This window comes from Carboxylicivirga sp. (genome assembly GCF_982718395.1).
This window is the reverse complement of record NZ_CEXQWX010000010.1, coordinates 1-57,671: the sequence shown is the minus strand read 5'-3', so window position 1 is coordinate 57,671 and position 57,671 is coordinate 1. Positions and strand designations below refer to the sequence as shown.

Below are 57,671 nucleotides of genomic sequence, written 5' to 3'. Positions count from 1 at the left end.
GTTCCCAATATATTATTTCATCGGGAGCAGGTATGAGGCAAGCTATTTTGTGTTCTTTCTTAAGCGCCAGATTACGGGCCATAATATCAGGTTCATACCCCAACTCTTTTATCGCCACTTGAATCTTTTCGGCAGCTTTTTGAGAAACTTTACCACGTTTGTGAATATAACGATCAACAGTACCAACCGAAACTTCAGCCTTTTTAGCTATATCTACAATTCTGATTTTCATCCTGAATAAAATAAGAACGCCAGTAAGATACTGGCGTCCCGCATACCAATTATTAACCCAAAGAAACTATAATTTATGCATTTTTAAAAATTGAAATAGTTTTTCGCATTGTAATAACAAATGCCTTCAACATATTCCTTTAATAAACTCATATCATTAGGAATTAAGCCATTCTCCACATCTTGACCTAACAGGTTGCAAAGGATGCGACGGAAATATTCATGCCGGCTGTAGCTCAGAAAACTGCGCGAATCGGTCAACATGCCCACAAAGCGGCTTAGTAACCCCAGGTTGGATAAAGCATTCATCTGTTTTTCCATACCATCTTTCTGATCCAGGAACCACCATCCCGATCCCCATTGTATTTTACCAGCAATGCTTCCGTCCTGGAAGTTTCCGATCATCGTTGCATACACTTCATTATGTGATGGGTTCAGGTTGTAAAGAATGGTTTTAGTTAGCTTGCCTTCAGAGGCTAAGCGGTTGAAGAATTTAGACATGTCTTTGGCAACCAGGTCATCTGCAATAGAGTCAAAACCGGTATCAGCACCAATCTGATTAAACATTTTAGTGTTGTTATTTCGAATTGCACCAACATGGAACTGCTGTGTCCAGCCTTTGTTATAGTCCATCACAGCCAACTCATACAATACGGCCGATCGGTATTTTGAAACTTCAGTTTTGCTCAGAGTTTTTTTATTAATCCCTTTTTTAAAAATGGATTCAATTTCATCGTTCGTAAAATCATCGCAGTAGAAACGATCCAGTCCATGATCAGACAATTTACAACCCATCTGCTCAAAAAAGTTCTGACGAACCTGAAGTGCTTCCATTAGCGTGGCATAGCTTGAAATCTCAATGCCCGAAACTTTACTGAGTTTTGCCAGGTAAGTAATAAAGTCATCTGCCTGATTAATGGCCAATGCCTTATCAGCCCGCCAGGTAGGAAGTACCTTGGTTTTAAAACCAGAATCTTTAATCATCTGGTGCCATTCAAGTGAATCAGCCGGATCATCAGTAGTGCAGATCACTTCAACATTAGCTTGTTGAATTAATCCTTTACATGAGAATTCCGGTGTTTGCAGTTTAGCATTACATTCATCCCAAATTTCTTTAGCAGTATCCTGGTTTAACAATTTTTTGATACCAAAAGGCTTATTGAGTTCCAGGTGTGTCCAGTGATAAAGAGGATTCCGCAAAGTATATGGAACCGTTTTTGCCCAATTGTTATATTTATCCCAATCGCTGGTTTCGCCCGTTATATATTTCTCATCAATACCATTGGTTCTCAAAGCACGCCATTTATAATGATCGCCATGTAACCATATCTGCGTCAGGTTTTCGAAGTTAATATCTTCAGCAATCTGTTGCGGAGATAAATGGCAATGATAATCAATAATAGGTAGGTGGGCTGCATATTCATGGTACAGCGTTTTGGCTGTGTTATTAGATAATAGAAAGTCGTCGTGTATCAGCATGTTAATAGATTTTCTGTGCAAATATAATCAAAAAGTGTGTGCGCACACACTTTTTGATTATATTTGCACAGAAAAATAATTTAAAGATGGTATTTACAGTTTTGTAATTAATTGGAAAAATAAGGGGAGAGAAGCAAACAAAGCAGGTGCATCCTGCATAATGAAACAAATTATATTTAAAATGTCTAAAAAAGTAATCACGTTTGGAGAAATCATGTTGCGCCTGTCAACGCCGGGTTACCAGCGCTTTTCACAGGCAAAAAACTTAGAAATGTGTTATGGAGGAGGTGAGGCTAACGTTGCATACTCTCTGGCTAATTATGGAATCGAAGTTGCATTGGTGACACGCTTACCTAAGAATGATATGGGTGAGGCATGTATGAAAGAATTGAGAAAGTATGGCGTTAACACGGAGCATATATTATATGGAGGTGATCGTTTAGGAATATATTTTCTGGAGACAGGAGCTGTTGCACGCGCAAGCAAGGTCGTGTATGATCGGGCTTTCTCTTCATTTTCAACCATTGAGCCCGGTATGGTGAATTGGGATGAAGTGTTGAATGATGCCGCCTTCTTTCATTGGACCGGTATCACACCGGCTGTTTCGCAAGGTGCTGCTGATGCCTGTCTGGAGGCCATTAAAGCAGCTAACCGTTTGGGTGTAACTGTTTCGTGTGATCTGAATTATCGCAAGAACCTGTGGAAATATGGTAAAAAAGCATCTGAAGTAATGCCGGAACTGGTGACAGGATGTGATATTGTATTGGGTAACGAAGAAGACGCTGCGATGGTATTAGGTATTCACCCCGAAGGAATGGATGTTACAAGTGGTCATGTTGAAGCAGAAGCTTACAGGAGCGTATCTCAGCAAATAATGAAAGAATATCCGCGAGTTAAGAAGGTGATTACAACATTGCGAGGTTCCATCAATGCCAACCACAATAAATGGTCGGGCGTGTTATATGACGGTGAAAAACTGTTTAAAGCGGCCGATTACGACATCACGCATATTGTTGATCGTGTTGGTGGTGGCGATTCATTTATGGGTGGTTTAATCTATGGTTTATTGACTTATGAAGACGATGACCAGAAAGCCCTTGAATTTGCAACAGCAGCATCATGCCTGAAGCATACCATTCATGGCGATTACAACCTGGTGACGGTTGAAGAAGTTGAGAAACTTATGGGAGGCGATGCTTCGGGGCGTGTTTCCAGATAATTTGCTGGTTATTGATGACAAAGTCTTGTTAGTTTGACTTTTGCAGATTAGAGTAAATAATTTTTGTTTGAAATAATAGTTTTTTTGAAGGAGCCTGGTAACGACCGGGAAAATGGTAAGAGGATGGAGGTGGATTGGTTTCTTCGTCCTTTTACCTTTTGAAAATAATAGAATAACCAGTGATTATATACAGGCCGGCTTTGCTGTCTTTTTAAAACAATATCATGTCCAAATACACAAGAATAGAAGTTTATCTGGCAATGAAGGAAACAGGCGTTGTGCCCGTATTCTACCATGCCGATATAGAAGTTTGTAAAAACGTGCTTAAAGCATGTTACAATGGTGGCATTCGTGTTTTTGAGTTTGTCAATAGGGGAGACTTTGCACATGAACTTTTTACTGAATTAAATAAATATGCCTTGACCGAATTACCAGGTATGATTTTGGGTGCCGGCTCCATCGTTGAAGAGGGAACAACAGCTCTCTACATTCAAAATGGAGCTAATTTTATCGTTTCTCCATTGCTCAATGAAAACATGGCTAAAATTTGTAACCGACGGAAAGTTATGTGGTCACCAGGCTGCGGAACCATTAGTGAAATTGGAAAGGCGCAAGAGTTAGGAGCAGAAGTGGTTAAAGTATTTCCGGCATCTGAGGTGGGAGGTCCGTCATTTGTGAAAGCAGTGAAAGCACCGATGCCCTGGACGGATATTATGCCTACTGGTGGCGTAAGCTGTGATAAAGAAAATCTGGAAATGTGGTTCGCTGCTGGTGTTACATGCGTTGGTATGGGCTCTAATTTATTTCCTAAAGAAATAATGGATAGCAAAGATTACAAAGCACTGGAAGAGAAGGCGAGAGAATTAATTAATACAATTAAATCCTTAAAATAGAATCTGATGACAGAGTTAAATTTAAAAGATAAGGTAGCAGTTGTAACAGGTGGAGGTGGCGTATTATGTTCTACCATTGCTAAGGGCTTAGCAATTCATGGCGTTAAAATGGCTATTCTTGACCTAAATCAAGAAGCAGCGAAGAAAGTAGCGGAAGAGATTACGGAAGATTATGGCGTTTCTTCAATCGGTATTAGTGCGAATGTATTAGAAAAGGAATCGCTTGAAGCGGCATTAGAAGTCATTCATAAAGAATTAGGTACTGTTGATTACTTGCTAAACGGAGCCGGTGGAAATGCAGCCAGTGCTACAACACAGGCAGAGTTTCTCACTGATGATAAACTTGATAAATTGGAAGAAACATTCTTTGGTCTTCAAATGGAAGGATTTGACAAGGTATTTGCATTGAACTTCCAGGGAACTTTATTGCCTTCAATGGTATTTGCCAAAGATATGCTGAATAAAAAAGAAGGAGCGATTGTTAATGTATCTTCAATGAACTCTTATACACCTTTAACTAAGATACCGGCCTACTCGGCTGCTAAGGCGGCCATAAACAACTTTACTCAGTGGCTGGCAGTGCATTTTGCCAAAACCGGTATTCGGGTAAATGCAATTGCTCCAGGTTTTTTATTGACCAATCAGAATCGTTTTTTACTGATTGATGAGCAAACAGGTGAAGCTACTCCTCGTGGAAATAAAATAATCACCAATACACCTATGGAACGTTACGGTGAGCCTGAGGAATTATGTGGCACCGTTAATTACTTATTATCCGACTGGTCAAAATTTATCACAGGTGTAGTTGTACCTGTCGATGGCGGATTTAGTGCATATAGTGGTGTTTAACAATTAGGTCTTGAAGAAGCCATGGTGTTTGTGTATTGCTTTTTTTCATGGCTTCTTCACCTTTAAAAGAAATAACAATGATAGAACAAACTTGGAGATGGTACGGACCTAATGACCGTATAACATTATCAGATATAAAACAAACCGGTGCAACTGGTATTGTGACAGCTTTGCATCATATTCCAAACGGTGAAGTGTGGACTGTTGAAGAAATTAAAAAGAGAAAAGCTGAGGTTGAAGCGGCAGGGCTTGTATGGTCTGTTGTAGAGAGTGTGCCTGTTCATGAAGATATTAAGAAACAAAGCGGCAACTGGGAACAATATGTGACTAACTACCAGGAATCAATCCGTAACCTGGGACAGTGCGGTATTGAAACTATTTGCTACAATTTTATGCCTGTTTTAGATTGGTCGCGTACCAACCTTGAATCGGTTTTTGATGATGGCTCATTGGCATTAATATATGAACAGAAGGTGTTTGCGGCTTTTGATATTCATATTTTAAAGCGTCCAGGCGCAGCTAATGATTACACCGAAAAAATAGTAAAAGAAGCAGAAGCTTATTATAACAGTCTGGATGATGCCGGCAAGGAAATCCTGACCAATACTGTAATAAAAGGTCTACCGGGTGCAGAGGAAAGTTATACATTGGAACAATTTCAAACGGTATTGGATGCTTATGCTGATATTGACGATGAGAAATTAAGAAAACATCTCCAGGAATTTTTAGCTGCGATCATTCCCGTTGCCGAAAAGGCTGGTGTTCGTATGGCCATCCATCCGGATGATCCGCCTTGGGGCTTACTTGGGTTACCGCGGGTGGTAAGTACTTTGGAAGATGCCAAAACGATTATCAATACCGTTGATTCTGTTTCGAATGGAGTAACCCTTTGTACCGGATCATGGGGTGCTGGTTACTTTAATGATCTATCAGTGATGGCTAAAGAGTTGGCACCTCGCATCAACTTTGCCCACTTACGTAATGTCAAGCGTGATACCGATTATAACTTCAACGAAGACTATCTGTTTGATGGTGATGTGGACATTTACGCGGTGTTAAAAGCTATTATTGAAGAAGAAGAAAATCGTAAGAAAGCAGGGCGAAAAGATTTCTCGATTCCTGTTCGTCCCGATCATGGAAATCAAATGTTAGGTGATGTGGGACAAGATAATAATCCGGGCTATTCACTTTATGGTCGTATGAAAGGCCTTGCCGAGATACGCGGATTGGAATTAGGTATTCGTCGAAGTTTATTAGTTTAATTATTATCTAACTCCATGAAAGGAAAATTTACAATTAAATCAGGTTTAGCTGTTATGGTTTTATTGTCATTACTGGCATGTAACAGACAATCTAACTATTCTAGTATAAAGCTGGCTCACGGACTTGATCCATCTCACCCTGTTCACAAAGCAATGGTATTTATGGCAGATACCTTAAATAAGATATCTGAAGGTAAGATGAGTATGGAAATATACCCCAGTGCTCAGCTGGGAGGCGAACAGCAGTGTGTAGAACTTTTACAGATTGGTAGTTTAGCTATTACAAAAGTTTCAGCAGCTGCTTTGGAAAGTTTTACGAATAATTATCAGGTTTTGGGCTTACCATACGTATTGCGCTCGAGGGAGCACTGCTATAAAGTGTTGGATGGTCCTATTGGCAAAGAGTTTTTAAATTCAACCGAAAAGTATAACCTCAAAGGTTTGTGCTTTTATGATGCCGGCGCACGGAGTTATTACAGTTTAAATAAGGACATAACCCACCCAGATGATTTAGTTGGTATGAAAATCAGAGTGATGAAGAGCCAGACTGCCATGAGCATGGTAAAGGCAATGGGTGGTTCTCCAACACCTATCTCATGGGGTGAACTGTATACTGCTTTACAAAGTGGTGTTGTGGATGGAGCTGAGAATAACCCTCCAAGCTTATTGACTTCGCGGCATTACGAAGTTTGCAAACACTATAGCTTAAATGAGCACACACGTGTACCAGACGTATTAATTATAAGTACAGTTGTTTGGAATAAATTATCCGATCAGCAAAAGGATTGGTTGCAAAAAGCTGCTGATGCCTCTGTTATTGAAGAGCGGAGCTTGTGGATCGCTGCTGAAGAAGAAGCATTAAGAAAGGTGCAGGAGGAAGGGGTTAAAGTCACTTACCCGGATAAAGCTCCTTTTGAAGCCAAGGTTGAAGAACTCCTTGATTCATATAAGGAACAACCTGAATTGTATGACCTTATTCTTCGCATTAGAAACACTCATTAATTGAGCATTTTATGAAAGTTGAACAAATAATAAACAGAGCTCTTGAAAAAGTACTTATAGGCCTGATGGGCGTTTTAGTGTTGGACGTACTTTGGCAGGTTGTTAGTCGTTATCTCTTGAGTTCACCCAGTTCGTTTACCGATGAGCTGGCCGGCTTTTTACTAATTTGGGTTGGTGTTTTGGGAGCAGCTTATGTTACTGGCAAAAATCAACACCTGGCTATTGATTTATTAAAGCAAAAAGTGTCACCAAATAATCGTAGGCGCATTGATATTGCAATTAACACCTTAGTAGCCTTATTTGCCTTAATGGTGATGGTGGTTGGCGGTATATGGCTGGTGATTACTCGTTTTCAGTTAGATGTAAATTCAGCAGCATTGCGTATGCCTTTAGGTTTTGTTTATCTCGTTATGCCAATTAGTGGTCTTCTGATCATCTTTTATTCAATTGTATTGATTATTAATCCCAAAAAAGGAGAAGCCTGATGGAGTTCTTAGGAGTAATAGTTTTAGTAGTATCGTTTTTGTTTTTATTAGTAATTGGTGTGCCAATTGCCTTTAGTATTGGGATTGCAGGTATTCTTACAATGCTGGTAAGCATTGATTCACTGCCGGCTTTTACAACATTTGCTCAGCGAATGGCAACAGGACTCGACAGTTTCACTTTGTTGGCAATACCGTTTTTTATATTGGCCGGGAATATTATGAATAGTGGAGGAATTGCTTTACGCTTAATAAATCTGGCTAAAATTCTGGTAGGTCGTTGGCCGGCGGGATTAGCTTTTGTAAATGTTTTTGCCAATATGCTGTTTGGTGCTATATCTGGTTCTGCTGCTGCATCAGCATCAGCCATTGGTTCAATTATGGGACCTGAAATGAAAAAGGACAAGTACGATGAAAACTTTAGTGCATCCGTCAATATTGCATCAGCTACAACTGGTCTTTCCATTCCGCCAAGTAATATTCTTATCGTATACTCACTGGCAAGCGGGGGTGTTTCTATTACTGCACTGTTCCTGGCTGGTTATATGCCTGGTATTATGACAGGTTTGGCCATTATGTTGGTGTCAATGGCAATGGTTATTTATAAAAGAAATGGTTTGGCTCCTGCAGTTGTAACCCTTGCAAAGGTAGTGGCATCTATCTCAGCATTAATTGTATTAATAATTGGATTAAACGCATTAAAAGGCGTATCAGCAGTTGGATTTAATGCATCAATCGGTGTTATTCTTATTGGCCTCTTTGGAGCAATTATTCAATTGGTTCGGAAAAAAACACAAGGTGTCAAACGTGGCCTAAAGGTATTGTGGGACGCTATACCCAGCTTATTTCTTTTAATCGTTGTAGTTGGCGGAATTGTTGGTGGGTTGTTTACTGCCACAGAAGCTTCTGCGGTTGCAGTTTTATATGCATTGGTGTTATCTTTTATCTATCAAGAAATAAAGATAAGTGACTTACCGGATATTCTATTACGATCTGTAAAAACCACTTCAATCGTATTACTATTGGTGGCCACTTGTATTGGTCTATCCTGGATAATGGCTTACGAAAACATTCCTCAAAATGTAAGTGCAGGTTTATTAGGTGTTAGTGATAATCCCTTTGTCATCTTGTTAATCATCAACATGATATTGTTATTTGTTGGTGTTTTTATGGATATGACTCCGGCAGTGCTGATTTTTACACCAATATTTTTGCCAATAGTAACCAATATGGGTGTTGATCCAACCCATTTTGGGATTATCATGGTATTAAATCTGAGTGTGGGACTTTGTACTCCACCTGTTGGTTCGGTTTTATTTATAGGGTGTAGTGTGGCTAATGTGAAAATTGATAAGGTAATTAAACCGTTATTACCAATGTTTATAGCAATGATAATCGTTTTGTTATTAGTTACATATATTCCAAAATTAAGTCTGTGGATGCCACAGGTATTTGGATTTTAAGGGTGTAGCAGGTGTATAGTTTTTCCTTTATCAATTGTGTAAAACCTATGCCTGGACTCAGAATTTGGTTATGGTTCTTAATTGCCCATAATTTGGTCAAAGTCATAAGTTAATACAATAAGATACTTGTTAATTAATGACCAGTATCACAATTCTGCATTTGTTGGCTAACAACCTGTCTTGTTCTTGGTTTGAAAAAGAAAATAAAATCCAACCTGAATTTATTGATAAGCGAAGACGAAAAAGGCTATCCCAAAAATTCTTTTGAGATAGCCTCTTTTTTGTTTGACTCCGTTGAGATTCGAAGCAAAGTAAGAGTTCTTACAATATTTCTAATTTGCGATAGTCATATAAGATGTCTACCTATTCTTTTACAAATTTACACATCGCGACTCTTTTATCAGAAAAGAGCTTTAGCAGGTAAATTCCATCACTAATAGTTTGTACATCAATTGTTGATGCGTTGGAGAGTGTGCCTTCAGAAACAACTTTACCATTAAGATCAAGTATCTGGTACTTTGAATAGCTTATATCATTATTAGATTTAACCGTCAGATGAGTTTTTACAGGATTGGGATATACAGTCACCTTGAGATTATTGTATTTTGGTTTGTCGTTAACATTAGTACTTATTCCTTCACCCTCAAGCGGTAAACTGATGATGTCATTCGCAATGTCAGATGTTAACATCCATTTAAAAGCATTTGTGTGTTTTAATGGTTGATATACGATTTGATTTGATATTTCATCAAAAGTAATGTATGAGCCGCTGGCTATATTTTTGATGTAAAATTGCGATGAGTTATTATCTCCGGTTTCATGCAATTCCCAGCTATAATCATCCATATAAATCTTTATTGCACTGGAAACCACTTTGCCATTTTCATTCATCAGGTAACCGCTGGTCACTGTGTTCTTTATCGCGTATATACCATCTTTTATCTTTTCAAATGCCCAGTTTGCTGTTAAACCTGAACTCGCATTAATCTCAATAATCTCGTTTTCGCTCTGATACTCTAAAGAAGAGTCATCTTTAGGGATGATGTATTGCTGATTCAGGTTGTTCTGAACCATCGATTCAAAATACTCTACGGTGTTAACCTGCTCTTCAATGGTTGAAAGATACCATTTCCATGTACTACCGGTTTTGGTATCTGATACACCATCTGCCAGAATAAGAGTACCATCCCCCTTAACACGAAATGTATGCTTTGAATTAATGCGTCGGATATAATATAAATCTGGTTCTCCGGCTGGTTCAAGGTGGAATTTAAAGTCGTCAGTATCTTCTAAATTTGTTGTGAAACTCACCACTTTTTCGGCAGTTCCCTTTAAATATTCATCCGTTGTCGCGTTTTTAATATAGTAAACCTTAACCGTTGAGTTGGAGTTACCTGTGATTGTTAGTTCAATATCTTGTGTACCCACTTCACTGAAATCCCACAGAATGGCTTCTGTTGTCAGATCAAGATTGTCCATAGCCTGCGGAGTAAGTGAATTGTTAATATAGACATCCGTTCCCATGTGACGGATGTACATATTGTCACCAACAGGTATGGATTGAGCCGGATCAGATATTTTGTCAATGTGTACCTTTTCACCAATCATAGAAGCATCGTTAACGCCTTCGACTTCATTCAGGTAAGCATCAAAGAGTGCTTTCATTTCATTCATTACTTCAGTTTCTGTTCCGGACAGGTCGTTTAATTCAGATGCATCTTCAGCAGGTTTGAATAACTGGATGGTTCCTTCTTTATAATCCACATAGAGTTTATACTCGCCTCTGATCATTGCTGATCTTTTTTCACCGTGGAGCACAAAAAAATCATTAGGTCTAGATACGTTGCCGGTTCCGTTGTTTTCCAATACATCTTTAAGTGAGCCACCATCAATATTATTCAATTGTCCTGTGTAGCCTGTTATTTCGGCAAAAGTTGGTAATAAATCTAATGATGAAACAGGTACATCGCTGTAAATACCTTTCCCGATACCCGGTCCGCTAATTGAAAATGGTACCCGGATGCCACCTTCAGTATGTGCATGTTTGGCTCCGGTTAAAGGATAGTTAGTTGTTTGGGTGGCAACGTAAGACTCGTATCCTGTAGCCACAATATCAGCCCTGAAACCATTGTCGCTGGTAAAAATGATATAGGTGTTATCGCTGATACCCAATTCTTCCACTTTAGCCAATAGCTGACCAATGCTTGCGTCCATGTCTTCCATCATAGCTTTAAATGGTGGAATAACATGCTTTTCCCCGATGGGTGTTGCCAAAGCTTTATCTAACGACTCTTGCGTACTGGCAATATCCAGGTGTACTGCATAATGCGAAAGTTGTACAAAAAATGGTTTGCCGGCATTTACCTGCTCTTCCATAAAATGGTTGGTACGATCAGTAAGGCTAAAAACCTTTTTGGGATCTTTTTGAATAAAAGGATACAGGCTTGGCTGGTCTTGTGGTGTGCCGGGCTCATCAGGATCACCTTCAGCATTGGTTGTGTCACCGTCATGAAGATCATATCCCATAGCGCCTGGATCAGCATAGTCATTTTCGAGGTGCCACTTTCCAAAATGTGCAGTAACATAATTCGGATCAGCCGCTTTCAAAACTCTGGGCAGCGACATGGCCGTGGTATATTCTTCACCTCTGACTTGTTTGTCTCTCGTGTTAAAGGTTATACGGGCAGCCGACTGTCCGGTTTGAATCGAGCGCCGTGATGGAATACAATAGGCACCCGGTGCATAGCCTTGACTGAACACTGTACTGTTGTCAAAAAGAGTATCCATATTAGGCGTTACATAGTAATCACTTTTACTATCCGGATTATCGGGGTCCATTAATGTTGAGGTGGAAGCCCAGCCCTGATCATCGGTTAAAATGATAATAAAATTGGGGCTGTTTTGCGATTGTCCTGTACTTATAAGGTAAGTAAACAGGCAAAGAGATAAGATGAATTTTTTCATTTATAGCTGATTTAATATTATAATGTGATTTTTTGCGAGTGATTATGGTCGGTGTTCTGAATGTTGATAATGTACAATCCTTTGGTGGAAGTTTTTATTGCTACGCTTTCTTCCGATTGAATATTCTGATGCCTTTCAAGTAATTTACCGCTGATGTCATACACAGATAGCATAAAGGGACTTTCGATATTTGTTACCTTGCAGGATTGATTTAAAGGGTTGTAAATAAGTTGAGCAGCGTTGGATTCATTAGCGTTATCAATACTTGTCGGAGATGCTTCTTTATGAATAAACAGCGCATTGGTTGCTGCTACCTCGACTGTATTTTCTATTGATGAACCATCGTTGTAGACAGGGTGACTAAATCCCTTCAGCTTACGAAAGGTATTTCCGGGGAATAATTCATTTAGGTTAAATGTTTGCGTATTCAGTGAGGGATTCACCAGAACGATGCCATTTTCAAATTCACGGGCCAGTAACTGGGGGCTTTGGTGAATGGTTATTTGCCGTATATTGACATCATCCTGCCCTTCGAATGTTAAAGTAATATTCTGCAAACCACCTGCCTGACGATAATATAAGGATATCAGTGCATAATCAGAATTGGTGTAATAACCCCAGAGTTCATTATACATGTCATTTTCCTTAGATGTATTTTCCAGCTCGGGCAGATTACCTGCTTCAGCATAAACAATGCGGGGAATGGAGGAAGAGCCGTTGCTTTTAATTTCAAAATACATAACAGCATCTTTACCTGCTTCCCCAAAATCAAGGTTGTTAAATGTGATGCTCATATTTTTAGTGGCATCATTTGAGTTACCAACTACCTTGATAAGGCCATTTTGCTTACTGATATTACAATTGTTCGATGTGATGTTGTTGATAAAATCAGAAGGGAATTCAATACCCTTGTTATTAATCAGGTCAGGTTGCTGTTTGGCCAGACGAAGCATATCACCGACCGGAGCTCCCAGCCAGTTAACTGTTTGCTCACTACCGGCCATTTGCTCATCAAAAGGTTCCAGGTTGACCGGACGTGTCATTGAGACTCCCAGACAGGTAGCTGTTCCCAGGCACAGACGCCGGTAATTATCCGTGTTGGAAATATCAATTTGGTTATTTATTTTACTGACGATGTAGTTAAAGCGATTGCCGGCGGTGCAAAACTCCTCCCAGAAACTGTAAATATTTATAGTTTTGGCAATACCCCTGAATGCATCGTTATGCGCAACAAGTCCCTCTGATTCCATACCGTTGAATAAGTGTGTAGCTCGTTGATTGATGGTTTCATAGCTGTCACTTGTCAGAATACATTCATCACCTAAAGCTGCGCGAATTTCTTCCTGCATGGTCAGTGCACCTTCTCTAAAGTGGTTAACACCATTAATAATGCCACCATCAGCAATACCGTCATTATTCGTGTCGACAGTTGATTCACGCGGATGCCACTGCAACACATCAAAACAAATACCATTCAGATGTTGCAAATCACCACCGTTCAGCATCAGATCTTTTAGTTCATCCAGCACAATGTCGCTGGCTTGCTTACCATTGGCATCTTTTGGGCAAAGGTTCGACCAATTGTAATCGAACAGTCCGGGATTAGATAAGCGGGTGCACATAGGTGCCACATACACGCCCTTGGCAAATGAACGTGCTGTTGATAAAGCCTGGGCCCGCTTAACCAGAATCGTATTGTCCGATTCATTAATCTCGGTCATTTCAATAAATTCGTAATTATCCCATAGTCGGTTGCCTTGTGCATCAAGCTCTACCAACAATAATACAGGATTTTTAAAAGTGCCTGTGTTTTTGGATATTCTGTTGAAAGGAGTCAGGTCATCCACCACAATGGATGTGGATGTATTACTGATGGAAACAGAAAGGTGTGAACCCGGAAACGAAAGCCAGTGTCCTGGAAAATAGCGGTCGCTGCTACCAGGTTGATCATTTCGGTGTGAGCGCATATTCCAGTGTAACTGCATCAATGCTTCAGGATAATTCTCTTGAAACGTTTCAGCCCATTCCTGCGTTAACAGGTTCACCTTATGCATTTCATCCCAGTTACCGTATTTTTTGATGACACCATCAGAAGGCAGATTACCATCTTCCCATTGGGCATATGAGTCATTATAAGGCTTGGCGTATTCGCCTCTGAAACTGACTATTTTTGGAAAATTGTCAGTAAAAACAGTTTTTTGGCTCATTTGTGCCAATGCTCCGCTGCTAAGCAATAAACCACTTAGAATTGAGAGGTAGTTTTTATTCATAAATCTTGAGTAATTAGTGTAGTATTCAAAAATAAAACGATGGCTTATAGATGTTTTGCCCACATGTAACAGAACTTTTATTGTAGCTGTATATCAGCGTTTTTAGTTGTATGATACGTGAGGGCAAAAACTTGTTAACTACAAACAAACACATGAGTAGTAAAGCCTATTTCTTTGAAGCCAGATTGTTAACTAAAATTATTTGGATTATGAGAAATTTTACTCTTTTATTTTTATTAACTGTATTTTCTTTCACAACATTTGCAGCCAGTGTAGTTGTAACGAGTAATGGTAACAGTGGTGCCGGAACATTACGCGATGCAATTGAAAATGCTTCGACTACAGAAGTAACAACCATAACTTTTAACGGGGATATGACGATTACTTTATCGACTCTTATTTTTATTCAGGAAAGAATAGATAACGGTGATGGAACTTTTAGTGACGGTGAGAGTCGGGAAATTATAATAGATGGCGGGTCAAATGATATTATAATAGATGGTAATGAAGCTTCAAACATTTTCAGTGCCAATAGTGAATCACCTTTAACTTTAAAAAACCTGACGATTCAGAATGCAAAAAGCACCGGATCTAACGGAGGAGCTATTTCCGCCAAAGGAGGTTTAACCGTTATCAAATGCGATTTTATAAATAACGATGCAGACACAAAATGGGGTGGAGCAATCTTCGCAGAGAAAAACGAACTTATTGTAGAAAATTGCGAGTTTATAGATAATACAGCTAAAGACAGGGGAGGTGCGATATATGCCAATACAGTTTCATTATATGTAGTTAATACCTTATTTGAGAACAATCAGGTTAACCAGGGAAACCAGGGATTGGGAAGTGCCATTTGTAATTTGCATGGTTTTGACGATGTAGCCTTGTCGACAAAAACCGAGATTGTTAATTGCACATTTATAAAAAACAAAATTGTTGGTAGTGCCACGAAAGCGAGAACTGGTGGAACTGTGGCAACGGGAATATGGAATGCCGGCTGGGCATTTAGTTCAGCTCCTCAGCTTGATATTTACAATTCTGTATTTTGGGGTAACAGCACCGATAATGGCTCAGGAGCTCCAAATGGTTATGCGACTGAACTTTTCACTTTAAATAATGGAAGTATAAACTTGAATAATTCTGCTTTTGAAAATGTTAATCCTGTTGCAGCGGATAATATTGTAGAAGAAGCAGGAAGAGAGCTGGCATTTAGCGATGTAGGTGTTGATACACAGTTTGGTTCAGTAAGTAATTGTTTTGATGCATTGAGTTCAACTTCAGTATTTAATGGAATTACACCATTTGTTGATTACAACAGCGGGGATTTTAACTTAGCCGGAACAGTAGGTGGATCAAATAATCCTCTTATCAATTCAGGAGTTAATAATGGTTTTACTTTAAGCTTACCAAATGCTGATTTAGCCGGTAATAATCGAATTGCAGCAGGCACAATCGATATTGGTGCTTATGAATATGGAAGTACACCAACCGCGATTGGAGACATTGATGCAGGAAATACAAATAGTTACTATAGTCAGCTGGAAGAGGTTCTGTACATTGATTCAGAAGCACAGAATAACAACGTTGAAATTTATAGTTTATCAGGAGCCAATGTTTTAAATCGTACTTGTGGTGCAAGTTTGTCTTTGTCTGGTTTAGGACGAGGAATGTACATCATCAGAATCAATAACACTGAAGTTTTAAAAATAGTTAAGTAAGTATTCGAGGTTTATTAAAGGGTTGTCATTGGTTTTTCAACTGGCAACCTTTTTTTATGTCTGTTTCTGAGAAAGGAAATGTCAATAGTATGATACATGAGAGCACAGTTGAAATCAGATTGTCATGTAAATTTGAATGTTGATAACTAATTCATGTATTTACTTAAAATGAAAAATACTTTACCGCTTATTTATATTTGCCTGTTGGTAATAACGACGTCTTGTGAAAAAGCCACGCAACCTAATATTGTATTGATTATGGCTGACGATTTAGGTTATGGAGATATCAGCCTGAATGGTTGCACAGAAATTTATACACCAAACATTGATGGCCTGGCTGATGAAGGTACTCAATTTACCAGTTACTATACTTCTGGTCCGGTATGTACGCCAACCCGAACAGCTCTGATAACGGGCAGGTATCAGGCCAGGTTTGAGAATATGGAAGGTGCATTTCACGTTGGAATTGACCATATTGGTTTGAAAAAGGATGAGGAAACCATTGGAAAAGCCCTGCAACGAGCCGGATATTCAACCGGTATGGCAGGCAAATGGCATATTGGAGCACTGGAGCATATGCAGCCACAAAATCAGGGATTTGACGAGTTTTTTGGTTTTCTTGGGGGCAATGTAGATTATTTCAGGCATTGTGACCTGGATGGAAAACCAGACTTGTTTGATAACGGGAAGCCTGTTACCGATGGCTTATATATGACTGATTTAATTACTCAAAAGTCTGTTGAGTTCATTCAAAAACAAAAAGACAATCCTTACTTTTTGTATGTGGCCTACAATGCACCTCACTGGCCATACCAGGGACCGGATGATCAGGATTTAGATGTGGGTACAGTTCAAAAGTGGATCAGGAATGGCGATCGAACAAATCTGAAAAACATGATCGAACGAATGGATCAGGGGGTTGGAGATATCCTGAAATGTATTGAAGGTACAGGAGATCTGGATAACACAATTGTGATTTTCTGCAGTGATAATGGCGGAGACAGACTCGCTGATAATAAACCCTTCAGGGGGAGTAAGGGTCATCTGCTTGAAGGTGGTATTCGTTCGCCGTTAATAATTGCGGGCACATCTGATATTGAAAAAGGTAAACTCACAAACGTGCCATGTATAACGATGGATATTACAAACACTATCTTATCATTAGCCAATGCCGATATAAATGTGGCCTTGGATGGCTATAATCTGCTTGATGAAGATCAGGGGTGGCATATTCGCGCATTATGCTGGCGTAACGATTGGCACAAAGAATATGCAGTCAGGAAAGGAAAGTGGAAACTATTTCATGAAAAAGGTACCAGCTTTCTTTATGATATCGAAACAGACAAAAGTGAGGTTAACGACCTGAAAGAGAAACATCCTGAAGTTTTAAAAGAGCTGGAAGAGGAGTATGTAAAGTGGGAAAGGGAAATGCCATACAAACAAACCAGGTTTGGAAAGCAACTACATGAAGTAAGAAATTAAAGAATAAACTAAAACACATGAAACGAACATGTAAATTTGATTATCCTAATTAACACACAGGAGGATGATCAAATTTATTTGAGAGTTCCATATGACCATTGAAAATAAATTTAATCATATGAAACGACTTATAATAGGTGCATTAGCCATAATTCAACTGTTGTCTTTTTCATCTTGTTTAAACGAGAAGAAAGTTGATAAACACCCCAATATTATTTTCATCATGTCCGACGATCATGCTGAACAAGCCATTGGTGCGTATGGATATGGTTTAAACGAAACACCCAATATAGACCGCCTTGCCGGTGAAGGAGCTATTTTTAAAAACAGTTTTGTGGCTAACTCCATATGTGCGCCATCGCGGGCAGTCATGTTAACAGGCAAGTTTAATCATCTTAATGGACAAATCAATAATACTCATCGTTTTGATGGTTCGCAGTTGACATATCCTAAATTGTTACAAAAAGCTGGTTATCAAACAGCTTTAGTGGGTAAGTGGCATCTGAAAAGTGATCCTACAGGATTTAACTTCTGGAGTGTACATTATGGGCAGGGAGACTATTACAACCCCGATTTTAAAGAAATGGGCAAGCGGAAGAATTATAAAGGTTACTCTACCAATATAGTGCGCGAGAATGGTATTAAATGGTTAGAAAACAGGGACAAAGATAAGCCGTTTGCGTTGTTGCTTCATTTTAAAGCTCCACACCGTAACTGGATGCCGGAAATCTCAAAATTACACATGTACGAAGACAGGGAGTTTTCTCTTCCTGCAACTTTCTGGGACGATTACAACAACCGCGGAAAGGCAGCAAGAGAGCAGGAGATGTCCATTGCCAAAGACATGAAAATAGAATGGGATCTGAAGATGTTTGGTGAAGGTCCGGCAGATGTAAGTGCCGGCAATTATAAAAAGAAGTTAGAGCGCATGGATACCGATGACCGTGCTCAGTGGGATGCTTTTTATGACCAATTGCGTGACGAATTCAAAGCGGATGATTTAAGCGACAAAGAGTTAGCTCAATGGAAGTATCAGCGCTATATGCGCGATTACCTGAAGGTTGTTTCATCTGTGGATGACAATGTCGGAAAAGTTCTGGAGTATCTGGATAAAAACGGATTAGCTGAGAATACAATCGTTGTATATACATCTGATCAGGGCTTTTACCTGGGAGAGCATGGCTGGTTTGACAAGCGGTTTATGTACGAAGAATCATTGCGAACTCCTTTATTGGTACGTTATCCTGAAGCGATAAAGGCAGGAACAACTATTAATGCACTTGTGCAGAATATTGACTATGCACCTACCTTTTTGGATTATACAGGCGTGAATATCCCAGAAGAAATGCAGGGATTATCGCTCAAACCACTTTTGGATGGGAAACAAACAGAAGTCCGTGACGCAATTTACTACCAGTATTTTGAGTATCCTGGACCACACGCCGTAAAACGTCATTACGGAATCCGCACCCAAAATCATAAACTGATTCACTTTTATAATGATATTGACGAATGGGAATTGTACGATTTAGAGAATGATCCGATGGAAATGAATAATCTTTACGATAATCCCGCATATCAAAACTTAGTGTCAGATCTGAAACAGCATTTGAAACAATTACGTACACAATATGGTGATACTACGTTTTTATAAGGTGTCTAAAGCATTAATAGCTATAAGAATATAGATTGTCAAGAGAATGATACATACAGGACAAAGGCTTGAAGAAACGACATCTATATTTGCTGTATAAAACAGAATAATACCAGAAAACGAAATAAACAGGAAAATCCGCATCCGGTTTTTCACGCACAAGGATGACCGGATTTTTCTTAAGAGTCAGAAGGAAAATTTTAAACACATGAAGCTAAAAATATTTACACTTGTACTGATCGTTTTAAGTATTTATTCGGTCAATGCACAGAATAAGAAGCAGCCAAATGTATTGATGCTGGTGGTAGACGACTGGAACGATATGATTGGTGCTTTCGGAGGTAACCAGGCAATAACGCCTAATATGGACAAGTTGTGCAAACAAGGTGTAAAACTAACTTCAACCCAAACAGCAGGAAGTTATTGTACACCATCCCGTACAGCTTTAATGACAGGTATTGGTCCGTGGAATTCAGGTTGCTATGGAGAGCAGCCACACCATTACAATATGCCTAATCAAAAAACGATTCCGGCATTATTTCAGGAAAACGGCTATGTAACCTATGGTGGCGGAAAGGTTTATCATCACATGCCCGGATATGTTGACCTGAAAGGTTATGATGAATATTTTCATTGGAACCCTGAGCAAAAGAAAAAAGGCTGGGGAGTGTTTGCCTGGAAAAATAACCCGGCAACGCCGGCAAATATCCCGGCATCTGATTTTGGTAAAACGGTTTATACCAATTTTGATGTGTGTGCTTTGCCCAATGAAATGGAAAAAGAGATGGCAGACACTAAGATGGTAGATTGGGCTGTTGATCTGATAGAAAAAGGTTTTGACAAACCATTCTTTTTGTCGGCAGGACTTTATTCACCACATAAACCTAATTTTGCACCTCAGAAATATTTTGATCTGTACCCGATTGATAAAATACGGATTCCTGAAATAAAAGAGGATGATCTGGAAGATCTACCGGAGTTGGTTCAAAAAATGGTAGCCGGAAAAAGTCGTCATACACATCAGAAAGTATTGAAGGTAGAAAATGGCTGGAAACGTGCTATACAAGGATACCTTGCAGCAGTTTCATATGCCGACGCACAGTTGGGACGTTTAATGGATGCTTTGGAAAACAGTCCGTATCACAGAAACACGATTATTGTTTTTTGGAGTGATAATGGCTATCACCTGGGTGAAAAAGAATGCTGGGCAAAACATACGCTTTGGGAACGTACAACCAATGTCCCTATGATATGGTCGGGCAAAGGCATCGCTAAAGATAAAGAGTACACTGGCGTTATAAGCTTACTGGATATTTACCCGACATTGGCTGCCATGTGTAAGCTTAAAGGATCTGGTGATTTTGATGGTACAGATATTAGTCAGCAGCTTAAAAAACCGGAAAAGGTTGTGGATCGTGCTGTATTAACAGCCAATAAAAACGGTGATAATTTTAGTGTTTATACAAACAAATGGCATTATATAAACTATGGTTTTGGTAAAGCTGAAGAACTGTATGATGCACAGAATGATCATCACGAATGGAATAATCTTGCAGGTGATCCGGAATACAAGACGGTTATAGAACAAATGCGGACAAAACTTCCTGAAAATCCATCTCCTGTTGCCAAGGGTAAAGAGAGTATTAAAATGGTGTGTGAAGGAGAAAGCTTTAAATGGGTTGAAAAAACAGAAGCTGAAAAGCAAAGAGCAAAAATGAAGAAAAAGGGGAAGAAGAAAGGAAAAAGCTAGATGAAACGAACACGTAAGCTTTAAACCTAAAAATTATACTCAATTTGTCACGACTCAGTCGGGAGGATAATGATTAAAATTCATAGAGAGTTTCATGTTTGTATCGGGCTGAAATGTGGCAAATGAAGATAAAATTTAAACACATGAGTAAATGTGTCATTATCAATAGCAAATAGAGCAAAGAGGTCGCAATAGCAATATTGTCCGGCCTCTTTTGTTTTTTATTGGGAGTTAATTTAAATTTCGAACGTTTTAACCTGAGCATTGCGTGGTTAGGCATAAACTTGAAGTCGGGAAAGCAACTAAACTGAGGAGTATGAAAAAGATAAGTTTATTATTGGTCTGTTTATTAAGCCAGCTGCTTATTGGTGCTCAAATGCGAAACATCAGCATTAATGACGGATTGTCGGACTATAATGTAACAGATATCATTCAGGACTCGCAGGGCTATATTTGGGTGGCAACAATGGATGGTCTTAACCGCTATGATGGATACGACATAACCACTTATAAAAATGAACCTGATAATCCACATAGTTTATTCAAAAACCGGATTTCTGCCCTTTGTGAAGACGAAATGGGCAATATCTGGATAGGAACACGTCGGGGGGTGAGTATTTATAATACCCGGAAGGACAGGTTCTATAATATTGCTATCGAAGCCATAAGTTGCTTCACAAAAGGCCGGAATGGAGATGTTTACATAGGTGCCATCAGTGGTAACCTGTTTAAAGCCAATTGCTATGATATTGATTTTAATTCAACTGAGCCATCTATCAATTTTACATGGCAGAGGCGGGTCAGCTATTTTGTTACCTCATTACTATTAGTTGACGATAAGTTAATTGTAGGCACCAAGGAAGCCGGTATATATATATTTGGCGAAAAGGTAAGCATATCCAGTAAGGTTGAAGGAGTAAATGATTTAAGTCAGCTAGGGCGTGTAAGGGAAATTTTCTATGACTCGAAGCAGCGCATTTGGTGTGCTACTGAAAATGGAACATTCCTGATCATGGAGGCTGATAGCAAATATTTGCTTCAGCGGGTAGATGATAACGAACTTGGTCACCTGCGACAGGTATTTGAATATGCAGATGATACCTTCATTGTATTAACAGACCGCAAGAAGATAAGTAAAGTTGTATATGAAGATAAACAGCTAAAAGAGATTGAGAATATTGGGACCCTGAATAGTTTTGGTACTTGCCTTATTAAAGACCGGAGTGAAGTTTTATGGGTTGGCACAATTGATGAAGGCCTGTTTAACTACAAATTGAATGGAATTGCTTTTAATGAAGCTGATTTCTCTAAGCTGAATCTGGAGAAAGAATGGATCAGCACCATTTATGAAGACAGCTCGGGTTTCTTATGGTTTGCTTTTCGCAATCATTTCCCGGTCCGTGGAGCAACCTTAGTACGAACAGACCTTTCGCTGAATATCCTGAATGTCTTTTCATCTGATAATTCAGCAATAAATACATCGTTTATTTCTTCTATTTATGAAGACGTAAAGGGTGATATTTGGTTTACCTCTCAAGGTGCACTTTTCAGGCTACCAGCAGAGAATAGAAGGAAAAAAGAATTCTTCTTCGAGAAAATTGCCACGGAACCCAAAGGGACACAGTATTCATTAAGTATGTGTAATGATATCAATAATAACCTTTGGCTGGGTACCTGGAATGGAGTGATGTATTCAAAAGTGAATAAGGGAAAGGGTTTTCTTGAGGACTACATCTATTTCTATGAGTATTCAATGGAACACAATGGTATTTCCAGTAGTGAAACAACCATTTGTTATCAGGATCCGCAGGATTCTGTGGTTTGGATTGGTACAAAAGGCGGCGGGTTAAATGCCATCCATTTACAGCATGAAGGCCGGGATTATGACATTAAATATCACCTGAAAGGACATGACGTATGGTGTATTCAACGTTATGCAGATACACTTTGGGCTGGTACATCTAATGGCCTGTACGAATTGCAGATTGATGCACAAAAAAAATGGAATGTCGTCGAGCACTATGCAACAGAGGAAGGTTTACCCGATAATAAGGTGACATCCATTGTCATTGCTCAGGATAATGTACTTTGGGTATCAACCAACAAAGGTATTGCTCAATTGGTCGGACCACAATCCAACAGGCATTTTGTCAGTTATGATAAGCAGGACGGCTTAAAGGCCAACTACTTTACTACTTTGCTATTGACATCTGACGGAACTTATTACGGGGGCAGCGTTGAAGGGGTTAATTTTTTTAAAACCAGTGATCTGGTTCCCAATTTAACACAAGCTGAAATTGTTCTTACAGAACTTGAAATTCAGAACAAAGACATCAAAGTTAATCATGTCAATAATCAGGACAGTATTATTACCCAATCGCTTAACCATGTTGATGAATTACAACTGGATTACACACAAGGAAATATAGAGATTGGTTTTACTGCAATTCATTTCGATAATCCTGGGAAGAATAGGTATGCCTTTCGCTTAAAAGGAGCCAATGATGAATGGACATATACAGGAGCTTTTAACCGGAAAGCATCATTCTCAAACTTAAGACCGGGCACATATACTTTCCAGGTGAAAGCTGCCAATGCCGATGACGTCTGGATGGAAACACCACGTGAATTGAAAATCACAATTGCTAATCCACCCTGGAAAAGCACCTGGGCTTATATGATATACTTTGCATTGGTTGTTCTGGTGTTTTATTTGTTCAGACGCTATTCAATAATAAAGGCTACCGATAAGTACGAACTGAAAATGCATAACATGATCATTGAGAAAGAGCGGGAACTGCACGAAGCTAAACTGCGCTTTTTCACCAATATATCTCATGAATTACGAACACCATTAACGTTGATTTATTCTCCCTTTACAGAACTTCTTGATTTAGTTAAAGATAACCCTAAGATCAGCAAGCGGATCTTGCCAATACAGCATAATGTTAATCGATTAATGCAGCTGCTTAACCAATTGCTTGAATTCCGGAAAGCTGAAACCGGAAATCTGGTATTAAAGGTGAGTAAAGGGGAAATTATTGCCCACTTAAGAAAAATAAAAATCTCGTTTGATGATATTGCGGAGTCTAAGAATATCCGGTTTACTTTTCAGGCATCTCAGCAAACATTAGTAGATTATTTTGATTTCGATAAGCTGGATAAAATTGTTTATAACCTCTTAAGCAATGCTTTTAAGTTTACAAAAGAAAATGGTGAAATTAATGTGAATGCTGAAATTGCTGATGATATGCTCAGGCTGTCGGTGAAAGATAATGGTATTGGGATCGCGCGAAAAAAAGCAAAAAAGATTTTTGACAGTTATTACCAAGTTGACACTACGCCGGGTGGTACCGGTATTGGTCTTAGCCTTGTAAAAGCACTGGTAGAGTTGCATAAAGGGCAAATTGAAGTGGAAACTGAATTAAATAAAGGCACCTGTTTTAATTTAGTATTTCCTTTAGGTGTCCAGCATTATAAAAATCACTTGATTTCGGAACTTGAGCAAAGCTATAATGAAGCCGAATTTAAGAATACCCAATTAGCTGCTGTTGAACACGAAGGAAAAAACGAACAATTGGCAGAAGACAATCAACTCCCAACCATCCTGTTAGTAGAGGATAACCCGGAAATTATAGTCTACCTCAAAGAACTGTTAGGAGAAAATTACACAGTTTATAAAGCCTGTAATGGTAAAGAAGGTCTGAAACAAGCTGAAGACATAATTCCAGATCTAATTATTAGTGATATACTAATGCCTGAAATGGATGGGGTTGAGATGGCACGCTCTCTTAAAACGAATATTAAAACAAGCCATATCCCCTTATTATTATTAACTGCGAAAACAAGTGAGGAAAGTGAAGTGGAAGGTTTGGAGACAGGGGCATACGAGTACATCACCAAACCCTTTAACCCAAAGGTGTTAGTCCATAAGGTTAAGAATATCATTGATACACTGCAGCGCCAGAAGGAGTTCAACAAGAAAATCACACTGACAGAACCTGAAAAGATTGAACTGCCTACAATGGAAGAGGAGTTTTTAAAGAATGTGATGGATGTGATTAAACGGAACCTTTCGGATAGTACATTTGAAGTAACCAACCTTTGTGCAGAGGTAGGATTAAGCCGTATGCAATTGCATCGCAAGCTGAAAGCCATAACGGGACAATCGACTGCGGAGTTTATACGAGCTTATAAGTTTAAAAAAGCAGCAGCATTATTGGTCACAAACAGTATGACTGTTTCGGAAGTTATGTGGGAGGTTGGTATTGAAAGTAACTCATACTTCTCCAGAACTTTCAAATCCATATACGGACGATCGCCATCTGAGTATAAGAAACAACGTGATACTTTGTCCTGAATTTCATGAGGTATCTGTAAGTGGCACCTAATTAGTGAAATACGACTGTCAAAAAAAGGTTACAACCAGACAAATGCAATAATAGCCCTCATTATAACTTGCGGTATCTAAATTCAAATTTTAAGTCAAAATGAGACAGAAACAAATGGGAACATTAAAGAGGTTGGTAACTTTATGGATACTTGCTTTTTTAGGATTAACAGCAGGCTATGCTCAGGAGATACAAATATCAGGTACGGTTGTGGATCAATCAGGAGGAGCTATACCGGGTGTTAATGTTGTGGTTAAAGGTACAACAATCGGTTCCATCACCGATATTGATGGTAACTATCAACTGACAGCGAAAAAGGGCGATATTATTAAGTTCTCTTTTATTGGTTTTAAGGAACAGGAATTAATCGTTAGTACAGACAAACTGAACGTCACTTTAGTTGAAGAATCAATTGGGTTGGATGAAGTAGTGGCAGTAGGTTATGGTACCATGCGTAAAAGTGATTTAACAGGTTCTGTAGCAAGGGTATCAGCTGATATGTTCAAGGATCAGAACAATGTATCAATTGATCAGACATTAGCTGCAAGAGTTGCTGGTGTGCAGGTTGTATCAAATAGCGGAGCACCAGGTGCAGGCGTTAGCATTCGTATTCGCGGTGGTACTTCTATTAATGCAAGTAACGAACCTTTATACGTTATTGATGGTATTCCATTTGTCAATGATGACAACAATGGTTCAACGGCCGGAATTGGGTTCGATACAGAAAATCCAATGGTAAATATCGATCCTTCAGATATTGAAAGTATTGAAGTGTTAAAAGATGCATCAGCCACTGCAATTTACGGTTCACGTGGTGCCAATGGTGTTATACTTGTTACAACAAAAAGCGGTAAATCAGGTAAAACCAACCTTGTATACAATGTATCATATGGAGTTTCAGATGTAACAAATAAGCTTGATCTGATGAATGGAGAACAGTATGCATCCTTTATGCATGAAGCTGATCCGACTGATGAGCGATTTACTGATCCTGACACAGGTGAAGCAATAAGTTACGCTGACTCTACTTCAGTGGACTGGCAGGATGAAGTTTTCAGGGCTGCTAAAGTCCAGAACCATAATTTAAGTATGACAGGAGGTAATGACAAAACCCGTTATGCTTTATCATTGGGTTATCTGGATAATGAAGGGGTGGTAATTAATACTAAACTTTCGAGGTATTCAACAAGAATGAAGGTGGAACACGATTACTCAGACTTCGTTTCTATTGCAGCCAATTACTCGGCAGGTTTTACCGAAGAGAATGGAATTATTTCAGCAGGAACACAAAGTGGTTCAAATGCTGGAGTTATCACTAACCTGATTGTGTATCGTCCAACAGCTATCTATAACGAAAGTGGTGAGGTAGATGATTTTGATCTGTTAGGTAATAAAACAAACCCTTTGGTGTTTGCCAATGAAGTAGAAAAGACAACTACAACATTAAGGAATGTAGGAAATGTAGACCTGAAATTGAATTTTACTAAAGACTTATCATTAAAGATAACCGGGGGAGCTAACATCAATAATGTCAAAAGAAAACAATACTATCCTTCGAATGTAGGTCCGGGGAAAAACTCAAACGGTAAAGGAATTCAAAGCGACATCATGCGTATTGTATGGTTGAATGATAACATTCTAACCTATATTAAGGAATTCGGAAAGCACCGCATCAATGCAATAGCAGGTATTTCAATGCAAAAGTCGATAACCGAAAAACTGGATGTTACCAATACCGAATATGACATTGAGCAAAATGCACTTTACAATATCGGAGCGGGTACAGCACCACTTATGCCATCATCATCTCGTGAAGAATGGGCTTTATATTCATACTTAGGCAGGGTAAATTATAATTTTAACAACCGTTATCTTGTTACAGCAAGTTTCAGGGCAGATGGATCATCCAGATTTGGATCGAATAACAGATATGGTTATTTCCCTTCATTCTCGGCTGCATGGCGAGTGAGCGAAGAAGCCTTTATGCAAAGTATATCAGGTATTTCCAATTTGAAGTTGAGAGCCGGATGGGGACAAACAGGTAACCAGGGGATAGGATTGTTTAGCTATCTGGAAATGCTTAACCAGGCTAATTATAGTTTTGGTGGTAACATACAAACAGGTATACAGCCTAACAATATCGGAAACCCTGACTTGAAATGGGAAACCACTTCGCAGGTGAATGTGGGAATGGACTTAGGGCTTTTTAGCAATCGTATTAACTTCGTAATCGATGCCTACGATAAATATACCGATGATCTATTATTAAATATGCCACTGTCTCAGGTTTCGGGTTATGAAACAGTGATGGCAAATATTGGAGCCGTATCCAATAAGGGGATTGAATTGGCCATTAACACAGTGAACATTGATAATGCTAATTTTAAATGGTTTACCGATTTCAATATAGCGTTTAATGAAAACAGGATTGAAAAACTGGTTAACGCAGGTCAGGATATTTATGTAGAAGCACAATATAATAGTACGGTTCCGGTTCAATATGTACTTCGCGAAGGGGAAGCGGTCGGTTCAATGTTTGGTTATGTTTGGGATAAGAACGATCCGTTGTATCAGATCGATGATTTCACATGGCAGGATAACAGCAATTCGGATATTGCACATGAAGATAGAACGTATGTTTTAAAAGATGAGGTCGCGGCCATTCCCGGAAGTAATGTACAACCTGGTTATCTGAAGTATCAAAACATGTATAGCGAGGATGTGGATGGTGATGGTATCATAACACCTGAAGAACAAGTGATTGATTCTGAGGACCGTCAGATAATCGGAAACGGCTTGCCAAAGCATTTTGGCGGTATCACAAACACCTTCAAATACAAGGGATTTGATTGTATGATCGGATTTCAATGGTCCTACGGGAATGATATTTACAATGCCAACAAGTTTGATTATATGCGTCCGAATATCGCAAAAAACCAGCATGTTGATGTATTAAATGCCTGGACGCCTGAAAATACAAATACAACCATTCCATCACTAAAAGGATTTGGAGCAGTTCTGCCTTCTTCCTTTGTTGTTGAAGATGGTTCGTATATTCGATTAAACAATATTACCATTGGTTATACACTGCCAAAGAAGGTGGCAAAGAAAATGAGGTTGAGTAAAATTCGTGTTTATGCTTCCGGTTCCAATCTTTATACCTGGACCAATTACTCAGGATTTACACCTGATGTAAGTGTGAGCGGTGGAGTTAGCAAATCTCTGCTACCAGGCTTAGACTACAGTTCATACCCTCAGGTGATGACAATTATGGGCGGTTTATCGGTTAACTTTTAACAATCAGACAAAAACGATAAGTATTATGAAACGATATATATTAATTCCAGTCACCCTTATTTTAATCCTGTTTACAGGATGCGACAATGTACTGGATCTGACTCCTAAAACAGGAATAGAAACGGGAGACTATTATAAAACCGATACCGATGCATTGGTTGCTCTTAATGGTGTTTATGATTATTTAGGAGCTCTTAGTGGTGGGTATGGTAAAGACCTTTGGGGAGCAGGTATCGAAATAATGAACGATGAGATGGAGCCCACTCCGGGGAAAGCAAACATTATTGAGAAGATACAATTATCTAATGGAACTGTTGAAAACGAGAATGGTATATTGAAACGAATTTGGGGTAACTGTTACATGGCCATTAATGCAACAAATGTATTGATAGCTAAGTTGCCTGAAATTGATATGGACGAACGTCTGAAAAATCGTATAGAAGCCGAAGCAAGATTTAATCGGGCAATTTGGTATTTCAATCTGGTTCGTTTATGGGGTGATGTACCGTTAAAAACAGAACCTAATACAACCATCTTCCAGAAATACGACAGAATCTCCAGTGTTGATGTTTATGCACAAATAATTGAGGATTTTGAGTTTGGTGCAGGCGTGGTAAACGGTGAGTGGCAGGAGTCGGACGAAACATCAGGTTTACAGTGGAACTATGATGCAACCGGAGAATTTGGACGGGCAAGTAAAGGAGCAGCAATGGCCTATCTGGCTAAAGTATATCAGCAAATGGCAGGTTGGCCGCTTAAAGATGAAGATGCATGGAGCAAGTCAGTTATGTGGTCCAAAAGAGTGATTGATTCCGGTATATATGGCATCTTTGGTGATGAAGATGGTGATGGAGTATATGCCGATGATGATTATGAAAGGATTTGGGGCTACGATAATGAGTACAACAGCGAGATTATTTTTGATGTTCAGTTTATTACCGGAGGTGTTGGAGAAGGCGGACAGATCGGAGCTTTCTATGGAATTCAGGGAAAAGCCGATTTAGGCGCTTCCAATAAACACGGTGCTGTACTGGCAAGTTTCACCAACACTTGGGATGATGACGATAATCTGAATAACAAACCGGATACTGATGATAACCGATTTGAGTGGAATGTAGCTACTTTCAAATGGCTCAATAATGGTACACCTAAAAATCATAATAATCCAAAGCAATACACTTTAGGTAAATTCCGTCGTCCATGGGGAGCAGATCACTATTGGACTGATATACCTCTTAACTTACCTTTGATCAGGTACTCAGATATTTTACTGACCTATGCCGAAGGATTGTACGAAACAGGAGGAAGTACAACAGAAATAAACGACATTTTTAATGCGATCCGAAAACGTGCTTATGGAACCAAATGGGATGAATCATTATATGCTGCAGATGTTACAGGAATGGATCATGATACATTTATCGATTTCCTTCTGATGGAAAGAAGCTGGGAGCTATGCTTTGAAGGCATGCGTTGGTTCGATTTGGTACGAACAGAGCAATTACTGGAAAATATGCTGGCAAGTAACAGTGACGGCAGATTGAATATACAATGGCCTTTACATGGTAAGTTACCAATTCCGCAGTACGAACTGGACATTAATCAGCATTGGGAAACTAACGGATATAAATAAGTTTAGGAGGGAGGAGGAAACTCCTCCTTTTTTAAAGGAATGAATATGAGAAATATTATAAAATCTATATTAATGACAATGCTGATAATGTTGTCATTGAACGGTGTCGCACAAAAGGTTAATCCCAAATTACAGGAGAAATTTGATGCACAACTGACAGAAATGACAGAGGTGATGGAACTAGATGAATCGCAACAGGCTAAAGTAAAAGAGTTGATCACTAAGGTGCATTTCGAACGTCAGAAGGTTCGCAAGCAACATGAAAAAGGAACCGAAGAATTTAAGAATGGTAATAAAGCGATTACGAAAAATTATCATCAGGCCTTGCGTGGCTTTTGCAGCAATGAGCAAATGAAAGCGCTTTTTGCAAATTACAAGAAGAAAAAAGCGAATAAAACAAAATAAGCAGAACGATGAGGTTTCCAAAGTATATAGTTGCATGTTTGCTAATGTTAGTGGCATTGAAAGGCATGGCCCAAAATGAGCGACCTAACGTTCTTTTTATACTCACCGATGATGAAAACTTAAACTCATTAGGGTGTTACGGATATAAAGTACAAACGCCTAACATTGATAAAATTGCAGAAAACGGTATACGTTTCACAAACGCCAATGTAGTGCATTCGGTTTGTAGTCCGTCAAGATATGCGATTTTAACAGGTCGCTATTATTTCAATAACTATCATCCCGAATTTCTAAAAGAGTTTCCTAAGAACCAGGCAGATTGTGTAGGTAACTCTATTTCTCTGGAAGACGATGGTATGAATATAGCCGGAGTTTTGAAGGACAATGGTTACAATACTGGTTTTATCGGTAAGTTTCATGTTGGTTATCACGAGTTATTAGGTACCAATCGTAACTGGGAAGAGGGAGGATTAAAAACCTACCCGAAAACCAAAGACCCGCGGGTGGATAAATCTATCAGTAAAAAGATGAAACATAACCATGACTGGTGGTGTCAGGCTATTAAGTCCTACGGTTTCGACTACGTAAATGGTGTATATTCGGCCAATTTAAGGGAGCTTTTCAACGATTATATGAATGTGCATAACGTAGAATGGACTGCTGATGCGGCAACGAAGTTTATTGAGCAGCAGGAGAATGAAGATCAGCCATTCTTTTTGTTTGTGTCAACAACGTATCCTCATGGTCCGGCACCCGAACGAAAAGTAAAAGGAGAATACGTGGTTTCACTAGATGCTGATCCGGCATTAACCGGAGAAGGTATTGTAGAAGAAGGGGCCAAAGTAAAACGTGAACGACGTCAGCAAATCAAAAACGAAATTAAGAAAGGTGAGTTAGCCACATCACCAACTGCACGATGGTGGGATGATTCGGTTGGCCGCATCATCAATAAACTGAAAGAAACGGGGCAGTACGAAAACACCATTATAATTTACACCTCCGATCATGGTAAAAAGAACCATGGCAAAACAACTTTATACGATACTGGCGTTCATGTACCACTATTAATACAGTGGCCTTCTCAGATCAAAGAGCCACGCGATTATACACATGTGGTTGGCAGTGTAGATTTTACTCCGACAATATTGGAAACCTGCAGTGCAAAAGTGCCTCAGCAAATGAAAATGGATGGAGTAAGTTTTAACTCAGTGCTTCATGGTGAAACAGATGCAACAAGAGGGGCACTCCTGATGAAAATGGGTTACGCTTGCGGTATTAAAACTGACGAATACAAGTACATTGCTGTGCGCTATCCAAAAGATATCGAAAAGCAAATAAAGCGTGGTGAAGATTTCAGAGGCCATAAAAAGGAGCGGATCGCACAACCTTATTATATGCTGCACAAACAATTGTCGCAAAAGTCGGCAAATGGCAATGAGAATTACTGGGTTCGTGATCAACTCTATGCTTACCCAAATGATGTTGAGGAAAAGCACAATATCTACAACGAAGACCTGAAGTTAAGTGAACAAATGAAGCAATTACTGTCGAAGGAGCTTCGTAAAGTAAATAAAGAGCGGCCCTTTGGGGAGTTTTAATTTTAGTAATAGTTTTTTCAAGAGCGGTCAGTTAGGTCTGGCCGCTCTTTTTTTGTATAATACCAACTAATATGAGGGAAAATATCAACAAGGAATAGATTTTAAATATCAGATATTTAATTGGTTATACTACTGTTACAATAGAGCATTAAATTGACATTACACAGCATTTTAGATTGCGATAAGCTGTATTACTTGCAACCATCAAGGTGTATACAGCTAATTGTCATGTCTAATTTAAAATGAAAAATCTATGGTAAAAAAACGGACTTACATTCTTATCACATTTTTTATTGATAGTTGAAAGATCATTAAGTATATATTAAAAATGGTGTGAGATAATGAGAGAAGAACTTGAAAGAGTTAAGTATTAAAAAGTAACCTATGTATAAATCTATAAAAAAATCAAAAGGATCTGTAATGTTGATAGTCCTCATATTTGTAGTTGCAAATATGTTTGCTCAGGAGATTAACGTCAGCGGAAAAATAGTCGATAATGACAAGAATCCTTTGCCCGGCGTAACAATTGTAATTAAAGGCACTACGCATGGAACTATATCTGATTTTGATGGTAATTTTACGATTGCAGGAGTCAAAACAGGAAAAATCTTAGAGTTTAGTTTTATTGGTTTCAGAACTCAGGAAATACCAGCAACAGAAGTTATTAATGTAACACTTCAGGAAGATGTAATGGACATTGAGGAAGTGCAGGTAGTAGCTTATGGGACCAAGAAAAAAGCAACTATTACAGGAGCAATATCTTCAGTTGGCACCGAAGAATTATTAAGAACGCCAAGTGCCAATGTCGTTAATACACTAGCAGGTGCATTACCGGGGCTGGCAACCGTTCAAAACAGCGGACAGCCAGGTGCTGAAGATCCGCGTATTTTTATACGTGGTTCAGGTAGTTTAAGTGACAATGCCTCAAGTCCTTTGATACTGGTAGATGGAGTCGAGCGTTCGTTTTCTCAGATCGATCCTAACGAAATTGAAAACCTGACAGTATTAAAAGATGCTTCGGCCACAGCTGTATTTGGTGTACGTGGTGCTAACGGCGTAATATTAGTGACTACTAAACGAGGAACCGTTGGTAAAACTGCTATCTCAGTGTCATCATCATTTGGATTGCAGCAGCCAACCCGTATCATTGAAATGGCTGATAGTTATACCTATGCAACCGTTTATAATCAGATGTTGATCGATGATGGGGGTGAGGCCGCATTCAGTGATGATGTAGTTGAGGCCTTTAAGACCAATTCCAATCCGATTATATATCCGAATGTTAATTGGGAAGAATACGTTTTGCGCGATTTTGCGACTAAAACACAGCATAATATCAACTTCTCAGGAGGTAGTAATAAAATGAAATACTTTGTTTCCCTTGGATATTTATTTCAGGACGGGGTTATCAAAAGCTTCGATCAGGATTATAACAATAACTTTAACTTCAATCGTTATAACTATCGGATCAATCTGGATGTAAACCTGACTAAAACCACCACCTATAAAATAGGTATTGGAGGCTGGGTGTCAAAAAGTAATGAGCCGAAGCCATCAACCAACTCTGGTTTAATCTGGAACGAGCTGCTAGAGGCTAAGCCATTCTCAAGCCCTGGAATAATTAATGGTAAGCTGGTTCAGACTAACGGTGAAATGTTAGTGTCTCCAACTTATTTTGGCCACCCATTGAGTACTCTGTACGGAGCAGGTTATGTCAATCAATATAAAAACACACTGAACCTTGATTTTGAAGTGACACAAAGTCTTTCTTCATTGGTTAATGGTTTAGAATTTAGCGCTAAAGGAGCCTATAACCTAGGAAGCCGGTATACCAAAAAACACACAAAATCCATTGAAACCTATGTGCCTTGGGAGATTGGTTTTATCGATGAACTGGAACCAGATGACCCGAACTATGACCCGACAATTGTGTATAGTGTTTCGGGGCAGAATACAAATTTTAAACATGAGAAAAGTGATATTGGATATAATCGTGACTGGTACCTCGAATCAAAACTATTCTGGAAGAGGAAAATTGGTGATCACGATCTGTCAGCACTGGCACTTTATAATATGACCAAAAGGTACTATCCATCAGAACCGCGATATATACCTAAAAGTTATGTCGGCTATGTTGGTCGTGTAACCTATGGTTATCAATCGAAATACCTGTTGGACTTAAATGTGGGTTATAATGGTTCAGAAAACTTTGCTAAAGGTTCCACACGATATGGTCTGTTTCCATCTTTTTCTGCTGGTTGGGTTATTTCCGAAGAGTCGTTTATGGATAACCTGGAATTTATTTCATTCCTGAAACTAAGAGGGTCTTATGGTATTGTAGGTAACGATAGTGGAGTTTCCCGCTTTATGTACATCGATGGTGTCTGGGACCCATCTAATGGCTCCTATGCTTTTGGTGTTAACCCGAATGAAATTGATGCGGCTACTGAAGGACGCTTGGGTAATACCGATGTTACTTGGGAAACAGCAGCAAAGCAGAATTATGGTATTGATCTGAGGTTATTCGGACCAAAAATGTCCATCTCAGCCGATTATTTTATTGAGAAGCGCAAAGATATTCTGATAGCACGTCAAACAACCCCGCAGGAAGTAGCATTACTTCTTCCCAATATTAATATGGGTAAGGTGGATAATAAAGGATATGAGGTAAATGTAACCTGGCGCGATGGTGATATTTCAGGGTTTAACTACTTTGTTAATGCCAATGTGAGTTATGCCAAAAACGAGATCATCGAAAAAGATGAGATTCTGTCTGATTATGAATATATGATCGAGACCGGCGGTTCTACAGGACGAACACTTGTTTATAATTTCGATCGGTTTTATGAAGAAACAGACTTTAATCCTGATGGAACATTGATTGCCGATTTACCTCAGCCATCCGGTGTGGTACTTCCTGGTGATCCAAAGTACAAAGATCTGAATAATGATATGGTTATTGATAGTTATGACAGATCATGGTCAGAATTTGGCAGGAGACCAGAGTATGTATTTGGTTTAAATGCCGGATTTGGCTATAAAGGCTTTGAAATATCAACACAATGGTCAGGTGCAACTAACGTATCCCGTTTTTTACAGCGTAACTTCCGTTCACCTTTCGGTGGCGATGGTAGCCGTGGATTGACTCAATATCATGCCGATAACTCCTGGACACTGGAGCTGGGACAAGATGCCTTGTTTCCGCGAATTACAGCATCGCGTTCACCCAATAGTTATGCCGATTCGGACTTGTATATGTGGGATGCTTCATACATCAGGTTAAAGAATATTCAAATTGGCTATACGTTTATGCAAGGAGCTTTTCTTGATAAGCTGGGAATAAAGAAGCTACATGTATATGCTAACGGATTGAACCTGTTAACATTTGATGATATGAAATTCTTCGATCCTGAGTCAGGAACTTCCAATGTTCAGACAGAGGATAGTATGAAATATCCGATAATGAAGATGTATAATGTTGGTGTTAACATTAACTTTTAATTCGCATGATTATGAAGAATTTATATAAGATATTGATATTACTTTCGATTGTAGCTGTCAGTTTTTCCTGTGAAGATTTACAGTTCAATGAAGAGTTTCTTGATCAACAACCGGAATCAGTTGGTTTTACAATTGACACCATGTTCTCTTCAAAGCAGAATTCAGATCTTGTTCTGAATAAAGCATATTCGTACAACCGCTTTCCTTTATTCTCGTTTTTCTGGCCTGAAAGAATGAGAGGAGCCGGTAAAGGTACCTACATGGATATAACAGATCTAGGTATGCAATATGGACATACAGGTGCTAAATTGATATATTATTCAGGGCAATACAATGCAGGTAGCAATAATTTCCTGTATTTCTCTTATCTCAACGACGGGGCATGGGATGCTATCAGATATGCTTATATCTATCTTGAAAATATAGATAAAGTACCTGATATGAGTGAGGAAGAAAAACGTTGGCGAAGAGGTGAAGCCAGGTGCTTAATTGCTTACCGCTATATTGAAATGCTGAAGGCTTTTGGTGGTGTACCATGGCTGGATAAGAGCTATAAAGTGAATGATACACCACAAACAATAGAAAGGGCAACTGTTGAAGAAATGGTGGATAATATTGTTGCATTACTTGATCAGGCTGCAACAGAATTACCATGGGCTTACACTTCTGATAGTGATTATGGGCGTTTTAATAAAGCCAGTGCATTAGGCTTTAAGTTAGAGACCTTATTATTTGCTGCAAGTCCTCTGTTTAATGCAGATCAACCTTATCACCCAGATGGTGCTGTAAACAAATATACCTGGTATGGCAATTACAGTGTTGATCGGTGGAAACGTGCAGAAGCAGCGGGAAAAGAGTTTATGGATGCTTTAGCTGCCAATGGTCATTATGGTTTAGTTCAGCCAACAGGTACATCACACACCGATTACCGTCAGGCCTATATTGATGGTTATCACACGCGAGGTAAAAACGAATGCCTTTATACTATTTTGCCAACAACTCAGGTGAGTGAAAAGGTTAAGCTTACCTGGAATCAACTAATGTGGTATGCTCCATGGTCTCACCGTCAGTGTGGTGTAACGACCGAGTATATAAATATGTTTCCAATGGCCGATGGTTCCGATTTTCCGGCCGATTTTGATTGGGCAAACCCAACGTTTAACCCGTTCTTTGACGCAGCTGGTAATCCTAACCGTGATCCGCGGTTATATGAGACTGTAATGATCAATGGCGATTACTACCAGGCAAGGACAGTCGAAACCTGGAAGGCAGCCAACGGATTTGCTAAAGGTCGTGACTTGATGAACAACAGTTTTACAGCCTTTTACATGCGCAAGTTCGTTCTGGAACGAAACAATGCCACCTCGATGAACAAGCCGATTAACTATGCTGTGTTGCGCTTAGCTGAGGTTTACTTAAGTTACGCCGAGGCCATTAATGAAGCTAACGGAGGACCTGATGCAACCGCCTATGATATGGTTAATAAAGTACGTAATCGGGTTGGTTTAAATGATTTACCTGCCGGATTAAGTCAGGACGAGTTTCGTGCTGCCTGTTTAAAAGAACGCGCTTTGGAATTAGGCTTTGAAGAATGCAGATGGTATGATCTGGTACGATGGAAGATGGAAGATCAGCTAACGATGCCTCTTACAGGTGTTAAAATTTCAAAGGTTTCAGATGCGGGTGAATTCTCTTATGAACAGTACAATCTGCCAACCCGATACTTTATGACCAATTGGGATACAAAATGGTATTTACATGCTTTCCCGAGTTCTGAAATTGATAAGAAATACGGATTGGTTCAAAATCCCGGGTGGTAGTTCTTTTATCAAATGACAATAAATAAAAGTAGTTTATGAAGAAAATATTATATATACTCTGTGTACTTTGTTTGTCAGCAATTCAAATGCTTGCTCAGACTGTTGTCAGCGGGCACGTAAGCGACCAGCGAGGTAATCCTGTTCCGGGAGTTGAATTTTATCGCCCCGAAGGACTGGTCCGAATTGGAGTGAGTGACGAGAATGGCGATATAACAATTGAAAATACTGATGGTCTGGAGTTCCTGAAATACAAGATGTATCAAGGAACGAACTATCAGGGAACGGTGAATATTATCGAAGGAAAAGTTGAATTAATTTTAAATAAGGCTGATCAGGCAATTAGTCTGGGTAAGAATATTACACAATCAGCCGGTGAGTCAACTTTAGCTTCAGGAAGCATACATAGTGATGAACTATCGATTTCTTCTGATGTAAACGTTGCGAAAGCACTTTACGGGCGTATTGCCGGTTTAAGTGTGATGCAGGCAGGAGATGATAATCTGAATGGAGTACCATCACTTTTAATTCGCGGTAAAAATACCTTCAACAGTAATCAGCCGTTAATTTTGGTAGATGGTTTTGCCAGGGATATGAATAACCTGACTCTGGCAGAAATTGAGACAATTACAGTGTTAAAGGATGCTGCTGCATCAGCAATTTATGGAGTAAGAGGTGCCAATGGTGTTATTAATGTCACTACCAAGCGGGGAGCTATAGGTAAAACGCAGGTAAGTGCCGAATATAAGTATAATCATTATCGTCCGTTTCGACGGGTAGAGATGGTGGATGGTGCCACTTATGCGGAACTTTACAACGAAGCCCTCGTAAATGATGGATTGGAGCCGCTTTATTCAGATCAGGAACTGGCTGCTTTCAAATCAGGCCAACATCCAATGGCTTATCCAAATACCGATTGGTATAACGAATCCTATAATGATTTTGCTTCGGGCCATTTATTTGACCTGACAGCTCAGGGAGGTAACGACAACTTTAGTTATTTCACAGCTTTCTCTTATTCGAATGAGGAGGGATTATTTAAATCAAATAATTACTCTCAGCGTGAAGATTCAGACCTTAAAATGACGAATGCCAATCTGCGATCTAATTTTGATATTAAAGTGCATAAAAACACGAAGTTAAAGTTAAACTTGCTGGCGCGTTTGAGCGAATACCAGGAACCAAGGAGTGGTGTTAATGAAATTGCAAAAGCAGTTTATGGAATTCCGGCATCAGCCTTTCCTGTTTTCGGACCCAAAGGAAACTATGCAAGCAATAATTTCTACGATAAAAACCCTGTTGCTATGATCAACAGTTCCGGTTTCAACGAGCGATTGACACAAACACTCTATTCAGATATTCGCATAGAGCAGGACCTTTCCATGGTGCTGAATGGCTTATCTGCCGAAGCTGCTTTGTCTTACGATTATAACTCCAGAGTATTGGATTTTGGAACAAGAGATTATGCTTACGAAGTTATAACACCTACAATTGATGAAAATGGTAATGTTGATATGACCACTGTTGTTTTTGGTGAGGATACACCTATGGAACATGGTGATAACCAGCTATACCAGTACATGAATAACAATATTGAGGCAAAGATCAACTATTCTGCCTTTTTCAACAGGAACCGTCTGAATGCTTCATTGATTTACGAGCAGTCAGGTTATGCTCGTCGTGAAGTGAATGAAACGGAGAAAAGACAGTCGTTAATGGGATATGCTTCACTATCACTTAAAGACAAGTATTTGTTTGATGCTGTTGTAAATTATTCAGGAAGTTCAGTGTTACCGGAGGATGATCGCTTTAAAGTATTTCCGGCTTTGTCGGCAGCATGGCTGGTGTCAGGTGAAGACTTTATGAGTAATTCGTTTGTAGATTATCTGAAAGTGCGTGCTTCGGCAGGTTTATCAGGTAGCGATAATATCGATAAGGACCTGTTCAGGCAATATTACGTTAATGGCGGAACTTATTATTTTAGCGATAACGTCGTTGGTGCCGGAGGTGCACATGAGGGACCTTTACCAGCTGGTATTCTGGATTATGAAACCGTTATGAAGGCTGATTTGGGCTTTGACCTGAATGTAATGGATAACCGTTTACAGTTGGTGACAGATGTATTTTTTGAGCGTCGTGAGAATATTTTGATCGGTAGCGATAAAACTATCTCAGGTGTTTTGGGTGTGGATGTATCCAAACAATCGCAAGGTATTATTGAGAATAAAGGAGTGGAACTAAGCGGACTATGGTCTGATTCACAGGGTGATTTCAAATACCAGATAGGCGCTAATATTTCATTCATCCGCAATAAAATTATCGAGAATAACGAAGGCTATGTGCCATATGCTTACTTGTCGAAGATCGGAAACAGCATTGGAGCCAACTATGGCTTGGAGGCGATTGGTTACTTCGAAGATGAAGCAGATATACAATCTTCACCTGAACAATTGTTTTCAGCTGTAAAACCAGGTGATATCAAATATAAGGATCAGAATGGTGATGAGGTGATTGATCAGAACGATGTGATTAAGTTTGGTGAATCAGGAGCAACACCTGAAGTATATTATGGCTTCCAGTTTGACGTAGAGTACAAAAAAATAGGCTTACGTGCCAACTTCCAGGGAGTAGCTAACAGAACGATCTATACCAATAGCGACCATGTATTTTTCCCGATGAAAAACGGGGCTAATATCTCAAAATACTATGTCGAAAATAATACGCATTGGACAGAAGCTACAAAAGCGACAACAAATATGCCTCGCTTAACCACAATGAATAATGAAAATAACTTCCGGCCAGGCACCCATTGGTTTAAGGATGGTTCATACCTGAAATTAAGAAACATTGAGTTGTACTATAATTTGGATAACACAGGAATTAAAGGATTACAATCCAGGTTATTTGTAAGAGGTACAAACCTGTTCTCAATTGATAATTTAAAAGAGTTTGATCCTGAAAACTTTAGTGCCGGATACCCGTCAGTTTCATCAGTGACAGTAGGGGCATCGTTGAAGTTTTAAGATAATTTAATTTGTTTATTTAAGTAAAATACTGACATGAAGATATATAAAGTAAAAGTTTTGTTATTTGCAGTATTCGCACTAACAGCTTGTGATTATCTTGATTTTGATGAGTCGACAGGAGAACCCAAAGAATATTGGTATTCCTACTTCAATACGAGTCGTCAGTTGGTGAATTACCATTATTCGAAATTATATCAGGATTTTGGTAATGTAGGTAATGCTACATTAGATTGTGCGAGTGATGATGCAGAATATGTGTATTCAAACTCGGCCATTCAGGCGTTTAATGATGGGAGTTGGAGTGCTATTAATGTAAGAGATACACGTTGGGATATTTCTTACAATGCCATAAGATCAATCAATGATTTCTTAAAAACCTATGCAGAAACTGATTTTAGCCGCTTCCAGTATAATCAGAATTACGAGGAGGAATTGTTTAAAAATGAATCACTGCCTTACGAAGCGCGTTTGTTAAGAGCTCTGTATTTATTTGATCTGGCCAAACGTTATGGAGATATTCCAATGCCTTTAACAGTGCTGTCTGTTGAAGAAGCCAACAGTATTGAGCCAACACCTTTTGATGATGTAATTGATTTTATTGTAGAAGAATGTGATGCTACAGCTCAGGAGTTACCATGGGTTTATACGACAGATATCGGAGAAACCGGACGTGTTACAAAAGGTGTGGCAATAGCTTTAAAGTCGCGGGTATTATTATATGCGGCCAGTAAGTTGCATAACCCCAATAATGACATCAGTAAATGGGAAGCTGCTGCTAAAGCTGCTTTTGAATTGATATCAGATGTAGATAATCCATACAGTTTAGAAGGTGATATTAATAAAGACATTACTAACATTGTCGAGTCACAATCACCTGAATTGATTATGATTCGTCGTAACAGTGACAGTAATTATTTTGAAAAGAATAATTACTCCATTGGTTTTGAAGGTGGTAATACAGGAATTTGTCCTTCGCAAAACCTGGTGGATGCTTTTCAGACGAATAACGGTTATGATGTTAGTTTGACTGAAAGTGGCTGGGATAGCGATGATCCGTCTTTTGATGAAACTAATCCGTATGTCGACAGAGATCCGCGTTTTTACAAAGCTGTGTTGTACAATGGAGCGGTTTACAAAAATCGTCCGATGGAAATCTATGAAGGAGGGATGGATGGACTGCCAATTCAGGGCGCGAGCCTGACCGGCTATTACTTGAAAAAGTACCTGATAGAGAATTTGGATCTGAGCCCCGGGATTGACCAAAAAGATAAACACCACTGGATTATTTTCAGATATGCAGAGATTCTGATGAATTATGCAGAGGCAATGAATGAAGCTTATTCACCCGATTTTACCAATTCGGAACTAACCATGTCTGCCACAACAGCATTGAACATGATCAGGCAAAGGGCGCAGATGCCATTAGTCAGTGGTTTATCTCAGGAAGAATTTAAAGCGGCAATAGTACAGGAACGACGTGTTGAATTTGCCTTTGAGGGCATGCGCTTTTGGGATATCCGACGGTGGATGATTGGTAATAATACTCAACAGAACCTTTACGGAGCACGAGTCGTCCGTGATATAAGCGGGAACGACCAGTATGAACTCAAGTTGGTTGAAAACAGGGTTTGGGATGAAAAAATGAACCTTTATCCTATTCCGCAACAGGAAAGATTTATTAATCCAAACCTGGATCAAAATTCAGGTTGGTAAACAATGTCTAAAAAACCCATGGCTTATCCGGCATGGGTTTTTTTCTTAAATTACGCTGATACTTCAATACAACCATTGGTTTTGGAACAATAAGGCTTCGAAAATTTAAACACATGAATAAGTTTATCATCGCTTTAAGCATACTTTTACAGTTGGTATTTATATCTGTCAGAGCTAAGGAGTTGGTTTTAAATCAGCTTTCGGTAGAGCAAGGCCTCACTTATAATTATGTAACAGATATTCTCCAGGATAAGTCTGGTTTTATATGGATTGCTACCTTGAATGGTTTAAATCGCTTTGATGGTAACAGAGTCATTAACTATTTTGAAAAAGGAGCCAAAACCGAAGGTCTGGATAATGACAGAATTCCTTCCATCTGTGAAGATATCGATGGTAATATCTGGATTTCATGCAGCTTTGAAGGCATAAGCGTATTTGATACAAAAAAGGAAAAGTACCACAAGATAACACTCGACAGCTTAAACCACTTAAGCAACTTTACCACCAATATTCACCGGACCAATAACGGAGATATGCTTATTGGAACAAGAAGTGGTGAGCTTTTCAGAATTAAAAAGAGTGAGATCAGTAAGATAACAACCGGAGAAGCGCCACAGCTCCAAAGGCTTGAATTTAAATTAAAGAATTCACCATCTGTTAACAGGATTGTAGAAACAGTGCAGATCGATGGTCATTTGTGGTTGCGCGACTGGATGCAGAACCTGTTCAAAGTACAGTATAATAATGACCATGCACTCAGTTATACAATTGAATTTATTGCGCCAGATGTAAATAATATTCAAAGAGATAGCAAGGGAGTGTTATATGTCTGTTCTAAAAAAGGGTTAAAGCGATATGAAATTGCGGAAGGTTTTCAGTTGTCATACAGTGAATGGCCAACGATCAAAGGGACAGAAAATCAAGATGTATTAAACTGCATTATAGATGATGCCGACAATGCTTGGGCGGTAATGCGTGATAGCGGAATTGTTAAATTCTCGAATATAAGTTCACCAACGCCTAAGTTGGAACAATACTCCACTGTAATTAATGGGGCGCGTAAGCTGATGTTTATCGACCGTTCCAATACTTTATGGATTTCAACCACAAGAGAAGGTGCATATTATGGAGATGTTGCGGTTAAAACCTTTAACAAACTGGAAACCTTTCAATCTTACTATAATGGAGATGAGTACCTGATAAACAGCTCCATCTACGACTCAAGAGGAAATTTATGGGGTAGTGGATTGGATACGTATATGTATGTCAAAAAGCATGATAGCAAGGATGAAGAACATATTGTGGAATCGATTTTTGCTTCAGACTTTTTTGAGGATGACAGGCAGCAATTATGGATTGCATCAAGGGATGGTGTTTACAGATATCCCATTACGCTGTTAGGTAAAGAATCAGTTAAGAATTACAAAATTGATTTTAGTAAATGGAACCGAAGCGATTTAAACGGGATTTTATTCAATTCGGTTGATGAAGATCATTTCAATAACATATGGCTGTCAACAGATAAAGATCTGATATATCTGATTCTGGATAATCAACTTGAAATAACTGATGTAAAAGTGTTTTCAAGGGATGTCAGTGATGCGCTTTATCCCTGCGATATTCAGATAATCAGAGTTCATCCGGTGAAAAACCAGCTTTGGGTTATGCAGCGCGGTTGCGGAGTGTCTGTCCTGAGTTACGAAGAAGGTATCAACAGTATAAAATACGATAATTACAATATAAATCGCGAGAACGGGCATTTTATTCCTTCAAAAACAGTGAATAACATCATGTTTGATAAGGATAATGTTTGGTTGTGCTCCGATCATGGACTAATTAAGCTCTATTTCGATGAAACAGCAGGTGAATATTTGTATCAGAAATGTTATACTACCGAAGAAGGTTTAAGCCATAATATTGCACTGTCAGCTATAAGAGACGATGAAAACTTCGTCTGGATAGGGACCAACTATGGATTATCATGTTTAGATATTGAGAAAGATAAGATCATCAGTTTTGCTTCGCAACACCTTCTGAGGAGTAATGTTTTTACTAAGAGTGCTCAAAAGCTTAAAGATGGTTCATTGGCTTTCGGAACAGAAAAAGGATTTGTCACCTTTGATCCATCTGAAATATTCCTGAATGAAAAGCCTCCGAAAGTTGTATTTACTGGATTGTCAGTGTACAATGAACCTGTTTTACCAGGACAGGAAATTAGGGGAAATAAAGTATTACTTCATAGCCTTAATAATACGAAGCATATTGAAATTAACTACAAACAGAACGATTTTACAATTGACTTTGCGGCTTTACATTATGCTTTTCCCGATGCAAATAAATTCAGCTATTTTTTACAAGGTTACAGCGATAAGTGGATAAACACAGATCAAAAGCGCGCATATGCTAAATTCTCTAACCTCAATGCTGGAAAATATAAGCTGCTGGTAAAGGCTTCAAATAACGACGGTTTATGGACTGAAGAAACTACTCAATTAGGTATAACAGTTTTGCCTCCTCCCTGGAAAACCATATGGGCTTACCTTCTTTATACCTTGATTATTGCATTGATTGTGTATCTGACCCTTAAGTTCTGGAAGGGGAGAGTGCAGCTTAAAAACGAAATACTGCTTGAGCGAAAAGGACGGGAGGCCGATGCCATGATTAACAATATGAAGACATCTTTCTTTACCGATATCTCACATGAATTCCGTACACCCTTGACTTTAATAGTCGCCCCTGTACGTGAGCTGATTGATAAGTTTAAGAACGATGAAACGATACTTGAAAAACTGGTTCCGCTTGGTTTAAACGTTAACAGGATGTTGCGTCTGATTGATCAGCTGCTTGACTTCAGAAAACTGGAAACCGGGAACCTTAAATTAAATGTCCGTAATGATAATATTGTCGAAACATTAAAAGCGATAAAAGGAAGCTTTGATAATGTAGCCAAACGAAAGAGTATTTCATTCAGGTTCGAATCTTCAATTGATGAATTACAGACGGTTTACGATGCCGATAAAGTTGATAAGATCGTTCATAACCTTTTATCCAATGCCTTTAAGTTTACACCGAAAGGAGGGCAGATCATTCTGAATCTGAGAGAAATTGAGGATGATCACATTGAAATAAAAGTCAAAGACAATGGTGCCGGAATTACTTCAGATGATATGCCAAAGATTTTCGATCGCTTTTTCCAGACCAGTGGTTCTGAAGGTACAGGCATAGGTTTGGCATTAGCCAAAGAAATGGTCGAACTGCACAAAGGAAAAATTACAGCAGAAAGTACGCCAGGAGTCGAAACCACTTTTACTGTAGTTTTAGCTGTTGGAAACGATCATTTCTTTAACGAAGTACAGCTACAAAAAGTAAACGACGGTTATGAGAGCTTACCGGTCTGGTTGTCCTCATCGCTTGAAGAAGCACATTTTAACGAGAAGGAATTGCAGGAAAGCGAAAAGCCGTTAATCCTTATTGTTGAGGATAATCTGGAGATAAGCAGTTATATCGAACACTTGCTGAATAAGGATTTCAGAGCCATGGTTGCTATTGATGGAAAAGTGGGGTTGGAGTATGCAACAAAATACCTGCCCGATATAATTATTTCTGATATTAGAATGCCCGAAATGGATGGTATTGAAATGTGCCGGCTGTTAAAAGAAGATAGCGTTACATCGCACATTCCTTTGCTGTTTTTAACAGCTAAAACATCTGAACAGGATAAAATTACCGGACTTAATGTAGGATCTACCGATTATATTCGTAAGCCCTTCGATCCGGTGGAACTGAAACTGAAAGTTGAGAACGTTCTCAAAAACCAGCAACAGGTTAAAGACCATCTTAAAAAATCGATTATTCTCAGCCCATCCAGTGTTGAGATTGAATCGCCGGAAGAAGCCTTCCTTGTAAAAGCAGTTAAAGTGGTGGAAGAAAACATGAGCAGTGGTGAATTTAATCTGGTCAATCTCTGTGAAGAATTGGGAGTTAGCCGCATGCAGTTACACCGCAAGCTAAAAACGCTGACAGGTCAGAGTACAACTGAATTTATTCGTTCCATCCGTTTAAAAAGAGCAGCTCAACTTCTGGAAACCGGCCATATGAATGTGGTGGAAGTCATGTATGAGGTGGGAATTGAAAGTAGCTCATATTTCTCCAAGGCATTTAAAAGTCAATTTGGATTGCCACCGGCTGCCTATATGAAAAAGCATGGTAAAAGTTAAGTATTAATACGAATAAGTGGCTGTAAAATGTATTGTACTTTCAGTGCTTTATCATTTTATTGTATTGATCTCAGAACTTCACCCCATACTATTTATGTACAGGCTTTCGCTAAGGCGGAACATGCATTTAAAATCTCTTACTAGTCCTGAAAAGGACGATACATATTAGAATAGTCTGCCAGGGCTATGGATACGAAGTTTATGTTTTTGAGAACTGTAAGTCCGATACATATGTATTCTGCTTTGGTTTCAATGTTTGATCGACATTATTAGTATGCCAGCAAATCAAAAAGGCGGGTAGGATGTTTACACTTACCTGGGTATAAACTCTGCCCTCTATAATGCAGAAAATTCTGCAGCTTAATACAGAGAATTCTGTAGCCCCGCACAGAAAAATCTGTAGCTCCCCACAGAAAAGTCTGTAGCTCCCCACAGAAAAGTCTGTGAAGAAGATAAGCCCATATTAAGGAGTGGTTTGTTAACAATCAGTTACATTAGCGCAAGATGAAATAGCAGTAATGAAGGATCTTGGTCAATAAAAAAAGCATATGATTAAGAGAATTTATTTAAGCCAGATGTTTCTGCTGATAAGCGGATTAATTGTTTTAGGGCAATCTGTCAAGTCGCAAATAGGAGCCCACCAAATGCCTTATAAACGCTATGAAGCAGATGCTGGTGTTTATTCAGGTGGGGCCATTCTAAAAAACGTTTCGTTTGATCAGGCATTAACCCAATCTGAGGCTTCCGAAAAAAAGTATATAGAGCTGGCTGCTCAAAATTCGTTTATTAAGTGGCAGGTGTTAAATGCATCAGGCGGGATGACCTTAAGGTTCACAATGCCGGACTCAAACGATGGGACAGGCTTAACAGGAAGTCTGGATGTATTTGTAAATGAAAGTAAGGTCGGAAGCATTGACCTGACATCTTTTTATGCCTGGCAATATTTTGACAAATCTGAAGGTTCTGACCGCCATCCGGTTAATACTCCCTCAACAGGTAATCCACGAATGCGTTTTGATGAAGAACGTTTTAAGTTTCCGGTAGAACTACAGGTTGGTGATGAACTTAAACTGGTCAAGATCAATGATGATGGGATAGCTTATGGTGTTGACTTTGTTGAACTGGAAGCCGTACCTGGAAAGATTGTAAAACCCAATGGCTTTATTTCGGTTACCGATTCTGAATTCGGAGCAATACCGGATGATAACGGCGATGATATGGAAGCTTTTGAGGCTGCCATTACAAAAGCTAAGGAGACAAATGCCGGACTATATATTCCGGAAGGGAAATTTCTTTTAAGTAAAAACATTACCATTGATTCAGACGGTTTTACACTTCAGGGAGCCGGTATCTGGTATACACACCTGCATTGGACTGGCTATTCAGGAACCGATGCAGATGGCGGGATATATGGAGTCGGTTCAGAAGCCCATGTGTCAGATTTTTATATGACATCAAACTTAAATAACAGAGATGGAGGTTATCGTGCATTCAGCATGTATTGGGGTAAGAATTCACTAATTGAAAATATCTGGTTGTCACATTTTTCAGTTGGTTTCTGGACTTCGGATAATTATACCGAAAGCTCATTAAACGTCGCAGATCAGTTAACTATTCGTAATTGCCGGATTCGGAATACTTATGCCGATGGATGTAACTTTTCACGGGGTGCACGCAATTGTGTTCTGGAACATTGCAGTTTACGAAATAATGGTGATGACGCAATGGCAACGGTTTCCCATTCACCTGAAGTTGTTGGTCCGTGCACAAATAATACGTTTAGATACAATACCGTTGAGTTTGTAAACAGAGCAGCAGGATTAGGGATTTTTGGAGGAGAGCAGCATGAAGCCCACCATTGTATTATCAAAGATAATTTTGCAGGAGCAGGTATTCGTGTTAATTCTACATTTCCGGCCTCTCCCTATGTTTCGTCTTCTACAATTAATATTTACAACATGCAGGTTGAACGCTGCGGAACAAGATATGCTCTATGGGATAATAATATTGGCTCAATTAATTTAAAAACCCGCTACTATGACGTTCAAAATATTAACCTGAAAGATATTGATATTATAGATGCACAAACGGATGCCATTCAAATTGAAAGAGCAACAGACGAAACAGAAATGAGATCTGTTTACCTGGAAAATATTACGATTAAAGGAACAGGAAAAGACAATCTGGGCGAGGGATATGGAATTCGCGTTACAGATAACTGCAAAGGTTGGGTTGGAATAGATAATATCACTTTTGAAAGCACACGCTCTGGTAATATTTATGAGAATGCTCCGAACTTCGAAATTAAAACATCTACTACAGCGGGATCATCAGTAAATCTTTCCCCTACAGAATTATCAATTTATGAAGGGGAGGTAACACAATTGTATGCGAAAGCATTTCCAGCCGGTACTGAAGAGCAAATATTTAGCTGGTCATCCGGCGATACAAATATTGCAAGCGTTGATCAAAACGGACAATTAACAGCACTTAATCCTGGAATGGTAACCATTACAGTTGAACATGATAACGGACTGACTGCTACAAGTGAAGTGACGGTGTTAATAAAGATTGTTCCGACAGAAGCTTACAAGATAAAAAACCGAATGAATGATAGTTATCTGTATCAGGATAATGACATGGTGAAGTATGGTGCTTTTCAGAATAATGAAAGTTACTATTGGTATATACATGAAGTTTCGGATGGTGTCTATGAACTGAAAAATAAAGGCAGTGACCTGTATATGCACGTTCAGAATAAAAAGGACTATGTAGAGTTATCACAGAGCTGGCCGGCATGGTCAAGCAGGCGTTGGACCATTGAAGAAGTGGAGGAACAATGGTTTTGCCTTAAAAATGTATGGTTGAATAAAAGAGCCAATATTGTTGCTCAGACAGGATATCTTCAGTACGCAAACAATCCGGATAATACAGAAACGGGTGCTCAGTTTACTCTTGAGAAGGAAAATATAAATACAGGCTTGAATAAAGCTATCAATCTGAGTTATAAACTTTATCCAAACCCTGTGGATAATGAACTTCAGATACAATCAACTACAGGTAAATTATCGCATGTAAATCTGTTGAATATGCAGGGTAAAACAGTGATGAAAATTGAAAAATGTGAAGGAAAAGAGGTGGTTTACCTTAATTTAGAATCATTGACACCAGGCATTTATATAGTGCAGCTACAAGACAAAGATGGTGCTGCTTTAAGTGATAAGATTGTCAAGCGATAGATTTTAGTAGTAAATGAAGAATCAAGCCACAAGAAAAGCTTATCAAACAAGAGCATGACAAAATTGGCGAGTTCCCCACCTGCGTCGGGCAGGCATGTGACAATTGAGAGAAAAATTTAGATATATGAAAATTACCATTCTATTATTAGGATTTGTAGCGATGCTGCAGATCACAAACGGGCAAACCATGGGTGCCTACAAAATGCCATATATTCGCTATGAAGCTGATGCAGGTACTTTTGCCAATGGGGCAGTACTATTAGAAGAATCATACGACCAGGCTTTATTACAGTCTGAGGCTTCGGAGAAAAAGTGTATTTCATTAACAGAAAAGGATTCATTTGTTCAGTGGGCTGTAGAGCAGGAGGGACGTGGCTTAACTTTACGTTTCTCTATTCCTGACTCAGAAAATGGAAGGGGACTTAACGGGAAATTGGGTTTGTACATTAATGGAAAAAAAGTGCAAGACATAGAGCTCACATCTTTTTTTGCGTGGCAGTACTTTGATAAATCTAAAGGTTCTGATCGTCATCCGGTTAATACTCCATTTACCGGAAATCCCAGAATGCGTTTTGATGAAGAGCGATTGTTGTTGCCTTTTAATGTTAAAAAAGGAGACATTATAAAGCTATGTAAAGATGACGATGATGATATAAATTATGCCGTTGACTTTATTGAACTGGAACCAGTCGGGCCGGCCATTCAATTACCAGATGGTTACATTGATGTGACCAATAAAAAGTATGGAGCAGTAGCCAATGATGATAAAGATGATGCCAAAGCTTTTGAAAAGGCCATTGCTGATGCCTACCGACTTAATAAAGGGCTTTATGTCCCTGCCGGAAAATTTGATCTGAGCTTTCAACTTAAACTGGAAGAAAATGATATCAGTGTGCAGGGAGCAGGTATTTGGTATACACATCTGCACTGGACGGCCCTGACTGATTCAAAAGGTTCAGGTGGTTGGCTTGGTGCCGGATCAAACCTGTACTTGTCTGATTTCTACATGACATCAAACCTGAATAATCGCGGAGGTGGGTATCGTGCCTTTAGTCGCCACTGGGGAAGTAACTCAGTCATTGAGAATATTTGGTTATCGCATTTTTCCGTTGGTTTTTGGACAGCCAGCAGCTACAAAAAGACTGACACTCAAAAGACAGAAAACCTGACGATCAGAAATTGCCGCATTCGAAATACCTATGCTGATGGGTGCAACCTGGCAAGAGGTGCAAGTAACTGTGTGGTGGAACATTGCGATTTTCGTAATAATGGTGATGATGCCATGGCCTCTGTTAGTCATGCTCCTGATATTGTAGGTGCATGTACAAACAATTCGTATCGCTACAATACCGTTGAATTTGTCACCAGAGCTGGTGGGTTAGGCATTTTTGGCGGACAAAAACACCATATGCACCACTGCATTATTCGTGATTGTTTTGCCGGTGCAGGTATCCGCGTGAATTCAGTATTTCCGGCATTTCCATTTGTCGATTCATCATATATTACCATTAGCGATATGTTAGTAGAACGTTGCGGCACCAGTTATGGATTATGGAATAACAATATTGCAGCCGTTAATATCACTACTCAGCGCTTTGATGTGCAGAACGTTATTTTCAAAGATATCACGGTAAAAGATTCTCAGACTGATGCAATTTACATTAATCGATCAGGTAATGATGCAACCATCAGAAATATCATCTTTAAAGATATCGTTATTGATGGCACAGGGAAAGATGAAAATGGCAAAGGAGATGGTATTTTTATCACCCGCAAAAATACAGGATGGGCAAAAGTTTCAGATATATACTTCAGGAATATAAAATCAGAAGAAATCAGAAATGATTCGCCACAATTTAAAATCAAGTAAGTTTCCATAAGCGCTTCAATTGTGCGGGTGAAACTTTGTCTCCCACAGATTGCGCAGAGTCCCGCAGAATGTTTTGTTAGCCGAACTGGCAAAACAAAATCAGCGAATATCTGCGCAACTTTTTATACCTATGGAAATATTCAGTTTTGGCTTTCAAAAGAACCATACAACTAACTATAAAACCCCTATCTATGAATAATAAGCAATTGTCTGTTACATTCAAGCACATGATAAACTAGCCGCCACATCTAATTTAGCACATGTTATTTGATCAATGTAGGATTTAGAATTAAAGAAATAATTAGATGAGACAATTGTTATTGGGTTGTATTATGGCTCTTCTTGCAGGTGCCTGTAATACATCAGAAGGTGATTTTAATATGGTAAGCCCTGATAAAACAATTCAGGTAAGTTTGAACAACCACCAGGGAAAATTAAGCTATTCGATAGTAAAAGGAGACGAAACAATTATAAAAAGTTCGGCTTTAGGGCTGGAGTTTAAAGGTGATTTTGATTTATCAGAGAACATAAAAGTTGTTAAGGCAACGGTAGAGTCACATAGCTCCACTTGGGAACAGCCTTGGGGCGAAAAGCGGGAAATAGAAAATAACTACATTGAGTATACTTACAATGCGCTTAGAGGGACATATGCTTTTCAGGTTCAATTTCGTGTATTTAATGATGGTGTGGGTTTCAGATACATTATCCCCGAACAAAAAGACGTTGAACAGTTTGCACTGACCAATGAGCTGACAGAATTTAACATGAATAAGCAGGATAAAGCATGGTGGATTCCGGCATATAACAAGAACAGCTACGAGCACCTGTATACCAAAAGCACCATTGAGAGTATGCAGGATTCAGTTCATACACCTCTGACGATTGAGAGCGTAAATGGTAAATACATCTGTATTCACGAGGCCGATTTAACAGACTATGCATCAATGCAGTTGGTGCCCAATAAAAACGGTGGTCTTGTTTGTGACTTGGCACCATGGCCCGATGGTATAAAAGTGAAAACTGAAGGTGATTTTCAATCTCCATGGAGAACTGTCCAAATTGTTGATACTCCAGATGAATTGGCAGAATCATATATGATATTAAATCTGAATCCTGAATGTAAGATTGAAGATACATCATGGATTAAGCCTGGTAAATACGTTGGTGTATGGTGGGAGATGCACATGAAAAAATCGACCTGGAGCCAGGGAGAAAAGCATGGTGCTAACACCGAAAATGTAAAGCGATACATTGATTTTGCAGCAAAGTATAATTTTGATGGTGTTTTGGTTGAAGGTTGGAATTTTGGCTGGGATGGAAAATGGTATCAGGATGGCAGTGATTTCCGTTTTTATGAATCGGTACCGGCATTTGATATGGATGAATTATCTGCTTATGGTGCTGAAAAAGGAGTGGCTTTAATTGGTCATCACGAAACAGGTGGCGATGTTAATAACTACCTGGAGCAGATTGAGAAAGCATTTCAATATTGTAATAAACATGGCATTAAGGTGATAAAAACCGGCCATGTTGGTCAGTTCCTGAATTATAAGCATACGCATTACGGTCAGTTTGCTGTTGAATACTATCGGGATGTGGTTGAGTTGGCAGCCAAATATAAAATCTGTTTGGATGTGCATGAGCCAATTAAAGATACAGGTATCAGAAGAACATGGCCCAATATGATGACGCGTGAGGGAGCCAGAGGAATGGAGTTTGATGCCTGGGCTAAGGACGGAGGCAACCCCCCATCACATTTGGTAACAGTACCATTTACACGCTGTTTGGCCGGACCTTTTGACTTTACGCCAGGTATTTTTGAAATGGAACTACCAACGCGTCCGGATAACCAATCCAACATGACACTAGCCAAGCAATTAGCGGCTTATGTGTTAATCTATAGCCCTCAGCACATGGCGGCTGATTTACCCGAAAATTATGAAGGTAACCCTGCATTGCAATTCATTCTGGATGTACCCGTCGACTGGGAAGATACCAAAGTGTTAGATGCTAAAATTGGGGACTACTGCACAATAGTTCGTAAAGACAGAAGTAGTGAAGACTGGTATCTGGGCGCAGCTACCAATGAAGAAAAGCGAACATTCGAACAGAAACTGACCTTCTTAGATAAGAATGCCAAATACTTGGCTGAAATATATCGCGATGGAGAGGGTGCTCACTGGAAAAATAACCCGAAGGCGATCATTATTGAAAAAGTGGAAGTAGATAGCAATTTCAGATTAACATTTCCACAGGCTGCCGGAGGAGGAATAGCTATTCGTTTTAAAAAGATATAAAGTGTAATAACACCTCAAATGTTATTACAGCGCATTTAAAACTAAAATATTACAAATGAGAAATAGAATTTTATCAATAATTATTTGCTTGCTGCTGATGCTACCTCTCGCATCAAAATGTTTTGGAAAAAACACAGATAAGAGCAAACCCAATATTATTTTTATATTGACGGATGATCAGGGATATGGTGATTTTAGTTGCACAGGTAACTCTTACCTTAAAACACCTGCAATGGATGCTATTAAAAATGAAGGAACATTCTTCAGCAACTTTCATGTAAGTGCGGTTTGTGCACCAACACGTGCGTCTATTATGACGGGCCGTTATAACTATCGAACAGGTGTGTCAGGTGTAAACAAGAGTAAAGTCAACATGTATGCTGATGAAACCACCATGGCTGAATACCTGAAAGAAGCAGGTTATAATACCGGCCTGTTTGGTAAATGGCACTTAGGGTATAATTACCCAATGCGTGCGATTGATCAGGGCTTTGATGTGGCTTATATGTGGGATGAGATGCAGTATTTCCGAACTGACCCTGTGATGGAGGAAAATGGTGTAAACAAGCAATATAAAGGCGAGTTTCTGACCGATGTTATTTTTGATAAAGCCGAGGCTTATCTGGATGAACAAGCTAAAAAGGATGAACCATTTTTTGCCTACATAGCAACGTTTCTGCCTCATACTCATCATGATGGTACACAGGTGCCTGAAGAATACATGAAACGATTTGACAGGTATACCGAGTTAAGCTGGCACACGCGTCAGTGTTATGCCATGATTGAAAAAGTGGATGAGCGAATGGCCTTATTAATGGAGAAATTAAAAGCTACAGGGCAGGAAGATAATACCATCATCATATTTACAACGGATAATGGCTCGGCCGAATGTTATCCGGGGGCAGAGCGCGATTGTCAGGAGCGATACCGTTGTGGCTTGCGTGGCATGAAAGGCACTCCTTATGAAGGAGGTGTTAAAGTACCTCTATTTATAAAATGGAAAGACAATTTTAAGGCTGGACATGAAATTGATAAGTTCACTGCTCATGTTGATTTGCTGCCAACTATTATGGACATCATCGATCAGCCGTTGAAATCAGATAAGATAATTGACGGACGTAGTTTGTATCCATTTATTAAAGGCGAGCAACCGACTTGGGAGAATTCATTTTTCTATCATCTGTATATGCCTAGCATGGCCATCAAAGAAAATATGTGGAGAAAAGGAACAGTGGTAAGTGGCGACTACAAACTTGTGGAAGGACGTGAGCTATTTAATATTACCAAAGATCCTTATGAGTTGTACAACTTAGCGGATGAGATGCCTGACAAGCTGCAATCAATGCGTGATAAATATGTAGCTCGTTTGGATGAATACCTGGCCGAAAGAGGTTCTCGACGTCAGCCTAATATAATTGGCAATAAACGTCAGGAGTTAGTTAACTTGTTTTATTTTGAAAAGATACCAGAAGAGAAAGGCTGGCCTGTTTTTGTAGAGGATAAAGGACCTTATAAATTATCAATTTACGACATTCAACATGCAGATATTAAGCCGGGAAGCGAGTTTGTGTTAAAAGCAAAAGATAAAGAATGGAGAATTCCAATTGAAGCTTCTAAGAGTGATTTGTTTCTGGAAGGAATTAAGCTGCCAAAAGGTGAGTATTTTATACAATTAAATATCGAAGGAGATACGTTCCCCAAAAGGTTTAAAACCTGGACAGAGAAACAAGGACGTTATCACCGGGAAGAATGGGGACACAGAAGAGTTACCATCGAAATACAATAAGAATACGCTTCCATCAATTAAGGCGCAGGAATTATTTTCTGCGTCTTTTTTTATCCCTTAATCCCGGATTATAACTTGCAATACTGACATTTTAACTACGATGTATATATCCTTCAAATAAGCAAATGGATGTTACCTCTGAGCAACTGCAACTATCAATATTCCTTTAGGTTTGCCATGTACTAGATACTTAATGGCAAATGTGCAGAACAAAATTTATCGGAATAATAGGGGTAATTCTTATCGCAGTCGCTGGCAAAGCTCAGTCGCCGGAGCATCATTTTCGACTGGGAATTGCAGGCCTCACCCATGGGCATGCTAACCTGCTTTTCAGATTTAAAACAACAGACTGCATCAGCATAGTTGGTATTGTAGAACCGAACAAAACGGTCGTGCAAAAATATCAACAACGTTACCAGTTACACGATTCTTTGTTTTTTGATTCACTTCAGGAAATGGACAGGGTTGCCCGGCCGGAAGGAATTGCTGTTTTTAGCTCAACCAAAGAGCATTTACCGTATATCAGCCAATGTGCCGGAGAAGGAATTGATGTAATGGTGGAAAAACCTTTATGCATTGATTACAAAGAAGCTCAACGTATCTCACACCTGGCAGATTCAGCAGGGATTAAAGTCATTACCAATTACGAAACTACCTGGCATCCGGCATTGGATTCCTGCGTCAGTAAATTAGGTGAGCAAGGTATCGGTGGACTAAGGAAAGTGGTCTTTCATCATGGTAATAACGGAACACGGCACACCAAAGCACCGGCTGAGTTTGTAGAGTGGCTAACTGATTCTGTTCAGAACGGTGGAGGCGCCATCATGGATTTTGGTTGCTATGGTTTGAACATTATTACTGAAATAACACAAGGACAATGGCCAAATAGCATTTATGCTGAAGCCACGAATTATAAACCGGAAGATTATCCTCAGGTTGATGATGATGCGTTGATTGTGCTGAATTACGATGGCTTTAAATGTTTGATTCAGGCATCGTGGAACTGGGCTGTTCCGCGTAAAGATATGGAGCTGTATGGCAGCCGCGGGAAAGCGATGGCTGTTGATGCCACCAATTACAACTATCAGGTGAATAGCCGAAGTCAATTGCTGACCGTAGAGTTAGCACCTAATGGGTATCCGGTTGATGAGCCATTACTGTACTTCAAAAGGATAGTGAGAGGCGAAGAGAAATTACAAACCTACGACAGAGCATCTCTGGAAAACAACATGATGGTGATGAAGCTGCTTGATCTCGCACGTGAGAGTAGCAGCAGGAAATACCAGATTCGGATAAAGAATGATAATTAAATTAAAATAGCACAGAATGAATTTTTTGAAGACGATTGGAATTGGAATTATAGCCATTGTAATGTTTGGCTGTTCAAAGCCGCAAAAAGAAAACAGGCTCGAATCGCCTGATAAACAGAATAAGCTGGTTTTTAACCTGGATGAAAATGGTGTGGCATATTATGCTCTGTATCGTATGGGTGAAGAGCTTGTTGCGCCATCAAAACTAGGTTTCGTATTGGATGGGAGTGATACCTTCAACAAGAATTTTAAAATTACAGGCAGTAAAACTTCAACATTTCAGGGCATATGGGAACCTGTTGTGGGAGAGGTTAAAAGCATTGAGAATAACTATAATGAGTTGAGCATCCAGTTGCAGGAGCAAAGTGGCAAAGAGCGCCTGTTGAATGTGACATTCCGTTTGTTCAATGACGGTATGGGCTTTCGTTATGAGATTCCCGAACAAACTAATATCAGCGAGATTGCTATCACCTCAGAAGAAACAGAGTTCAATATAGATACCAGAGCACAGGCCTGGTGGATCCCTGGTGATTACAACAGTTACGAGAATATCTATAACGAAAGCCCGGTCAGCGCTATTGATTCGGCTAATACACCCGTTACCTTTAAAACCGAAGCAGGTACCTATGTGAGTGTACACGAAGCGAATCTTACCGATTATTCAGACATGACCTTAAAGAGTAACGAAAAAGGATTGTATTGTAACTTGGTGCCATGGCCAGATGGGGTTAAAGTGAAAGGAAAAGCTCCCATGTTAAGTCCATGGCGCACCATTCAGATCGGAAAAGACGCCGGCGACTTAATTGAATCCAGCTTAATTTTGAATCTGAACGAACCCAATAAAATAAAAGAT

Annotated in this window: 31 protein-coding genes (1 of these 31 running past the window's edge); 27 read left to right on the top strand and 4 right to left on the bottom strand. The window is 39.2% G+C overall.

Annotation, left to right across the window (positions count from 1 at the left end):
- Together AC4MRQ_RS03795 and uxaC are read right to left on the bottom strand one after the other, a co-directional pair.
- Positions 1–232, bottom strand: partial view of a substrate-binding domain-containing protein gene (locus AC4MRQ_RS03795; protein ID WP_491196316.1) — the 5' end (the start) only. 821 nt of this gene lie to the left of the window's left edge; 232 of the gene's 1,053 nt are visible here — the first part of the coding sequence; its start codon is at positions 230–232; the stop codon falls past the left edge of the window.
- Positions 233–315: 83 nt separating this feature from the next.
- On the bottom strand, positions 316–1,710 hold the full coding sequence (uxaC, locus tag AC4MRQ_RS03790; protein ID WP_491196315.1) for a glucuronate isomerase: 1,395 nt from the start codon (positions 1,708–1,710) through the stop codon (positions 316–318).
- 181 nt (positions 1,711–1,891) lie between these two features.
- Here uxaC and AC4MRQ_RS03785 point away from each other — a divergent pair, with 181 nt between their 5' ends.
- The 7 genes from AC4MRQ_RS03785 to AC4MRQ_RS03755 all read left to right on the top strand — a co-directional run bounded on the left by AC4MRQ_RS03785 (position 1,892) and on the right by AC4MRQ_RS03755 (position 8,880).
- Positions 1,892–2,929 carry a PfkB family carbohydrate kinase gene (locus AC4MRQ_RS03785; RefSeq protein ID WP_491196314.1) on the top strand — a complete coding sequence of 346 codons (1,038 nt, stop codon included), beginning with the start codon at positions 1,892–1,894 and terminating at the stop codon, positions 2,927–2,929.
- A gap of 224 nt (positions 2,930–3,153) precedes the next feature.
- Positions 3,154–3,822, top strand: coding sequence for a bifunctional 4-hydroxy-2-oxoglutarate aldolase/2-dehydro-3-deoxy-phosphogluconate aldolase (locus tag AC4MRQ_RS03780; protein WP_491196313.1), 669 nt, complete (start codon positions 3,154–3,156; stop codon positions 3,820–3,822).
- A gap of 6 nt (positions 3,823–3,828) precedes the next feature.
- Positions 3,829–4,671, top strand: a complete 843-nt coding sequence (locus AC4MRQ_RS03775; protein ID WP_491196312.1) for an SDR family oxidoreductase — start codon at positions 3,829–3,831, stop codon at positions 4,669–4,671.
- 77 nt (positions 4,672–4,748) lie between these two features.
- Positions 4,749–5,933, top strand: a complete 1,185-nt coding sequence (gene uxuA / locus AC4MRQ_RS03770) for a mannonate dehydratase (protein ID WP_491196311.1) — start codon at positions 4,749–4,751, stop codon at positions 5,931–5,933.
- A 15-nt stretch (positions 5,934–5,948) separates the two neighbouring features.
- Positions 5,949–6,935 (top strand): TRAP transporter substrate-binding protein, encoded by a 987-nt coding sequence (locus AC4MRQ_RS03765; protein ID WP_491196310.1) that lies wholly within the window; start codon positions 5,949–5,951, stop codon positions 6,933–6,935.
- Positions 6,936–6,946: 11 nt separating this feature from the next.
- A complete protein-coding gene (locus AC4MRQ_RS03760) occupies positions 6,947–7,420 on the top strand; it encodes a TRAP transporter small permease (protein WP_491196309.1) in 474 nt (157 codons plus the stop codon).
- Positions 7,420–8,880: a TRAP transporter large permease gene (locus AC4MRQ_RS03755; RefSeq protein WP_491196308.1), complete on the top strand. Its 1,461-nt coding sequence runs from the start codon at positions 7,420–7,422 to the stop codon at positions 8,878–8,880. Before AC4MRQ_RS03760 ends, AC4MRQ_RS03755 begins: the two co-directional genes overlap by 1 nt.
- Positions 8,881–9,243: 363 nt before the next feature.
- Here the strand turns inward: AC4MRQ_RS03755 and AC4MRQ_RS03750 are convergent, their stop codons facing one another.
- Together AC4MRQ_RS03750 and AC4MRQ_RS03745 are read right to left on the bottom strand one after the other, a co-directional pair.
- Positions 9,244–11,844 carry a sulfatase-like hydrolase/transferase gene (locus AC4MRQ_RS03750; RefSeq protein WP_491196307.1) on the bottom strand — a complete coding sequence of 867 codons (2,601 nt, stop codon included), beginning with the start codon at positions 11,842–11,844 and terminating at the stop codon, positions 9,244–9,246.
- A gap of 17 nt (positions 11,845–11,861) precedes the next feature.
- Positions 11,862–14,114, bottom strand: coding sequence for a T9SS type A sorting domain-containing protein (locus tag AC4MRQ_RS03745; protein WP_491196306.1), 2,253 nt, complete (start codon positions 14,112–14,114; stop codon positions 11,862–11,864).
- Between the two features lie 209 nt (positions 14,115–14,323).
- Here AC4MRQ_RS03745 and AC4MRQ_RS03740 point away from each other — a divergent pair, with 209 nt between their 5' ends.
- From AC4MRQ_RS03740 to AC4MRQ_RS03645, 20 genes are all read left to right on the top strand, one after another.
- Complete coding sequence (locus AC4MRQ_RS03740) at positions 14,324–15,832, top strand: T9SS type A sorting domain-containing protein (protein ID WP_491196305.1); 1,509 nt, start codon at positions 14,324–14,326, stop codon at positions 15,830–15,832.
- Between the two features lie 153 nt (positions 15,833–15,985).
- Entirely contained in the window at positions 15,986–17,314 is a 1,329-nt protein-coding gene (locus AC4MRQ_RS03735; RefSeq protein WP_491196304.1) for a sulfatase-like hydrolase/transferase, read from the top strand.
- A 118-nt stretch (positions 17,315–17,432) separates the two neighbouring features.
- On the top strand, positions 17,433–18,968 hold the full coding sequence (locus tag AC4MRQ_RS03730; RefSeq protein ID WP_491196303.1) for a sulfatase family protein: 1,536 nt from the start codon (positions 17,433–17,435) through the stop codon (positions 18,966–18,968).
- Between the two features lie 208 nt (positions 18,969–19,176).
- Complete coding sequence (locus AC4MRQ_RS03725; RefSeq protein WP_491196302.1) at positions 19,177–20,718, top strand: sulfatase; 1,542 nt, start codon at positions 19,177–19,179, stop codon at positions 20,716–20,718.
- 316 nt (positions 20,719–21,034) lie between these two features.
- On the top strand, positions 21,035–25,078 hold the full coding sequence (locus tag AC4MRQ_RS03720; protein WP_491196301.1) for a hybrid sensor histidine kinase/response regulator transcription factor: 4,044 nt from the start codon (positions 21,035–21,037) through the stop codon (positions 25,076–25,078).
- Positions 25,079–25,208: 130 nt separating this feature from the next.
- Positions 25,209–28,406: a SusC/RagA family TonB-linked outer membrane protein gene (locus AC4MRQ_RS03715; protein ID WP_491196300.1), complete on the top strand. Its 3,198-nt coding sequence runs from the start codon at positions 25,209–25,211 to the stop codon at positions 28,404–28,406.
- Positions 28,407–28,431: 25 nt separating this feature from the next.
- The gene (locus tag AC4MRQ_RS03710; RefSeq protein WP_491196299.1) at positions 28,432–30,039 is read left to right on the top strand and encodes a RagB/SusD family nutrient uptake outer membrane protein; all 1,608 of its coding nucleotides are present in this window, start codon (positions 28,432–28,434) and stop codon (positions 30,037–30,039) included.
- Between the two features lie 45 nt (positions 30,040–30,084).
- On the top strand, positions 30,085–30,444 hold the full coding sequence (locus tag AC4MRQ_RS03705; RefSeq protein ID WP_491196298.1) for a hypothetical protein: 360 nt from the start codon (positions 30,085–30,087) through the stop codon (positions 30,442–30,444).
- 8 nt (positions 30,445–30,452) lie between these two features.
- On the top strand, positions 30,453–32,042 hold the full coding sequence (locus AC4MRQ_RS03700) for a sulfatase family protein (protein WP_491196297.1): 1,590 nt from the start codon (positions 30,453–30,455) through the stop codon (positions 32,040–32,042).
- A gap of 384 nt (positions 32,043–32,426) precedes the next feature.
- Complete coding sequence (locus tag AC4MRQ_RS03695; protein WP_491196296.1) at positions 32,427–35,543, top strand: SusC/RagA family TonB-linked outer membrane protein; 3,117 nt, start codon at positions 32,427–32,429, stop codon at positions 35,541–35,543.
- 11 nt (positions 35,544–35,554) lie between these two features.
- Entirely contained in the window at positions 35,555–37,363 is a 1,809-nt protein-coding gene (locus tag AC4MRQ_RS03690; protein ID WP_491196295.1) for a RagB/SusD family nutrient uptake outer membrane protein, read from the top strand.
- A 35-nt stretch (positions 37,364–37,398) separates the two neighbouring features.
- A complete protein-coding gene (locus tag AC4MRQ_RS03685; RefSeq protein ID WP_491196294.1) occupies positions 37,399–40,383 on the top strand; it encodes a SusC/RagA family TonB-linked outer membrane protein in 2,985 nt (994 codons plus the stop codon).
- Between the two features lie 36 nt (positions 40,384–40,419).
- A complete protein-coding gene (locus tag AC4MRQ_RS03680) occupies positions 40,420–42,099 on the top strand; it encodes a RagB/SusD family nutrient uptake outer membrane protein (protein WP_491196293.1) in 1,680 nt (559 codons plus the stop codon).
- A gap of 113 nt (positions 42,100–42,212) precedes the next feature.
- Positions 42,213–46,316: a hybrid sensor histidine kinase/response regulator gene (locus AC4MRQ_RS03675; RefSeq protein WP_491196292.1), complete on the top strand. Its 4,104-nt coding sequence runs from the start codon at positions 42,213–42,215 to the stop codon at positions 46,314–46,316.
- A 548-nt stretch (positions 46,317–46,864) separates the two neighbouring features.
- A complete protein-coding gene (locus AC4MRQ_RS03670; RefSeq protein WP_491196291.1) occupies positions 46,865–49,555 on the top strand; it encodes a glycosyl hydrolase family 28-related protein in 2,691 nt (896 codons plus the stop codon).
- Between the two features lie 124 nt (positions 49,556–49,679).
- On the top strand, positions 49,680–51,425 hold the full coding sequence (locus AC4MRQ_RS03665) for a right-handed parallel beta-helix repeat-containing protein (protein WP_491196290.1): 1,746 nt from the start codon (positions 49,680–49,682) through the stop codon (positions 51,423–51,425).
- A 305-nt stretch (positions 51,426–51,730) separates the two neighbouring features.
- Complete coding sequence (locus tag AC4MRQ_RS03660; RefSeq protein WP_491196289.1) at positions 51,731–53,722, top strand: glycoside hydrolase family 97 protein; 1,992 nt, start codon at positions 51,731–51,733, stop codon at positions 53,720–53,722.
- Positions 53,723–53,777: 55 nt separating this feature from the next.
- Positions 53,778–55,508: an arylsulfatase gene (locus tag AC4MRQ_RS03655; protein WP_491196288.1), complete on the top strand. Its 1,731-nt coding sequence runs from the start codon at positions 53,778–53,780 to the stop codon at positions 55,506–55,508.
- 200 nt (positions 55,509–55,708) lie between these two features.
- Complete coding sequence (locus AC4MRQ_RS03650; RefSeq protein WP_491196287.1) at positions 55,709–56,818, top strand: Gfo/Idh/MocA family protein; 1,110 nt, start codon at positions 55,709–55,711, stop codon at positions 56,816–56,818.
- A gap of 16 nt (positions 56,819–56,834) precedes the next feature.
- The coding region (locus AC4MRQ_RS03645; protein WP_491196286.1) for a glycoside hydrolase family 97 N-terminal domain-containing protein at positions 56,835–57,671 on the top strand (837 nt) is incomplete at its 3' end.

What these genes read in the sequence shown, in the direction of transcription:
- AC4MRQ_RS03685 (WP_491196294.1), top strand. Translation starts at nt 37,399, where the DNA reads ATGAAGAAAATATTATATATACTCTGTGTACTTTGTTTGTCAGCAATT.
- AC4MRQ_RS03690 (WP_491196295.1), top strand. Translation starts at nt 35,555, where the DNA reads ATGAAGAATTTATATAAGATATTGATATTACTTTCGATTGTAGCTGTC.
- uxaC (WP_491196315.1), bottom strand. Translation starts at nt 1,710, where the DNA reads ATGCTGATACACGACGACTTTCTATTATCTAATAACACAGCCAAAACG.
- AC4MRQ_RS03660 (WP_491196289.1), top strand. Translation starts at nt 51,731, where the DNA reads ATGAGACAATTGTTATTGGGTTGTATTATGGCTCTTCTTGCAGGTGCC.
- AC4MRQ_RS03755 (WP_491196308.1), top strand. Translation starts at nt 7,420, where the DNA reads ATGGAGTTCTTAGGAGTAATAGTTTTAGTAGTATCGTTTTTGTTTTTA.
- AC4MRQ_RS03705 (WP_491196298.1), top strand. Translation starts at nt 30,085, where the DNA reads ATGAGAAATATTATAAAATCTATATTAATGACAATGCTGATAATGTTG.
- AC4MRQ_RS03760 (WP_491196309.1), top strand. Translation starts at nt 6,947, where the DNA reads ATGAAAGTTGAACAAATAATAAACAGAGCTCTTGAAAAAGTACTTATA.
- AC4MRQ_RS03655 (WP_491196288.1), top strand. Translation starts at nt 53,778, where the DNA reads ATGAGAAATAGAATTTTATCAATAATTATTTGCTTGCTGCTGATGCTA.
- AC4MRQ_RS03750 (WP_491196307.1), bottom strand. Translation starts at nt 11,844, where the DNA reads ATGAAAAAATTCATCTTATCTCTTTGCCTGTTTACTTACCTTATAAGT.
- AC4MRQ_RS03730 (WP_491196303.1), top strand. Translation starts at nt 17,433, where the DNA reads ATGAAACGACTTATAATAGGTGCATTAGCCATAATTCAACTGTTGTCT.
- AC4MRQ_RS03665 (WP_491196290.1), top strand. Translation starts at nt 49,680, where the DNA reads ATGAAAATTACCATTCTATTATTAGGATTTGTAGCGATGCTGCAGATC.
- AC4MRQ_RS03680 (WP_491196293.1), top strand. Translation starts at nt 40,420, where the DNA reads ATGAAGATATATAAAGTAAAAGTTTTGTTATTTGCAGTATTCGCACTA.
- uxuA (WP_491196311.1), top strand. Translation starts at nt 4,749, where the DNA reads ATGATAGAACAAACTTGGAGATGGTACGGACCTAATGACCGTATAACA.
- AC4MRQ_RS03650 (WP_491196287.1), top strand. Translation starts at nt 55,709, where the DNA reads ATGTGCAGAACAAAATTTATCGGAATAATAGGGGTAATTCTTATCGCA.
- AC4MRQ_RS03720 (WP_491196301.1), top strand. Translation starts at nt 21,035, where the DNA reads ATGAAAAAGATAAGTTTATTATTGGTCTGTTTATTAAGCCAGCTGCTT.
- AC4MRQ_RS03715 (WP_491196300.1), top strand. Translation starts at nt 25,209, where the DNA reads ATGAGACAGAAACAAATGGGAACATTAAAGAGGTTGGTAACTTTATGG.
- AC4MRQ_RS03745 (WP_491196306.1), bottom strand. Translation starts at nt 14,114, where the DNA reads ATGAATAAAAACTACCTCTCAATTCTAAGTGGTTTATTGCTTAGCAGC.
- AC4MRQ_RS03725 (WP_491196302.1), top strand. Translation starts at nt 19,177, where the DNA reads ATGAAGCTAAAAATATTTACACTTGTACTGATCGTTTTAAGTATTTAT.
- AC4MRQ_RS03710 (WP_491196299.1), top strand. Translation starts at nt 28,432, where the DNA reads ATGAAACGATATATATTAATTCCAGTCACCCTTATTTTAATCCTGTTT.
- AC4MRQ_RS03735 (WP_491196304.1), top strand. Translation starts at nt 15,986, where the DNA reads ATGTATTTACTTAAAATGAAAAATACTTTACCGCTTATTTATATTTGC.
- AC4MRQ_RS03775 (WP_491196312.1), top strand. Translation starts at nt 3,829, where the DNA reads ATGACAGAGTTAAATTTAAAAGATAAGGTAGCAGTTGTAACAGGTGGA.
- AC4MRQ_RS03785 (WP_491196314.1), top strand. Translation starts at nt 1,892, where the DNA reads ATGTCTAAAAAAGTAATCACGTTTGGAGAAATCATGTTGCGCCTGTCA.
- AC4MRQ_RS03670 (WP_491196291.1), top strand. Translation starts at nt 46,865, where the DNA reads ATGATTAAGAGAATTTATTTAAGCCAGATGTTTCTGCTGATAAGCGGA.
- AC4MRQ_RS03695 (WP_491196296.1), top strand. Translation starts at nt 32,427, where the DNA reads ATGTATAAATCTATAAAAAAATCAAAAGGATCTGTAATGTTGATAGTC.
- AC4MRQ_RS03780 (WP_491196313.1), top strand. Translation starts at nt 3,154, where the DNA reads ATGTCCAAATACACAAGAATAGAAGTTTATCTGGCAATGAAGGAAACA.
- AC4MRQ_RS03765 (WP_491196310.1), top strand. Translation starts at nt 5,949, where the DNA reads ATGAAAGGAAAATTTACAATTAAATCAGGTTTAGCTGTTATGGTTTTA.
- AC4MRQ_RS03740 (WP_491196305.1), top strand. Translation starts at nt 14,324, where the DNA reads ATGAGAAATTTTACTCTTTTATTTTTATTAACTGTATTTTCTTTCACA.
- AC4MRQ_RS03675 (WP_491196292.1), top strand. Translation starts at nt 42,213, where the DNA reads ATGAATAAGTTTATCATCGCTTTAAGCATACTTTTACAGTTGGTATTT.
- AC4MRQ_RS03700 (WP_491196297.1), top strand. Translation starts at nt 30,453, where the DNA reads ATGAGGTTTCCAAAGTATATAGTTGCATGTTTGCTAATGTTAGTGGCA.